The sequence below is a fragment of the Celeribacter baekdonensis genome (assembly GCF_900102315.1).
GTDB lineage: Bacteria > Pseudomonadota > Alphaproteobacteria > Rhodobacterales > Rhodobacteraceae > Celeribacter > Celeribacter baekdonensis.
The window spans coordinates 434,437-486,607 of record NZ_FNBL01000002.1; the positions used below are offsets into that span (position 1 = coordinate 434,437).

51 protein-coding genes (1 of these 51 cut by a window edge) are annotated in these 52,171 nt (G+C 58.5%); 28 read left to right on the plus strand and 23 right to left on the minus strand.

Going from position 1 to position 52,171, the window contains the following annotated elements:
- The 4 genes from BLT54_RS06250 to BLT54_RS06265 form a co-directional block, all read left to right on the plus strand.
- Window positions 1-541, plus strand: the final stretch of a protein-coding gene (locus BLT54_RS06250; RefSeq protein WP_074642282.1) for an extracellular solute-binding protein. 605 nt of this gene lie to the left of the window's left edge; 541 of the gene's 1,146 nt are visible here — the last part of the coding sequence; its start codon lies beyond the left edge, outside the window; it ends in the stop codon at window positions 539-541.
- A 78-nt stretch (window positions 542-619) separates the two neighbouring features.
- Window positions 620-1,735, plus strand: coding sequence for an ABC transporter ATP-binding protein (locus tag BLT54_RS06255; protein WP_074642285.1), 1,116 nt, complete (start codon window positions 620-622; stop codon window positions 1,733-1,735).
- The gene (locus BLT54_RS06260) at window positions 1,732-2,655 is read left to right on the plus strand and encodes an ABC transporter permease (RefSeq protein ID WP_074642287.1); all 924 of its coding nucleotides are present in this window, start codon (window positions 1,732-1,734) and stop codon (window positions 2,653-2,655) included. Before BLT54_RS06255 ends, BLT54_RS06260 begins: the two co-directional genes overlap by 4 nt.
- Window positions 2,652-3,845 carry an ABC transporter permease gene (locus BLT54_RS06265; protein WP_074642289.1) on the plus strand — a complete coding sequence of 398 codons (1,194 nt, stop codon included), beginning with the start codon at window positions 2,652-2,654 and terminating at the stop codon, window positions 3,843-3,845. The genes BLT54_RS06260 and BLT54_RS06265 overlap by 4 nt, the downstream gene beginning before the upstream one ends.
- 65 nt (window positions 3,846-3,910) lie before the next feature.
- On the opposite strand, the gene BLT54_RS06270 is transcribed toward BLT54_RS06265, so the two are convergent.
- The 10 genes from BLT54_RS06270 to BLT54_RS06315 form a co-directional block, all read right to left on the minus strand.
- Window positions 3,911-4,366, minus strand: coding sequence for a VOC family protein (locus BLT54_RS06270; RefSeq protein ID WP_074642291.1), 456 nt, complete (start codon window positions 4,364-4,366; stop codon window positions 3,911-3,913).
- A gap of 76 nt (window positions 4,367-4,442) precedes the next feature.
- On the minus strand, window positions 4,443-5,246 hold the full coding sequence (locus tag BLT54_RS06275) for a creatininase family protein (RefSeq protein ID WP_074642293.1): 804 nt from the start codon (window positions 5,244-5,246) through the stop codon (window positions 4,443-4,445).
- Window positions 5,243-6,169, minus strand: a complete 927-nt coding sequence (locus BLT54_RS06280) for an isopenicillin N synthase family dioxygenase (protein WP_074642295.1) — start codon at window positions 6,167-6,169, stop codon at window positions 5,243-5,245. Before BLT54_RS06280 ends, BLT54_RS06275 begins: the two co-directional genes overlap by 4 nt.
- A gap of 3 nt (window positions 6,170-6,172) precedes the next feature.
- Window positions 6,173-6,790 carry an NAD(P)H-dependent oxidoreductase gene (locus BLT54_RS06285; RefSeq protein ID WP_074642298.1) on the minus strand — a complete coding sequence of 206 codons (618 nt, stop codon included), beginning with the start codon at window positions 6,788-6,790 and terminating at the stop codon, window positions 6,173-6,175.
- On the minus strand, window positions 6,791-7,396 hold the full coding sequence (locus BLT54_RS06290) for an NAD(P)H-dependent oxidoreductase (RefSeq protein ID WP_074642300.1): 606 nt from the start codon (window positions 7,394-7,396) through the stop codon (window positions 6,791-6,793).
- The gene (locus BLT54_RS06295; protein WP_083351713.1) at window positions 7,393-8,808 is read right to left on the minus strand and encodes an FAD-binding oxidoreductase; all 1,416 of its coding nucleotides are present in this window, start codon (window positions 8,806-8,808) and stop codon (window positions 7,393-7,395) included. The genes BLT54_RS06290 and BLT54_RS06295 overlap by 4 nt, the downstream gene beginning before the upstream one ends.
- Window positions 8,801-10,096 carry a cytosine deaminase gene (locus tag BLT54_RS06300; RefSeq protein ID WP_074642303.1) on the minus strand — a complete coding sequence of 432 codons (1,296 nt, stop codon included), beginning with the start codon at window positions 10,094-10,096 and terminating at the stop codon, window positions 8,801-8,803. The genes BLT54_RS06295 and BLT54_RS06300 overlap by 8 nt, the downstream gene beginning before the upstream one ends.
- A gap of 9 nt (window positions 10,097-10,105) precedes the next feature.
- Complete coding sequence (locus tag BLT54_RS06305) at window positions 10,106-10,960, minus strand: ABC transporter permease (RefSeq protein ID WP_074642306.1); 855 nt, start codon at window positions 10,958-10,960, stop codon at window positions 10,106-10,108.
- Window positions 10,957-11,736, minus strand: a complete 780-nt coding sequence (locus BLT54_RS06310) for an ABC transporter ATP-binding protein (protein WP_083351722.1) — start codon at window positions 11,734-11,736, stop codon at window positions 10,957-10,959. Before BLT54_RS06310 ends, BLT54_RS06305 begins: the two co-directional genes overlap by 4 nt.
- 116 nt (window positions 11,737-11,852) lie before the next feature.
- On the minus strand, window positions 11,853-12,860 hold the full coding sequence (locus tag BLT54_RS06315; RefSeq protein ID WP_074642311.1) for an ABC transporter substrate-binding protein: 1,008 nt from the start codon (window positions 12,858-12,860) through the stop codon (window positions 11,853-11,855).
- A 252-nt stretch (window positions 12,861-13,112) separates the two neighbouring features.
- Here BLT54_RS06315 and BLT54_RS06320 point away from each other — a divergent pair, with 252 nt between their 5' ends.
- Window positions 13,113-13,508: a RidA family protein gene (locus BLT54_RS06320; protein ID WP_245707957.1), complete on the plus strand. Its 396-nt coding sequence runs from the start codon at window positions 13,113-13,115 to the stop codon at window positions 13,506-13,508.
- Between the two features lie 17 nt (window positions 13,509-13,525).
- Here the strand turns inward: BLT54_RS06320 and BLT54_RS06325 are convergent, their stop codons facing one another.
- The 4 genes from BLT54_RS06325 to BLT54_RS06335 form a co-directional block, all read right to left on the minus strand.
- Window positions 13,526-14,470, minus strand: coding sequence for a PHP domain-containing protein (locus tag BLT54_RS06325; protein WP_074642315.1), 945 nt, complete (start codon window positions 14,468-14,470; stop codon window positions 13,526-13,528).
- Window positions 14,471-14,663: 193 nt separating this feature from the next.
- The gene (locus tag BLT54_RS06330) at window positions 14,664-15,293 is read right to left on the minus strand and encodes a ParA family protein (RefSeq protein WP_074642318.1); all 630 of its coding nucleotides are present in this window, start codon (window positions 15,291-15,293) and stop codon (window positions 14,664-14,666) included.
- The gene (locus tag BLT54_RS22495; RefSeq protein WP_176832834.1) at window positions 15,290-15,460 is read right to left on the minus strand and encodes a hypothetical protein; all 171 of its coding nucleotides are present in this window, start codon (window positions 15,458-15,460) and stop codon (window positions 15,290-15,292) included. The genes BLT54_RS06330 and BLT54_RS22495 overlap by 4 nt, the downstream gene beginning before the upstream one ends.
- A 90-nt stretch (window positions 15,461-15,550) precedes the next feature.
- Complete coding sequence (locus BLT54_RS06335) at window positions 15,551-15,760, minus strand: hypothetical protein (RefSeq protein WP_074642320.1); 210 nt, start codon at window positions 15,758-15,760, stop codon at window positions 15,551-15,553.
- Window positions 15,761-15,889: 129 nt separating this feature from the next.
- Here BLT54_RS06335 and BLT54_RS06340 point away from each other — a divergent pair, with 129 nt between their 5' ends.
- Window positions 15,890-16,852: a 2-hydroxyacid dehydrogenase gene (locus tag BLT54_RS06340; RefSeq protein WP_074642323.1), complete on the plus strand. Its 963-nt coding sequence runs from the start codon at window positions 15,890-15,892 to the stop codon at window positions 16,850-16,852.
- Between the two features lie 234 nt (window positions 16,853-17,086).
- A complete protein-coding gene (locus tag BLT54_RS06345) occupies window positions 17,087-17,368 on the plus strand; it encodes a hypothetical protein (RefSeq protein ID WP_009570667.1) in 282 nt (93 codons plus the stop codon).
- A 17-nt stretch (window positions 17,369-17,385) separates the two neighbouring features.
- Here the strand turns inward: BLT54_RS06345 and BLT54_RS06350 are convergent, their stop codons facing one another.
- The 3 genes from BLT54_RS06350 to BLT54_RS06360 all read right to left on the minus strand — a co-directional run bounded on the left by BLT54_RS06350 (window position 17,386) and on the right by BLT54_RS06360 (window position 23,517).
- Window positions 17,386-18,054 (minus strand): L,D-transpeptidase, encoded by a 669-nt coding sequence (locus tag BLT54_RS06350; RefSeq protein ID WP_074642327.1) that lies wholly within the window; start codon window positions 18,052-18,054, stop codon window positions 17,386-17,388.
- Between the two features lie 191 nt (window positions 18,055-18,245).
- Window positions 18,246-21,851, minus strand: a complete 3,606-nt coding sequence (nifJ, locus tag BLT54_RS06355) for a pyruvate:ferredoxin (flavodoxin) oxidoreductase (protein ID WP_083351714.1) — start codon at window positions 21,849-21,851, stop codon at window positions 18,246-18,248.
- Window positions 21,844-23,517, minus strand: coding sequence for an NAD(P)-binding protein (locus tag BLT54_RS06360; RefSeq protein ID WP_074642330.1), 1,674 nt, complete (start codon window positions 23,515-23,517; stop codon window positions 21,844-21,846). The genes nifJ and BLT54_RS06360 overlap by 8 nt, the downstream gene beginning before the upstream one ends.
- A gap of 296 nt (window positions 23,518-23,813) precedes the next feature.
- Between BLT54_RS06360 and BLT54_RS06365 the strand changes: the two genes are divergently transcribed.
- The 13 genes from BLT54_RS06365 (at window position 23,814) to BLT54_RS06425 (ending at window position 37,100) form a co-directional block, all read left to right on the plus strand.
- Window positions 23,814-24,530 (plus strand): TetR/AcrR family transcriptional regulator, encoded by a 717-nt coding sequence (locus tag BLT54_RS06365; protein WP_074642332.1) that lies wholly within the window; start codon window positions 23,814-23,816, stop codon window positions 24,528-24,530.
- Window positions 24,523-25,485, plus strand: a complete 963-nt coding sequence (locus BLT54_RS06370) for an HlyD family secretion protein (protein WP_074642335.1) — start codon at window positions 24,523-24,525, stop codon at window positions 25,483-25,485. Before BLT54_RS06365 ends, BLT54_RS06370 begins: the two co-directional genes overlap by 8 nt.
- A gap of 3 nt (window positions 25,486-25,488) precedes the next feature.
- Complete coding sequence (locus BLT54_RS06375) at window positions 25,489-26,478, plus strand: ABC transporter ATP-binding protein (RefSeq protein ID WP_074642337.1); 990 nt, start codon at window positions 25,489-25,491, stop codon at window positions 26,476-26,478.
- Window positions 26,475-27,620, plus strand: a complete 1,146-nt coding sequence (locus BLT54_RS06380) for an ABC transporter permease (protein ID WP_074642340.1) — start codon at window positions 26,475-26,477, stop codon at window positions 27,618-27,620. Before BLT54_RS06375 ends, BLT54_RS06380 begins: the two co-directional genes overlap by 4 nt.
- 206 nt (window positions 27,621-27,826) lie before the next feature.
- Window positions 27,827-29,083: an imelysin family protein gene (locus BLT54_RS06385; protein ID WP_074642342.1), complete on the plus strand. Its 1,257-nt coding sequence runs from the start codon at window positions 27,827-27,829 to the stop codon at window positions 29,081-29,083.
- Between the two features lie 111 nt (window positions 29,084-29,194).
- A complete protein-coding gene (locus BLT54_RS06390; RefSeq protein WP_074642345.1) occupies window positions 29,195-30,796 on the plus strand; it encodes a di-heme oxidoreductase family protein in 1,602 nt (533 codons plus the stop codon).
- A 12-nt stretch (window positions 30,797-30,808) separates the two neighbouring features.
- The gene (locus BLT54_RS06395; protein ID WP_083351715.1) at window positions 30,809-31,846 is read left to right on the plus strand and encodes an imelysin family protein; all 1,038 of its coding nucleotides are present in this window, start codon (window positions 30,809-30,811) and stop codon (window positions 31,844-31,846) included.
- A 38-nt stretch (window positions 31,847-31,884) separates the two neighbouring features.
- Complete coding sequence (locus tag BLT54_RS06400; protein ID WP_074642347.1) at window positions 31,885-32,976, plus strand: DUF1513 domain-containing protein; 1,092 nt, start codon at window positions 31,885-31,887, stop codon at window positions 32,974-32,976.
- A 376-nt stretch (window positions 32,977-33,352) separates the two neighbouring features.
- Window positions 33,353-33,976, plus strand: a complete 624-nt coding sequence (locus BLT54_RS06405; RefSeq protein WP_074642350.1) for an ATP-dependent Clp protease proteolytic subunit — start codon at window positions 33,353-33,355, stop codon at window positions 33,974-33,976.
- Between the two features lie 248 nt (window positions 33,977-34,224).
- A complete protein-coding gene (clpX, locus tag BLT54_RS06410; protein ID WP_074642352.1) occupies window positions 34,225-35,490 on the plus strand; it encodes an ATP-dependent Clp protease ATP-binding subunit ClpX in 1,266 nt (421 codons plus the stop codon).
- A 171-nt stretch (window positions 35,491-35,661) separates the two neighbouring features.
- A complete protein-coding gene (locus BLT54_RS06415; RefSeq protein ID WP_009570652.1) occupies window positions 35,662-36,045 on the plus strand; it encodes an NADH:ubiquinone oxidoreductase subunit NDUFA12 in 384 nt (127 codons plus the stop codon).
- A 42-nt stretch (window positions 36,046-36,087) separates the two neighbouring features.
- Entirely contained in the window at window positions 36,088-36,564 is a 477-nt protein-coding gene (mlaD, locus tag BLT54_RS06420; RefSeq protein ID WP_074642355.1) for an outer membrane lipid asymmetry maintenance protein MlaD, read from the plus strand.
- Window positions 36,561-37,100: a DUF2155 domain-containing protein gene (locus BLT54_RS06425; protein WP_245707958.1), complete on the plus strand. Its 540-nt coding sequence runs from the start codon at window positions 36,561-36,563 to the stop codon at window positions 37,098-37,100. The genes mlaD and BLT54_RS06425 overlap by 4 nt, the downstream gene beginning before the upstream one ends.
- Here BLT54_RS06425 and aat read toward each other — a convergent pair.
- From aat to accB, 3 genes are all read right to left on the minus strand, one after another.
- On the minus strand, window positions 37,064-37,708 hold the full coding sequence (gene aat / locus BLT54_RS06430; protein ID WP_074642548.1) for a leucyl/phenylalanyl-tRNA--protein transferase: 645 nt from the start codon (window positions 37,706-37,708) through the stop codon (window positions 37,064-37,066). The genes BLT54_RS06425 and aat overlap by 37 nt on opposite strands.
- Before the next feature lie 84 nt (window positions 37,709-37,792).
- Window positions 37,793-39,139, minus strand: coding sequence for an acetyl-CoA carboxylase biotin carboxylase subunit (gene accC / locus BLT54_RS06435; RefSeq protein ID WP_074642357.1), 1,347 nt, complete (start codon window positions 39,137-39,139; stop codon window positions 37,793-37,795).
- A 12-nt stretch (window positions 39,140-39,151) separates the two neighbouring features.
- Complete coding sequence (gene accB, locus BLT54_RS06440) at window positions 39,152-39,631, minus strand: acetyl-CoA carboxylase biotin carboxyl carrier protein (protein WP_074642360.1); 480 nt, start codon at window positions 39,629-39,631, stop codon at window positions 39,152-39,154.
- Between the two features lie 280 nt (window positions 39,632-39,911).
- Here accB and BLT54_RS06445 point away from each other — a divergent pair, with 280 nt between their 5' ends.
- On the plus strand, window positions 39,912-41,249 hold the full coding sequence (locus tag BLT54_RS06445; protein WP_074642362.1) for an NAD(P)-dependent oxidoreductase: 1,338 nt from the start codon (window positions 39,912-39,914) through the stop codon (window positions 41,247-41,249).
- A gap of 3 nt (window positions 41,250-41,252) precedes the next feature.
- Window positions 41,253-42,554 carry an NAD-dependent dihydropyrimidine dehydrogenase subunit PreA gene (gene preA / locus BLT54_RS06450; protein ID WP_074642365.1) on the plus strand — a complete coding sequence of 434 codons (1,302 nt, stop codon included), beginning with the start codon at window positions 41,253-41,255 and terminating at the stop codon, window positions 42,552-42,554.
- A gap of 269 nt (window positions 42,555-42,823) precedes the next feature.
- Here preA and BLT54_RS06455 read toward each other — a convergent pair whose 3' ends face one another.
- Both BLT54_RS06455 and BLT54_RS06460 read right to left on the minus strand, forming a co-directional pair.
- On the minus strand, window positions 42,824-43,456 hold the full coding sequence (locus BLT54_RS06455; RefSeq protein WP_143026757.1) for a hypothetical protein: 633 nt from the start codon (window positions 43,454-43,456) through the stop codon (window positions 42,824-42,826).
- 151 nt (window positions 43,457-43,607) lie between these two features.
- The gene (locus tag BLT54_RS06460; protein WP_009570643.1) at window positions 43,608-44,240 is read right to left on the minus strand and encodes a TetR family transcriptional regulator C-terminal domain-containing protein; all 633 of its coding nucleotides are present in this window, start codon (window positions 44,238-44,240) and stop codon (window positions 43,608-43,610) included.
- A gap of 335 nt (window positions 44,241-44,575) precedes the next feature.
- On the opposite strand from BLT54_RS06460, the gene BLT54_RS06465 reads away from it, so the two are divergent.
- From BLT54_RS06465 to BLT54_RS06490, 6 genes are all read left to right on the plus strand, one after another.
- Window positions 44,576-45,826: a Zn-dependent hydrolase gene (locus tag BLT54_RS06465; RefSeq protein WP_074642370.1), complete on the plus strand. Its 1,251-nt coding sequence runs from the start codon at window positions 44,576-44,578 to the stop codon at window positions 45,824-45,826.
- Window positions 45,827-45,932: 106 nt separating this feature from the next.
- The gene (hydA, locus tag BLT54_RS06470; RefSeq protein WP_074642372.1) at window positions 45,933-47,387 is read left to right on the plus strand and encodes a dihydropyrimidinase; all 1,455 of its coding nucleotides are present in this window, start codon (window positions 45,933-45,935) and stop codon (window positions 47,385-47,387) included.
- 92 nt (window positions 47,388-47,479) lie between these two features.
- Complete coding sequence (locus tag BLT54_RS06475) at window positions 47,480-48,256, plus strand: ABC transporter ATP-binding protein (protein ID WP_074642374.1); 777 nt, start codon at window positions 47,480-47,482, stop codon at window positions 48,254-48,256.
- Window positions 48,253-49,122 (plus strand): ABC transporter permease, encoded by an 870-nt coding sequence (locus BLT54_RS06480; protein WP_074642377.1) that lies wholly within the window; start codon window positions 48,253-48,255, stop codon window positions 49,120-49,122. Before BLT54_RS06475 ends, BLT54_RS06480 begins: the two co-directional genes overlap by 4 nt.
- Window positions 49,119-49,895, plus strand: a complete 777-nt coding sequence (locus tag BLT54_RS06485) for an ABC transporter permease (protein WP_074642380.1) — start codon at window positions 49,119-49,121, stop codon at window positions 49,893-49,895. The genes BLT54_RS06480 and BLT54_RS06485 overlap by 4 nt, the downstream gene beginning before the upstream one ends.
- A 67-nt stretch (window positions 49,896-49,962) precedes the next feature.
- Entirely contained in the window at window positions 49,963-50,946 is a 984-nt protein-coding gene (locus tag BLT54_RS06490; RefSeq protein WP_074642382.1) for an ABC transporter substrate-binding protein, read from the plus strand.
- 51 nt (window positions 50,947-50,997) lie between these two features.
- Here BLT54_RS06490 and BLT54_RS06495 read toward each other — a convergent pair whose 3' ends face one another.
- The gene (locus BLT54_RS06495; protein ID WP_143026758.1) at window positions 50,998-51,891 is read right to left on the minus strand and encodes an aldo-keto reductase family protein; all 894 of its coding nucleotides are present in this window, start codon (window positions 51,889-51,891) and stop codon (window positions 50,998-51,000) included.
- Window positions 51,892-52,171: the final 280 nt, after the last annotated feature.

Below are 52,171 nucleotides of genomic sequence, written 5' to 3' on the forward strand. Positions count from 1 at the left end.
CCTGATGGAACCGGGGTCGATGTGGGCGGCCTATACCACGCCTGAGAAGATGGCCGAAGTTTGGGATGTTGTCCTTGACCATGCGCTTGAAAAGAAAGGAAATATCAAGCTGATTTGGAACGATTCCGACACTCAAAAGAACGGTCTTTTGAATGAAGGTGTCATCGTCGGTCAGACCTGGGATGGCCCGCCGATTGCGCTGAAAAACGAAGGTGAGCCGGTGATGTACCGTGCGCCGATTGAGGGCGCGATGGCGTGGGTTGACGGCATGGCGATGCCGACGGGCGCGACCAACATTGACCAAGCCTATGCCTTTATCGACGCCTGTTATAACTCGGAATGGGCGGGTGAGGCGATCAAAACCCACGGGTACAACTCGCCGGTTCTGGGGGCGGATGCCTTTGGCGGCGACGTCTACGCCAAAAACTTTGCCGATGCCTATCCGGGCGATGCCTTGGCGAATTTGAACGCATGGCCAGCAGAGGCACCTTGGTATTCGGAAATGCGCACCGAATATACCAATAAATTCCTCTCGGCCTGATCTGGGTCACGGGCCGCTCTGCGCCTTTTGGCGTGGGGCGGTTTTCATTTTGATGGCCCACAATAATAAGGCGATACCATGCCAGAGACCTCCCCCGTCAGTTCCCCCGACCGCTCTGTTCTCCTCGATCATGTCTCCATCCGCTTCGGCAATTTCACCGCCGTCGACAACGCCAATCTCAAAATCAATTCCGGCGAATTCTTTTCCTTTCTTGGCCCTTCCGGCTGTGGGAAAACCACGCTGTTGCGCTGTATTTCGGGGTTTTCCGAACCCACCGAAGGCCGGGTTTTGATCGGCGCGAAAGACATGAAAGGCGTGGGTCCGAACAAACGTCCGACCGCTTTGATCTTTCAACATCTGGCGTTGTTTCCGCTGATGTCTGTGGCCGACAATATCGCGTTTCCACTGGAAGTGCGCGGCGTGGGCAAAAAGATGCGTCGCAAACGCGCCGAAGACCTGCTTGATATGATTGCGCTTCCGGGGATTGGCGACAAGAAGGTGTCGGAACTCTCTGGTGGGCAAAAACAGCGCGTGGCGATTGCCCGCGCTTTGGCGGTGGAGCCGGATATTTTGCTGTTGGACGAACCGCTCTCTGCGCTTGATCTGAAGCTGCGCCAACATATGCGCACCGAGCTGCGCGCCATTCAACAACAGGTCGGCGTGACCTTTATTTACATCACCCACGATCAGGGCGAGGCCTTGACCATGTCGGATCGGGTGGCGGTGATGAGCAAAGGCGTGATCGAACAGGTCGGCGCACCGGATCAGATTTACAACCGACCGCGTTCGTCTTTTGTGGCCTCTTTTGTTGGTGAAAACAATGCATTGAAGGGTATTGTTAAGGTCCAATCTGAAGATATGGCAGCGCTTGAAACCCCGATGGGCACTTTTGAGGCCCGCGTCGGTGGCGGGCGAAAATATAAGCCCGGCGATGAGGCGTTGCTGTTTGTGCGGCCCGAACAATTGGTGCCGGGCAAGGCGGAAAACGCGTTTCAGGCCACGCTGTCGCGGCAAGAGTTTGAAGGTGCCACCAACCATGTGTTTGCCCGTGCGGGCGATACAGATTTGCGCATCTCCATGGTCAACGGGGGCCTTGCGGGCAGCGTGGGCAGCACGGGCGACACGATGTCACTGGGCTTTGCACCGATGAATGCCACGATCCTTCCGGTGGGTCAGATCGCGAGCGAGGCATGAAACATGTGACACGGGCTTATCGCGCGCTGGCCAATCGGCATGGCATGGGCGCGGCGCTGTTTGTTGCCATCGCGGTGACGCTTTGGGTGGTGGTGTTCATCACCCTGCCGCAACTGTCGATGTTGGATTATTCCTTCCGCTTCAACCTGCCCGCCGATCAGATCGGCACCGAGGCGGATCACTACACGCTGTCGAATTTTCACAGCTTTTTCTTCAATGCCGATGGGTCTTTGAACAGGTTGGATTTGGTCATTTTGGGGCGCACCCTTTTGGCCGCCGCCATTGTCACACTGATTGATGTGATCATCTGTTACCCCATCGCCTATATCCTTGCCCATGGGGCCAAAGGCGTGGCCGCGCGCTTGATGGTGATCGGGTTGATCATCCCCTATTGGATCAATGAAATCCTGCGCGCTTTTGCCTTTCGTGTGCTGTTTGGGGCCACGGGTGTGGTCAATACGGTGGGGATGCAGATGGGGCTTTGGGACGTGCCGGTGGATTTCATCCGCGCCGATGTCGCGCTCTATTTTGGCCTGTCCTACGCCTATATCCTGTTGATGATCTTCCCGATGTACAACGCCATCGAGGCGCTCGATCACACTCAGGTCGAAGCCGCCCGCGACATGGGTGCGCCGCTCTGGCGGGTGCATTGGCGGGTGGTTTTGCCGATTGCCAAGCCGGGGATCGTGTCGGGCGCGACCATGGTGTTTATGCTCACAGCCGGGGCCTTGGCCGCGCCGCAAATCCTGGGCGGGCCGTCAAACCTTTGGTTTACGCAGGTCATCTACCAATGGTTCAATGAAAGCTCCAACTGGCCGCGTGGTTCGGCCTATGCGGTGGTGTTGCTTTTGACCTGTATCTCTTTTGTTTTGCTGATGATGCGGGTGTTTAAGGTTTCTGTTGGGGAGATCGGCAAATGAGCCGGGCGGTTGTTTTTGGCGGTGCTTACGCCATCGCGTTTTTCTCCTTTCTGTTTGGCCCGCTGATCATCATGGTGATCACCGCCTTCAACTCGTCGAAATTCCCCCGCATTGTGCCGTGGGACTGTTTCACGACAGGGTGGTTTGCCGAGTTGTTCGGCAACCAACGCCTGATGGAGGGGTTGTTGAACTCCGTGATCATTGGGGTCGGCGTGGTCGCGCTGGCTGTGCCCATCGGGCTTGCGGGGGCTTTGGCTTTGTCCGAATTGCCCTCGAAACTGCGTGCCATGCTTTACACCGTGTTGATCCTGCCGATTCTGATCCCCGGTGTGGTCTTGGGCATCTCGACCATCGTGCTTTGGGGCCAAATTTCGCGCGGGCTGGGCGGGGCGGTGCAGGCCGGGATGTACAACGGCTATTTCCTGACCATTGTGGGCCAGATCACCTTTGTCTCCGCCTATGCGATGTTGGTGTTCATCGCCCGGTTGCAGCGCTTTGATGCGACCCAAACCGAGGCGGCTTTGGACCTTGGCGCCACGCCGGGTCAGGCGTTTCGCAAAATTTTGCTGCCCTTTATGGCCCCGGCGATTGGCTCGGCGGCCTTCATCACGCTTCTGGCGTCGTTCGAGAACTACAACACCACGGTGTTCACGGTCCTCTCGGAAAGCACATTTACCACGGCACTTGCCTCAAAGGTGCGTCATGGCACCGATCCGTCGCTCTCCGCCCTCGCCGTGATCATCATCACCATCACGCTGGTCGGAGCCTTGACCAACGAAGCGGTGCAGCGGCGCAAAGAGGCGGAACTGGGCGGCAAGGCGTCGCGCTCGCCACTCTACGCCAACCCGCTGACGCGCGCGCTGACCCATCCGGGCGTGGTGTTTGCGATCCTCGTGGCGATCGTGGCGACGGTGTCTTATGTCGGCTCCAAACACGACAGCTCGGTCTGTGAGGCGGCGATTTTGCAAGACAAACTCGACCGCCAAGCCGAATTGCGTGCCGCGCAAAAGGCCAAGATCGAGGCGCAAGAGGTGGAGCAAGGCATCACCGTGCCAAAACCCGAAGGCGGCTTTGGTGGGGCGTTCGGTGGCCTGGGCGGTGCGGCACCGGTTGCACCCGCAGCGCCGAAACCCGAGGGCGGCTTTGGCGGGGCGTTCGGTGGTATCGCACCGCCCGCGCCAAGCGAGTGAGGTCCGGGGGATCAGGTGAGACAAGGCTCCCGAAGGGGAATTCGGGGGTCTTTTGGGGTGGGGTGTCAGGCCTTCGGTTTTTCACCGCTGAAGGGCTGTTCCAGTTCTAAGATGTTGCCCTCCGGGTCACGCAGGTAAACGATCAGATGAGGATGTTCGTGGGTGCCGAAGTTGGTGACTTCACCCAGTAAGCTTCCGCCACACTTTAGAACCTCGTCGGTGGACGCCTGCAAATCACGGACCTCAAATGCGATATGGGCATATCCGGGCTCGTTGACGGCTGGCATATGTCGTTCTATCGCCTCGTCGAACTCCATGATCTCCAAGAATGGCCCATCATCATCTGGCAAGTTCAACCAAATTGAATAGATGTTCGAATCGGGCAGACCATTGCCGCGCGAAACATTTTCCCCAAATAACCGCATCGGTGTGCGCCGATCAACAAATCCGAAGACCTGTTTGTAGAATTTCGCGAGGGCTTCAGCATCGCGCGCGGTTAGACTGACGTGTAATAGCCTCATAACGGTCTGCCTCTTTTTGCCTGGAGCAGCTTCGCTTGGTTTCCCGTCTGTTGCTACAGAAGATGCACCAACGGGATCAATCCGGGATGGTCCGCGCGTAGCCCTCAGAGGACAGTTCACGGAACTCTTTGAGCATCTTGATAAACCCCGCCACTTGATGGGCGCAGGTGGCGATGCCTTTCTCGGCTGTGGCCAAATGCGCTTCGCCGACTGTGCCTTTGGGGTTCAAATCTTTCGACACCCATGCGAGGTTCACCGGACCAATCGGAGAGATCGGCGCGGTTTCTGCCGTTGAGCGGAAATCTTCGGCTTTGGACATATCCACCAGATGCGGTTTGAAATGCAGCATCAGCGAGGTCTCAAGATCGCCGCCGTGGATGCCGTAAGTGCTTTCCTGTGCCGAATACAGGCCCTCGGGCTTGCCGAAATTGCCCCATTGGCATTTCACCACCATCATTCCGGCCTGTACGCGCAACTCGCGGCCCAAGATCGAGATCAGGTCCAAATTGCCGCCGTGGGAATTGACGATCACCATTTTTTTCAGGCCGGCACGCGCCACCGAAAGCCCGATCTCGGTCCAGGCGTCGAGCGCGGTTTTGGCGGTGTAGGTCAGTGTGCCCTTGGCGTGGATGTGTTCGTTCGATTTGCCGACGGCTTGCACCGGCAGGATCAGGATGTTGATGTCCTCGGGGCAGGTGGCGCGCAGGTGAGTGAGCATGCCTTCGTTGATGTACTGATCGACGCCGACGGGCAGGTGCGGCCCGTGTTGTTCAATGGCGGCGGTGGGCAGGATGACGATGGTGTTTTCCGGGTCCATATCGGCGAATTCCGTGGTGCGGAACTCGGCCCAGTCATACCTTTTTTCGGCAAAACGTCTCATGTGATGTCCTTTGGAGTATAGGTCGCGTCCAACCGCGAGCGCAGATAATCGGCCCCCGTTATGGCGGCGTATTTGGCCTCTCCCGTGCCGGGCAGGGCGGTGATCACGCTGTCCGGGTTCGGGTCGAGGAAAAAGGCGATGGAGCGGCGGGCGGTTTTGGGTGGCAAGACCCGATGCGGGGTCGAGACATAGATGTCATTGCTCCACCGCATCAAACAGTCACCGATATTGACCACATAGGCACCGGGCACATGCGGTGCGTCGATCCAATCCAGACCGCGCGGTTTGACCTGAAGTCCCCCCACGCCATCCGTCATCAACAGGGTGACAGAGCCGTAATCGGTATGTGCGCCCGCGCCGATGCCCGTCCCGTCCGTTGCGGCCGGATAGGAGAGCACGCGCAGGGTCGCCAAGGGGGCGGTGAAATGCGGGGCGAAATAGTCCTGTGGCAGGTTCAGATCCAGTTCAAACGCCCGGTGCAACGCGCGCGACAGGGCCCAGATGTGATCGTAATAGGCCAGCATGGTGTCGCGAAACCCCTCAACCTCGGGCCAGATGTTGACGCCCCGGAAAGGCTCGCCATTGAGAACGCGCGGATCGTCGGCGGCCAGATCAAGCCCGACATTAAAGGCCTCTTTGCGGTCCATTTGGCCGGAGGTTTCGTCCAGCGCCTCAGAGCCTTCACAGGCCCAGCCGCGATTGTGCGGGTTGTTGCGAATGTCGACTTTTGATTTTTCGGCCATGGGACGCGCGAAAAACATGTCGCCCTTGGCAAAGACATCCTTGATCAAGTCGTCGGGAATGCCGTGGCCGGTGATCAAAAAGAACCCGGTTTCGCGACACGCCCGGCCCAGATCGCGCACGAAACCGTCGACATCCTCACCTGTGGTAAAACGTTGCCAATCCAGAACAGGAATTTCCATTTGTTATCCTTCCTTTGGGGTTGGGGTGGCGATCAGTTTATCAAGCCGCTTTTGCACCCGGCTCAGGTGTTTGGCGCGGCTTTCGGGCGTCGAGCTGTCCATCAGGAAATGCGCGGCAAAGGCGGTTTTACAGCGTTTCGCCAAGATGATCCGCAGCCCGCGCATCAACGTGCGCTTGCCCGGCGCGCCAACCAGAAAGGTCAGCCAACGGGATGCACCGCAGGTCGTAAACACGCCCAGTTTGGTGATATGGGTGAGGCCGGGTTTGATGTCCTCGCCGGGGGCTTTCGGCATGATAAAGGCCACATCAGGCACCAAAGCGCGGTCCAACCAGCCCTTGAGCATCGCGGGCAAGCCGTACCACCACGTCGGGTAGACAAAGATCAACGTGTCGCACCACTCAAGATCGGCGCAATCGCGGTCGACCCGTTTGCGGTTCTCCGGGACGGTCTCGTAGAGTTCGTGATCCTGCGCCGACATGACCGGATCAAAGCCTTCGGCATAGAGATCGCGCAGCCGCAGCTCGGCCCCGGCGGCTGTGAGCCGTGCGAGGACCAAATCGCGAATGCTGCGGTTGAATGAGGTCTCGCGCGGGTGGCAATAGACAACAAGCGCGCGCATTTAAAACGCCTCCATTTCTCGGCGCACCCGTTCGAGATGCGCCTTGAGTTTTGGCGCGGTGTTGCGGTTCATGTCATAGAGGCCGATGTATTTCTTTTTCGGCATGCCGCAAGCGTACCACACCGCGCGGGTCACGGTTTTGCGGGGCGGATCGGCGTTTTGGATCGCGCGCCAACGGTTGCCGCCATAGGTGGTGCAGGCGTAGAGCTTTTTGATATTGGTCAGGCCGGGGCGGACCTTGCCATCGACCAGTTTGAAACTGATCCCCGGTAAAAATACCCGATCCAAAAAGCCTTTGAGGATCGCGGGATAGCCGAAATTCCACACCGGAAACACCATGACCAAAGCGTCGGCGGCTTTGACGCGCGCGACATAGTCTTTGACCGGTTCGATGTTTGCGGGTTCCTCATGGTAGCCCCGGCGCTCGATCTCGGTGAGCACCGGAGAAAAGCCTTCGGCGTTGAGGTCGCAATCATCGACCTCCCAGCCGGATTTGGTCAGTGTGCCGACGACCACCTCATGCACCGCCGCGTTAAAGCTTTCGGGGCAGGGATGGGCGTAGAGCACCAAAACCCGGCCTTTGGAGGCTGTGCGGGTTTGGGTCATTCGGCGGCCTCAGGTTTTGGGCGGATGCCTTTGTAGGAATACATGTCCGAATAGTCGAAATCGGGCTCATCCCAAGTGATCATTTTGCCGGGGTTCAAAAGGCCTTTGGGGTCGGCTTCGCGTTTGAAATCAAGCTGACGTTGGTCTGCCGATTGCCGTCCACCTTCTTCCAATGTGTAGCGATGCGGGTTGAAGATCATACATCCCATCGCCTCGTGATCGGCGACCAGTTGATCCAGGTCCGCCTTGCTCATCGGTTGCACGATGGGCAGACCGGCGTATGAAATCCCGCCGCCTTCGCGCATCACTTCGAGGTGCATGTAGAGCTTGCCTTCGAAGGCTTCAGAGGCGGTCATGACCTTGTCCACATCGCCGCCGTAGCGGACCTGGAGATAGGTCAGGTCTTTCTCAAATTTCAGCGCCCGCAGCGTGGTGTGGTTCCAGCCATATTCATAGATCGGGCCGGGGTGACGGTCCCAAACCACATCGTCGGAGCGGTAAATCACCTCACCCTCGTCAAACCGGGCCAGAAGCGTCAGGAATCCGTCCATGGAGTGCGGCGCGACCATCAACCCACAGAGGTGATCGTCCTCGGTGACATGGGCTTTGACGCGCTGGAAATATTTATGCGCAATCGGCGCGCCATAGACAGACGCGAGTTTGATCAGAATGCCCGGTTCTTTGGTGAGCGCCCCGGCAAATTCGGTCGCTTTGCGGAAGGTGTCAAAGCGCACGAACATCTCGACCCAGTCATAGGCGGGGGCGAGCGGCATTTCGAGTTCGGTGATGATGCCGTTGGTGCCGTAAGCGTGGCTGACCCGGTGCAATTCTTCGCCAGTGAATTCCAACACGCGCGGCTCGGCCTCCATGGTCACAACGCGCAAGCGGTTGATGTTGCCGAGATCGCGCAGCGCGCCCCAGTTGGCCGATCCAACCCCGCCAGAGCCACCGGCGACAAAGCCGCCAAGCGAGGCTTGGGAATAGGTCGAGGGGAACATGCGCAACTCCTGACCGGATTTTTCTTTCAGCTCGGCATCGAGTTCTTTGATGATGATGCCGGGTTCGGCGACGACATAGCCTTGGCCGATCTCTTTGATCTTATTCATGCCGGTGATGTGCATGACACAGCCGCCCGCCAAGGGCATGGCTTGGCCGTAATTGCCGGTGCCGCCGCCGCGCATGGTGACGGGAACGTCATGGGCATAACAGACCTTGAGGACGTCGATGACCTCGGCTTCGGATTTCGGATTGACGACGAAATCGGCCTCAAGATGGTCCATTTCCGCCTTAAGAACCGGCGAATACCAAAAGAAATCGCGGGATTTGTTGCGGATGGTGACGGGGCTTTCGTCCATTTCAATGTGGGACAGCGCGGCCTTGGCGGCGGCGATATTGGGGTTCATGTCAGACATGGGATTTGCTCACAATTTGATCGAGTTCACTGTAGGACGGCAGGCTGCGGTCAATGGGATCTCCGTCCCGTAAAACCACCCGGTCGGCCTGTGGACGGGCAAACAGCTCGGTCCAGTTTCGTGCGTTGCACAGGACCAGATCGGCAGGGGCGCCGGTGGTCAAAGAGGGGGCGTCAAAGCCACAGGCGCGGGCCGGATTGGTCAAAAACGCCTCGGTCCAATCGGTGCGGCCATGATCCAAATGGCAAATCCGCGTGGCTTCGCGCATGACCTCGATCATGTCGAGATCGCCGTAGCCGTAAAACGGATCGCGGGTGTTATCAGAAGCAAAGGAGACGTTGACCCCCGCCGCTTTCAACTCATGCGCCATGGTCACGCCGCGCCACCGCGGTGTGCGGCCCGGAGTGCGGTCTTGCAGATACATGTTGCACATCGGCAGGGAGACGACATTCAACCCGGCCTTGGCCACCAGCGCGATGATCTCGTTCGCGGTTTCCTCCGGCATCACCGAGATCGAACAACAATGCCCGACGGTGACGGTGTTTTGAAACCCAAGCGCCAAAACGGTTTCGGCAATGGTGCGCAGGGTGTCGGAGGTGGGATCGTTGGTCTCATCGACGTGAAAATCGACATCCAGATCATAGAGCATGGCGAAGTGAAAGAAATCCAACAGCCGCTCTTTCAGGTCCGGCACCGGATAGGTGACCGCGCCAAGCGTGTGGCCGCCCTCCGAGACGATTTTGGCAATCGCCGGGAAATCGCCCTCATCGCGGAAAATCCGGTCAATGGCGACCAGACAGGAGGCCTGAAGCTCAATCTTGCCGCGCCATGTGTCCTGCATTTTGGCAATCACGCCAAAAGATGAGGCGGCGAGATTGTCCAAACTGTCGATATGGGTGCGGATCGCCTTGGTGCCATGGGCATAGGCGCAGCGCAGGGAAAAATCCATTCGCGCGGCGACATCCTCGGCCGTCCAATTGGCGTGATCCGCGCGCACTGTGTTGAGCGCGCCCATGAAAGAGCCGTCCGGGTTTGCGGCCCGAGGCCAAATATGCCCCTTGTCCAAATGCGTGTGCATATCGACAAAACAGGGAAAGACCATCGCGCCTTTCATATCAAATCTGGGGATCACAGTTTCGGCTGAAGCTCCAGCGTCCGTTGATGTGATCTTGCCATCTGCAATGGTCAGGTTGGTTTGGATAAGATCCCCCTCAAGGCCCATGAGGCAGGCCGGGAGGGTGACGTTTTCAAGTATCTTCGCGCCGCTGGGCAGAACGCAAAAGCTCATTCAGGTTCCTTATGACTCCCGTTTGATCGCACTTTCGTGCCATTTATGAAGCAGCGCATGGCTCAAAAGCGAGGCTGCGGTAAAGATCACGACGCCCGTGGCCGCGATCAAAAGAAGCGCCGCGAACATGCGCGGAATGTTGAGGCGATACCCCGCCTCAAGGATGCGAAACGCCAGCCCCGATCCGATGCCACCCGTGCCGGCGACATATTCGGCCACCACGGCGCCGATCAAGGACAGACCACCGGCAATGCGCAAGCCGCCCAAGAAATACGGCAGCGCGGTCGGCAATTGCAGATAGCGCAGCCGTTGCCACCGGGTCGCGCCATAGATTTTATACAGATCGCGCAGGTTGTGGTCGGTCGAATTGAGGCCCAGCGTGGTGTTGGACAGGATCGGGAAAAACGCCACAATCCACGCACAAAGCAACAGGCCCGCCAGACGGTTTTCGACATAGATGAAAATCAATGGCGCGATCGAGACCACGGGCGTGACCTGAAGGATCACCGCAAACGGGTAAAACGACATCTCGAAATAGCGCGATTGGGTGAACAGGATTGCCAGTCCCACGCCACCGATCACCGCCACAGACAGAGCGGCCAAGGTGATTTTCAGTGTCACCACGAGCGCAGAGGACAACATGCCCCAATCGGCGATCAGAGTTGTGATCACAAGGCCGGGACCGGGCAAAATATAATGCGGGATGTCATTCCAGACCACGACCCGATCCCACATGAAAATCGCAAAAGCGATCACCACAACGGGCAGAACCCATTTGGCGATGCGTTCGCGGTTTTTGGCGCGGGCGTGGCGCAGTTCTTCTTCGTCCACCACAAGCGGCGTGGTCATATCGGTCACACTCATGCGGAAGCCCTCGCGCCATGTTGGTTCATTGCGCCATGCAGCGCCTCTGAGGCCTTGCGGCACAGATCGGCATAGGCGGCGGAGGTGCGGAAGTCTTCGGTGCGCGGGTAGGGCGCGTCGACCGTGACCTCTGAGGACACCCGCCCCGGACGCGCCGCCATCACAACGATGCGGTCCGAGAGAAACACCGATTCAAACACCGAATGGGTGACAAAAATCACCGTGCATTTCAATTTGTCTCTGAGGTCCAACAGATCGTTGTTCAGTTTGTGCCGGGTGATTTCATCCAAGGCGGCGAAAGGTTCATCCATCAGGATCAACCGCGGCTCTGTGACCAAGGCGCGGGCGATGGAGACGCGCATTTTCATGCCGCCCGAGAGTTCGCGCGGATAGGAGCGCTGAAACTTCTCAAGGCCAACCATGTTGAGGGCCCACATGATTTCGTCCTGCACATCCGAAAGCGATTTGCCGCGCAGGCGAAACGGCAGCCAGACGTTTTGTTCGACCGTGGCCCAGGGCATCAAGGTGGGCTCCTGGAACACCACGCCCAAATCACCAGAATTCTGACCGCCTTCCCAGGAAATCTGGCCAGAGGTCGGTCGCATCAGCCCGGAAATCAGCCGTAAAGCCGTGGATTTACCACATCCGCTTGGCCCCAAAAGCGAAATGAAATCGCCCTGATTGACTGTGAGGTTCATCTCTTTGAGCGCCACGACATTGCCGTTGAACACCTTGTCGATATTCACCATGTCCAAGAGCTTTTCGCGCTGGCCCATGGGCGGGATTGTGTTGGGGGAGGTCATGTTTACCTGCTGGTGTTAGAGATCACGAGGGCGGGACGAACGGATCGCGCCCCCGTGTGGGATGTCCGGGCGTGCTCAGGCCAAAGGCCTTATTTGAGATCCATCCCGACTTTTTTATTGGTGAAGGCCAAGGTGTACGCGGCGGAATAATCAAGCCCCGCCTCGATCACGCCCGCCTCGACCATTTTGTCGTAGAAGTCTTTGATCTTTTCATCGGTCATCGCCCCGATGCCCAGTTCAAGCGCGTCGCCGCTATCGACGATGCCTTCGGATTTCATTTTCGCGATGGCAAAGTCGATCTTGTCTTGGGTCATGTCCGGGTTGGCCGCCATGATCATTGCATCCGCGGCCGAGTGATCGCCATAGATGTAATTGTACCAGCCTTTGGCCGAGCCATCGACGAAACAGGCCACAGCTTCGGGGCTTTCATCAATGGTTTTCTGCATGGCTTCGATGGTGGTGGCATAGGTCGAATAGCCCGCATCCGCGATCAGGAACACGTCGGGGGTGAACCCGCCTTCTTTTTCAATCACATAGGGTTCGGAGGACAGGTAGCCCTGCATCGCTTTGCCTTCATCGGCAAGGAAGGGTGCGGGGTTGAACGTATAGGGTTCGCGCTGCTCGGCGGTAAAGCCATAGGCGGCCATCATCCATTGGTAATAAGAGGCAAAGCCGTTGTCACCGATCAACAGCGTCAGCTTGGTCAGATCGGCAAATGTTTCCGCTTGGCCGGGATGGGCGATGATCACCTGTGGGTGTTTTTGAAACGTCGCGGCCACGGCCACAACCGGGATGCCCTCTTTGGCGGCATTGAAGGCCTGCAAAAGATCGCCGCCCATGTGGAACTGAATCTTATTGGCCAGCAACAAGGCGCGGTTGTTCACCTGTGGGCCACCAGATTGAATGGTCACATCCAGGCCGCATTCGGCATAGGTGCCATCTGCGACCGCTTGGTAATAGCCACCGTGCTCAGCCTGAGCCAGCCAGTTGGTGCCAAAGGTGACCGGGGTCAGATCGGCGGCCGTCGCACCCGTGAGGGCGGCGGTGGACGTGGTCGCGGCAAGGGTCAGCCCCGCGAGGACGCGTTTGAGTGTCATGTAAATTCTCCGTGGGTGAAATTCCGAAGACCATCCTAGCGAGCGGTTCCGGGGGGAAGGGTAGGGCGGGGCGGCGCTTTTGATTGGGCAAACGTGAATTGCACAATTCTGCGGCGATTTTCTGGCCGGATGGTCAAATATCATGCGATAGACGGGGATTTCGGATGCGCCATTGTACACAATTCGGGTCTTTTTCGGTGCAACCTGCCATGCAGAGGGCATGCGACCGAATCTCAAATGGATGTGCCGACGATGAAAAAAGCCCTGACGCCCCCGAGTATTGCCGCGCCTTTTGGCGCCTATTCGCATGGGATTGATGCGGGTCCGGGTGGGCGGATCATCGTGACGTCGGGTCAACTTGGCCTTGCCCCCGATGGCACCTGTCCCGAGGGCGTCAAAGCCCAGTCAGAACAGTGTTTCGCCAATATTGACGCGATTTTGACAGAGGCGGGTGCAGGACGATCCGATGTGATCCGCATCGCCGCGTTTGTCACCCGGCGTGAAGATTTTGCGACCTATATGGCGGTGCGCGATGCGTGGTTGGCGCAGGTCGCGGTCAAACCCGCCTCCACCCTGATCATCGTCACGGGTTTCACCCGCGCAGAGTTTTTGGTCGAGGTCGAAGTCACGGCGGTCGCGCCGGTTTGAGGCGCGACCGGATTTGATTATTTTTTCGGCATTTTATAGGCCGGGTTGGGCATCGGATTGGACCATGCCCGTTTTCCGGCCCGGTCCAATACCGTCACACGCACCCAAGGGCTGTTGTAAAACCGCCCCATCGGCACCTGCGCCTGGGTCAGGCTTTCGCCATGGACCGCCGTGGCGGCGCTGCCATGGCCCTGAACAATCACGGAGGAGACGGCGGAGCACTGCACCGTCATCGCTTTGTCGCTGACCTCAACGTGGCGCAATTCCGGGCCTTGCGAGCTATAGAAATCGCCGCGTTTGAGTGCGTCCAAAAGCGCCTCAGGGCTGTTCTCTTCGGATTTGACCATGACCCAACCGCCGAAATGGTCGGGTTCGGAAAAATGCGCGTCATCGGTGGCGATCAGGGTCAGATCACGGCCTTCCGAGAGCAGCAAATCGGCATAAAACGCTCCATCTGCGCGGTCACAGCCCATGGCGCAGCCGTGGTTGTAAATCTCGACCGCATGGGCGGCCTCGATCGAACGCGCGTCAGAGAGGGACATGCCGGACCATTGCGGATGCGCCACGGCGACAAAAGCCCCGGCGTCGCGGGCGCGTTGGGCAAGCTCGGGCCCGGTTTCTTGGTCGTCCACGGGCACAAAGGCCGGGCTGTTGGAGGGGGTAAAATCGGCGGGCAGGCCGACCGCGAGAATATGCCAAAGCTCGCCATTCTCCATCGCGCCGGAATGCAATTCGGCCCCAAGAATGGTGGTAAACGCGTCATCGCGAAATGGCACAGTGTCGGCCAGTGGATAGTTGTAAACGCCGACAAAATGATCGGTCAGGGCAATGAAATCATAGCCCTCGGCCTTATAGCGACGGCAGACCTCGGCGGGGGCCAATATCCCGTCGGAGAGCGTGGAATGGGTGTGAAGATTGCCGCGATAAAAACGGCCCGTGGCGGTGAAGGCGGATGGGATCATGCGCGTAGTGTCCTCTAAGCGGTGTTGCATGGAGGTAGCGCCGAGCTGTGTCGCGAATATGACAGTCATGAATATGACAGTCGCGAATATGACAGTCGCGCGGGCGACCTGCCTTTGCCGGGGCAGATTTGCCGATTCTGACCGCTTCGTCATGCGGCCAGAGGGCAAAATCTGTGGGCCAGAGCGCCTGAATTTAGAGTTTGACACCCATGCGTTTGAGCACCGGCTGCCATTGCTGTTTGATCGGGGTGAATCGTGCCTGTTTTTGGTCGAAAATTGACAGGCCTTCGCGGGCCAAATCGACATAGGCGGCGCGTTCCGAGATCATGGTCACAAGCTCCTGACCATTGGCCGCCAGGAATTCCTTTAGCAACCGTGCATCTTTGCGCCTTGGATCAATCCGCGACCCAATGGGCAGGATGTCGATTTTGTCTTTTTTGATCTGTTTGATGTCGCGCAGGGATTTCAAAAACCCTTTGGCCGCCAATTCGTCAAACATCGAGGCCATCACCGGGGTGACCATGACGTCGGCGTCTTTCAAAAACGGTTTTGCCTCCTCCGCGCCAAACCCCGCACCACTGTCGATCACCAGCCATTCGGTCTTTTTGGGCACAGAGGGCCGCGCCGCGCCGGACCAATCAAGCAGGGGGATATGTGGCGCATAGGCAGAGCGGCGTTTGCCCCATTGGCGCGCCGATTGTTGCGGATCGGCATCGGCCAAAGCGACCTTGAACCCCGCCGCTTTCAACGCCGCGGCCAATGTGATCGCCGTCATGGTTTTGCCGGATCCCCCTTTGCTGTTGGCGACCAGTAGCGTTTTCACGAGGACGATCCTTTCTTGCTATTTTTCTTGATGAATTTCTGAATATGCTCGCGCAATTCGCGTGAGGCCGAGGTGCCGGTTTTCTCGCAAAGCGCGACAAAGTCATCCCGGTCGGCCTTGGGCAGGCGAATGATCAAGCTGCTGTCTTTTTTGCTTTTGGGGGGCATGTGATATCTCGGTTCGGGTTGAACTTTGTATATACGTTTGTGGGCGGTCGTCAACCGTCTTTCCCGAAAAACCTTTAGAAAAGCCACAGATTAAATCCGTGCGCTGGTGAGATTTTCGAACCGATCAAGCATCAGACCGCGGCTGTCGGTCATCCACTGGCCGACCACGCCCAGCCCCAAAGCGCCAGAAAGGCCGCCCATCGCCATCATGTCGCTGTTGAACCGGCCCATTTCCCAAATCAATATGCGACTCCAGAACGCTATTTCGGGCAGGTCGATCCCGACCAGTTCTTCGATCAAGGCGGCTCTGCGCAGGGGAAGCCCGAGGGGACATCGGGCAATTTACGCTTTTCCTCGCCGGGATCAAATGACACAGTCCGCAAGGCCGCGCGCCATACATGCTCTCTCGTTTTGAAAAGGACCCGCCCCATGTCTGACCTGCGTCTGTCTGATCCTGTGACCCTTATTTCTTCTGACAGCTTCACCCCGGATGAAATCGCGCGGGTCGAGGCCGTCGCCCCGGCGTTGCGTGCCGGAACCAAAGAGGCCCGCGAGGCCTTGCCTGCGGATCAGCGCGCCTTGATCAAAGCCATTGCCAACAAGGGCCATCGGGCGATTGATGGCGCACAAATGGACCTGTTTCCCAATCTCAAACTTATTGCGCAATTTGGCGTCGGCTATGATGCGATCGACGTCGGGGCGGCGACGGCGCGCGGGATCAAAGTGACCAATACACCGGATGTGTTGAACGAAGATGTGGCGGATTTGGCGGTGGCGATGATGCTGGGCTGGGCGCGTCACATCCCGCAAGGCGACGCTTGGGTGCGGGATGGCACATGGGCATCGGGGCGCGAATTGCCGCTCAATCGCAAAATGTCCGGGGCCAAGGTGGGCATCGCCGGGATGGGCCGGATCGGCCGCGCCATCGCCGACCGTTTGGCGGCATTCAACATGGAGGTTCACTATTGCTCACGGGGGCAAAAGGACACGCCCGGCTGGACCTATCACGCCGATGTGGTGGCTTTGGCGGCGGCGGTCGATTGGCTTGTGGTCGCCGTGGTCGGCGGGGACAGCACGCGCGGCTATGTTTCGCGCGCGGCCATCGAGGCGCTGGGGCCGCAGGGCGTGGTGATCAACATCGCGCGCGGCACATGCATTGACGAAGAGGCGCTGATCGAAGCGTTGCAACAGGGCAAAATCGCAGGTGCCGGGTTGGATGTGTTTTACAATGAGCCGCATGTCGATGCGCGGTTGATCGCGATGGACAATGTGTTGTTACAGCCGCATCAGGCGTCTTCGACTGTCGAAACCCGCCGCGATATGTCCATGGCGCAATGCGCCAATTTGGCGGCGTTTTTTGCCGGTGAGGCTTTGATCACGCCTGTGAACTGACACGGGTGACATCTGGCCCTCTGTCTTTCTCGAAAGAGGTGTGGCGTCTTTCTGCGCGACAGGCGGGCCGGAAATGCCTAAAGGGGAGTTAAAGCGTTTCGCGACAAACTTGGCTTAAAGCTTTGGCGTGACACGCGCAAACCCTATAGATGGTGAATGTGTTTCGTAAATAAGTTGTGTCTCAGCTTGGTTTCGAAACGCTTTGGCGATGAGTGACGCAAAAGGAAAAAGTCGATGAAATATGGTTTTGTACTGGCGGGATTGGTGGCTTTGGCGGGCTGCGCGGACCCGATGACACAGGTGACGCCGGAGGGGTTTCTCAAAGAGGTGCCCGAGAGCGTCCTTGCCCTCGCGGCCCCGGATCAAAACCTCAATGCCGTTCAGCTCAACCCCAAAGACGGCTGTTTCTGGTATCAGCATGTTGGTCCGGTCGAGACGACAATGTTGCCGCTGCGCACCCCGCGCGGCAACGTGATTTGCGCACAGCAACAAGAACCGCAACTGACGGCGATGTGATCTGAGGGCGGGTCGTGTCAGCTTTGCGCTGTGACGACCCGTTCCGCCGGATAAAGATGGGCGGTGGCGCCGGTGTCGACCCGATCATAGAGGTCGATCACATGGGCCATGACCATCCGCACACAGCCCGAACTGGCGCGCGACCCGATAGAACGCGGGTAGGGCGTGCCATGGATGCGCAGATAGGTGTCGCGGTTGCCAACGTAGAGATAGAGCGCGCGTGACCCAAGCGCATTGCGCGGACCCGGTGCCATCCCATCGGCGTATTGCGCGTAGGTTTCCGGCTCGCGCTTGATCATGTTGGGGGTCGGGGTCCAGGTTGGCCATTTCACCTTGCGTTTGATCGCATAGGTGCCGGGTTCATAGAGACCGTCCCGCCCAATCGCCACGCCATAGCGCATCGCAGTGCCGCCCTCTTCGATCAGATAGAGATAGCGCGCAACCGCATCGACATGGATGTCTCCGGGGACGAGACCGGCATTGGCTTCAACCCGGCGCGGCAAAAAGCGATCGTGCAGATCCCAGGGATTGGTGGTTTCAAGATCGAAATTCGCGGGTGTCACCTGTGCATCCCAGGTCTCCCAATCGCTTTTTGTCGCGGCCATGGCCGATGTCGCCACCGTGCCGAGGGCGGTGGCGGAAAACAGCGCGGTGGAGGTTTGAATAAAATGGCGACGGGTGAACATATGCGTGACTCCTTTGGGCAGCAGGGTGCGGTAGCAACCCAACTTTGCCATACTTAAGCTAACCCCATAAAAACGCAAGTTTTTGGGGGAGAGTTCACGATCTCTTTAACTTTACTGAAAGTGCGGGGTATTCACCCGATCCTGTCTGGACCGGATGATGTGACGGTTTTTGTGAAACGCAGACGCTTCGTTCAAAACGACCCCGTGCCCATCACCCGGCTTGGGTCCGGGCCTTTTTCCATCTCGGCGAATTCCTCATAGGTGCGGTATTTGTCCAAGATGCCTTTTTGCGCCAAGGCCAAAAGGTCCGCCGCCTCTTCGGGGCGCGATTTTGTCAGGGCGCGATACCGCAACTCGCCATAGGCATAGTCTTTGAAGGCCAGACTCGGGCGCGGGCTGTCGAGGCGGAAGGGCGGCTCACCTGAGCCATGCAGGGCCGGATCATAGCGCAACAGTGGCCAATAGCCGGATTTCACCGCCTTGGCTTGTTGATCCATGCCTTTCGACATGTCGATCCCATGGGCGATGCAATGAGAATAGGCGAGGATGATCGACGGCCCGTCCCACGCCTCGGCTTCGCGGAAGGCGCGCAGGGTGTGTTGCGGGTTCGCGCCCAAGGCGACCTGTGCCACATAGACATTGCCATAGGCGATGGCTTGCAGCGCCATGTCTTTGCGATTGGTGCGTTTGCCGGCGGCGGCGAATTTGGCAATCGCCCCCAATGGTGTGGCTTTGGAGGCCTGCCCGCCGGTGTTGGAATACACTTCGGTGTCCATCACCAGAATGTTGACGTTGCGGCCCGAGGCCAAGACGTGATCAAGGCCCCCATAGCCGATGTCATAGGCCCAGCCATCGCCGCCAACGAGCCAGATGGCGCGTTTGACAAGGTGATCGGACAGCGACAACAGATGCTCAACCTCAGAGGTTTGCGGCAGGCTCAATAGCTTGACCCGAAGGGCGGCGACCCGTTCGCGTTGGGTACGGATTTCACTTTCGCGGACCTGCGGCGCGGTGAGGATGGCGTCGACCAAATCCTCGCCGACTTCCTGCGCCATGTCTGTTAAAAGCGCGCGCGCCACATCGGTTTGTTTGTCAACCGCCAAGCGGAAGCCAAGGCCAAATTCGGCGTTGTCTTCGAACAGAGAATTGGCCCAAGCCGGGCCACGCCCCTCGGCGTTTTTGGTCCAAGGGGTCACGGGCAGGTTGCCGCCGTAAATCGACGAACATCCGGTGGCATTGGCCACCATCAAACGGTCGCCAAAGAGCTGTGACAGCAGTTTGACATAGGGCGTCTCGCCACAGCCCGCGCAGGCACCGGGGAACTCAAACAGCGGTTCCAAAAACTGCACGCCGCGCACATTGGCGAAATCGACGCGGGAGCGGTCATTGACCGGAAGGCTTTCAAAAAACGCAATATTTTCGCGCTCTTTTTCGGGCAAATCGCCTTTGATCACCATGTTGATGGCTTTGTGGGTCGGGTCATCGGCGGACACCGCCGGGCAGGCCTCGACACAAAGCGAGCAGCCGGTGCAATCCTCCAAATAGAACTCAAGCGCAAACTGCGCGCCGGGGTAGCCGCGGGTGTTGACCGGCGCGGATTTAAAGCCTTTGGGCGCGGCTGACAGCCGCTCTTCGTCAAAATATTTTGCGCGAATGACCGAATGCGGGCAGACAAAGGAACACTGGCCACATTGGATGCATTCATCGGCAATCCAAACCGGCACATCCTCGGCCACATTGCGTTTTTCCCACGCGGCGGTGCCGGACGGAAAGGTGCCATCGACGGGCAGGGCGGACACCGGGATGTCGTCGCCGATGCCCTCCATCATTTTCGCCGTGACATCGCGGACAAAATCGGGGGCATCATGCGGCACCAAAGCGGGGCGCTCAAGCGTGCTTGTGGCATCATGCGGTATCGCGATTTCATGCAGCCCCGCCAGCGCGCCATCGACGGCGGCAAAGTTCATATCGACAATATGTTTGCCCTTTTTGGTGTAGGTTTTGTCAATCGCCGCTTTGATTTTGGCAATGGCTTCATCACGCGGTAAGACGTTTGAGAGGGCAAAGAAACAGGTCTGAAGGATGGTATTTGTGCGCGCGCCAAGGCCGACTTCGCGGGCAGCAGCCGAGGCATCAATGACGTAGAATTTCAACTGTTTGTCGATGATCGTTTGCTGCGCAGAACGCGGCAGGCGGTCCCATGTGGCGTCCGCCCCATAGGGCGAATTCAACAGGAAGGTTGCGCCGGGGGCCGCGAGTTTCAACACGTCCATTTTCATCAGGAAATGGAACTGATGGCAGGCGACGAAATTGGCCGAAGCGATCAGATAGGGCGCGGCAATGGGGTCGGGGCCAAAGCGCAGGTGGCTTTCGGTGATCGCGCCGGATTTGTGGCTGTCATAGACGAAATAGCCCTGGGCAAAATGGCCGGGCTCATGGGCGATGATTTTGACCGAGTTCTTGTTGGCGCCGACCGTGCCATCCGCGCCCAACCCGTAAAACACCGCGCGCACGATGGTGTCTTTTTCGATGTCATAGCTGGGGTCGACGGACAAGGAGGTAAAGGTCACATCGTCATGGATGCCGACGGTGAAATTCGGCTTTGGCGCGTTTTTGGACAGATTGTCGAACACCGCCTTGGCTTGGGCTGGGGTGAAGTCTTTGGAGGACAGCCCATAACGCCCGCCGATCACACGGGGCAGGGTGGCGCGGGTGCCTGTCGCAGCGGCCTCCATCAGGGTTGAGATCACGTCGAGGTAAAGCGGCTCGCCCGTGGCCCCGCTTTCTTTTGAACGATCCAGAACGGCGATTTTTTCGACCGTTTGGGGCAGGGCAGAGAGGAAATGCGCGGCTGAAAACGGACGGTAGAGCCGCACGGTGATGAGGCCGATTTTCTCGCCTTTCGCGACCAGATCCGCCACCGTGGCCGCGATCACATCGACGCCCGATCCCATGGCGATCACCACGCGGGTCGCATCCGGCGCGCCGAAGTAATCAAAGGGTTTGTAGGGACGCCCGGTCATCGCGCTAAGTTTCGTCATCTCATCCGCGACAATGTCGGGGGTGGCGGCGTAAAACAGGTTCGATGCCTCCCGGCCTTGGAAAAACACGTCGGGGTTTTGCGCGGTGCCGCGGATAAACGGGGTTTCCGGTGACAAAGCGCGTTTGCGATGCGCGCGCACCAGATCGTCGTCAATCATCGCGCGGATTTGCGCATCCGGGATGAGGTTGAGCGTGTTGACCTCGTGGCTTGTGCGGAACCCGTCAAAGAAATGGATGAAGGGAATGCGCGATTTGAGCGTGGCGGCGTGCGCAATCAGCGCCATGTCATGAGCCTCTTGCACGGAGGCTGCGGCCAACATGGCAAAGCCTGTGGAGCGCGCGGCCATGACATCCGAGTGATCGCCAAAGATCGACAGGGCGTGGGTGGCCAGTGAGCGCGCCGCAACGTGAAACACCGTGGGTGTCAGTTCGCCCGCGATTTTGAACATATTGGGCAGCATCAACATCAGGCCCTGCGAGGCGGTGAAGGTGGTGGTCAATGCCCCCGCTTGCAATGCGCCGTGGACCGTACCCGCCGCGCCGCCTTCGGATTGCATTTCCTGAATCACCGGAATGTCACCCCAGATGTTTTTGACCCCCAAAGCGGTCCAATCATCGGCCAATTCGGCCATCGGCGAGGATGGCGTGATCGGGTAGATCGAACAGACCTCGTTGACGCGGTAGGCCACATGCGCCACGGCGGCGTTGCCGTCCATTATGGCGTGTTCGGGCGTGGTATGGGGGTGATCAAGCATGGTGAAGATCCTCCGGGATCATCTCAAGCGCATGGCAGGGACATTGATCAAAACAGCTTTGGCAGCCGGTGCATTTTTCCGGGTCGATCTCATAGCCCAAGCCCGTTCCCAGTTTGACAATCGCGTCTTCGGGGCAGGCGGCAAAGCAATTGTCGCATTCGTAACATGACCCGCAGGAGTAACAGCGAGACGCCTCATAGCGGGCTTCTTTTTCCGACAATCCGCTGAGGACTTCGTCAAAACTTTGGCGTTGGCTGGTGGCCAGGGCGGCTTGTTCCTTTGGATCGACATCGGAATAGACCGGCAGGTGCAACATGTCGCCGGTGACCAAGGCGGGGGCCTCGTCGGCCACATAAGTCGTCCCCGCAAGCCATGCGTTGATGTGGCGGGCCGCCAGTTTGCCGTGGCCTGTGGCGATGGTGACGCTTTGCTGGTCGGGGACCATATCGCCGCCGGCAAAAATGCCCGCCGCACCGGTCATCCGGGTGGCATCGACCTTGACCGTGCCATTCCAACTGAAGGTCAATCCGGGGACGTTCTTGAGAAAGCTGCTGTCGGTTTCCTGACCCAAGGCCAAGACCACCGCATCGGCGGACAGCGTTTCAAATTCGCCCGTGGGCAGAGCGCGCCCATCCGCGCCGATCTCCATCCGCTCGACTTTCAAATCCTCCCCGTCGATCTCTTTGATCGTGGTCAACCATTTGATTTTAATGCCTTCCGCCATGGCCTCATCGGCCTCGAATTGATGCGCGGGCATATGGGCGCGGTCGCGACGGTAGACGATTAAGGTCTCAGTTGCACCCAGCCGTTTGGCCGTGCGTGCCGCATCCATCGCGGTGTTGCCGCCGCCATAGATGATGACCCGACGGCCCAAAAGCGGCGCGTCGCCTTTGGAGGCATCGGACAACAGGTGCACCGCATCAAGGATTTTCGACGCTTCTCTCAAAGGGATGTCGACATGTTTGCCCGCCCCGGCACCAATCGCCAAATAGACCGCGTCAAAGCCACCCTCGGCCTTTTCCGCCATCAGGTCGGTGACCTTATGATTGAGGGTGATTTTCACCCCAAGCGCCTCGATCCGGGCGACATCGCGGGCCAATTCGGCACGGGGCATCCGGTAGGCGGGAATGCCGAAATGCATCATGCCGCCCGCCACCGGACCGGCCTCGCGGATTTCAACCCTGTGGCCGAGACGGGCAAGGTGATAGGCGCAGGACAGGCCGGATGGGCCCGCGCCGACGACCAACACTTTTTTATCCGTGGGCGGGGCGACCGCTTTGAACATCCAGCCTTTTTCATTGGCCATATCGCCTAAAAACCGCTCGACCGCGTGGATCGACACCGAGGCGTCGACCTCGCCACGATTACAGCCGCCCTCGCAGGGGTGGTAACAGACCCGGCCATGCACGGCGGGCATCGGGTTATCTGCGGTCAGAATGTCCCAGGCCTCGCGGTAGTCGCCCGTCATCGCGAGCGCCAACCAGTCGCGGATGTTCTCGCCCGCCGGACAGGCCGCCGCACAGGGCGGGGTCAGGGTCACATATTGCGGGATTTGGCGGCGCACCGGACCCGTGCCGCCGGTCTTGGTGTGATCGACAACGGGGGTGAAATCTTTGCGTTTGGTGCCGAGGGCTGTGTCGGCTTTTGGGTCTACAGGATGGGACATGTCAGATGCCTTATGAGGTCTGGCTTGGCACAGCATCGCGGGGATTGGCGGGTGTGGCGTTGACATAAATCAAGGCCCGCATGGGTTTGATCCGCCCCGCAACTCTATGATTTCACGGTGGCTTTTTGGGATGTTTTATGTCGCGTCCGATTGAGGTCTGGGGGATCGGGAGAGGCCTTGTTGGCGGCGCAGGACTGTTGCGCAAAACCAGTCTGGCACGATTTATCTTTACTCGGCGGCTTAAAATAAATAAATGACTGGTCAGTTACTTATTTGCGACTCAACAGGAGCCTCCCGTGACAGTGCAGCCTGAGGATCAGCCCAAGACGGATCAGCCCGAGACAGAACCAAAATTCCGCCGTCGCAAAGAGGCGCGTCCAGACGAGATTTTGGACGCAGCACTCGATCTGTTCGCCGAAAAGGGATTTGACCGCACCCGGGTCGAAGATATTGCCAGCCGCGCCGGCGTCTCGAAAGGCGCGCTCTACCTCTATTTCCCGTCCAAAGACGCGGTGATCGAAGCACTGGTGCATCGCGCAGTCGGCAGTTTTGTGGGAAACATGACGGATCACATCACCGCGTGGCGGGGCGATCCGCGCCCGCTTTTGACCCGGCTCGTGCCAATCTTTGTCGAACGCGTCTCTGATCCGCGGGTTCTGGGCGTGCCAAAACTGATCATCCGCGAAGCTCCGAGCCATCCGAAACTGGCCGAAATGTACCGCGAACAGGTGATCGGCACGGCCTTTCCCGCGCTCACCGCGCTGTTTTCACAGGCGGTGGAGGGCGGATACATCCGCAAGATTGACCCGGAGATGGCGGTGCGCTGTTTGATCGGACCGTTTTTGATGCATGTGATGTTGGAGGATGTGTTTGGCATCCGTCCTTCGGGGGCTGTTCCGGGTGATATGAAATTCACCACACTGCTCGACACCCATCTGTCGATCTTTTTTGCCGGGCTTGAACCAGACCCATCGCCCGATCGCTCACCTCAAAAGGACATGTCCCATGGCTGATCTCCCAAGCTGGATTGTCGCTGTCATCACCGCGATCTATCCGGGATTCACCCCCGCGCCGCCCTATGTCTATGACGGCTATATCGAGGGCGATTACATCTATGCTGCCGCTGCCGCCAGTGGGCGGATTGATCAAATCGCGGTGACAGAAGGTCAGGATGTGGCGGCGGGGGCCTTGCTTTTTGCCCTGGAGGACGATCAAGCCAAGGCCAGTTTACGCAGCGCCGAGGCGCAATTGGCACAGGCTCAGGCCGAGTTGGAAAACCTGTCCACCGGATCGCGCGAGGCCGAAACCGAGGTCATCCGCGCCTCTTTGCGGCAAGCCCGCGTGGCCTATGACATTGCCCAAACCCGTCTGGACCGCGCCAAGGCGCTGTTGGCCAAAGGCGCGACCACGCAAGCGGCGGTGGATGATGGTCAGGCGGCGGTGGACGAAGCGGCCGCTTCGGTCGCCAATTTTGAAGCGCAGTTGAAAGTGGCGGAGTTGCCGGCGCGCGCGGCGCAACGTGTGGCCGCCGAAGCGGGGGTAGAGGCGGCGCGCGCGCAGGTCGATTTGGCGCATTCCAACCTTGACGACCGACAGGTGCGCGCGCCTCAGGCGGGGCGGGTCGACAAGGTCTATTTCGACGCGGGCGAAGTGGCAGCGACCGGGGTGCCCGTGGTGGCGCTGTTGCCGCCGGGCGATCTGACGGCGCTGTTTTTCGTGCCGGAATCTGAGCGCGCGGATTTGCAGTCTGGCGATGTGGTTCAGGTGAGTTGCGATGGCTGTCCGATTGATTTGACAGCAAAAATCACCCGCATGGCCTCGGACCCGCAATACACTCCGCCGATCCTTTACACCCGCGAACAACGCGGCCGCTTGGTCTACCGGGTCGAGGCCGATGTGATCGAACCAAAGGGCGTTTTGCCGGGACAGCCAATCACGGTCGATGCCGCCTTAGCGGTGGGGAAATAGGCCATGGAAACGGGGTCTGATCACGCCGATGACATCGCCATTTCCGTGCGCGGATTGACCAAGATTTTTGGCACCCGCAAGGTCGTCGATGGTTTTGATATGGAGGTTAAAAAGGGTGCGATTTATGGCTTTCTGGGGCCGAACGGGTCGGGCAAAACCACCACCATTCGGATGATGTGCGGATTGCTGACGCCGGATGCGGGGGCAGGGCATTGCCTTGGTCTCGACATCGTCAAACAGTCACGCGAGATCAAAAAGCGCGTTGGCTATATGACGCAAAAGTTTTCGCTTTACGAAGATCTGACCATCGCGGAAAACCTCGATTTCGTGGCGCGGATGTTTGATATGCCGAACCGCAAGCAACAGGTTTTAGATGCGGTGCGCGATCTCGGGCTTGAGGGCCGGGCGCATCAATTGGCGGGCACGTTGTCGGGTGGTTGGAAACAACGTTTGGCGCTTGCGGCCTGTATGATCCACGCGCCGGACCTGTTGCTATTGGACGAACCGACAGCGGGGGTGGACCCCAAGGCGCGGCGCGATTTTTGGGATGAAATCAGACGGTTGAGCGCCAAGGGCGTGACGGTTTTGGTGTCGACCCATTATATGGACGAGGCGGTGCAATGCGACCACATCGCCTATATCGCCTATGGCAAAAAGCTGATCGACGGGGCGGCGTCCGAGATCCCCAGCCAGATCGGATTGCACACATTCGTGGTGACGGGGCCGGATTTGACGCCTTTGGAGGACCGTTTGAAACAGGACGCCGCGGCCGGGCAGGTGATCCGCTTTGGGTCGGAATTGCATGTGTCAGGCACGGACAAAGCGGCGCTTGAGGCGCTGGCCCAACGCGAAATCGCGCATGGAACGCACGTGTGGCGCGCCAAAAAGGCCGGGCTTGAGGAGGCGTTTATCTACCTCATGGCCGGGGCGCGCGACAATTTTGGCACAGAAATTGGTGCAGAGATTGGTGCAGAGCCGGAGGGGGCATCATGAGCGGGCGGGGGCGGTTCTTTTCATGGGCGCGCTTTGCCGGGGTTCTGGTCAAGGAATTCATCCAAATGCGTCGCGACCGCGTGACCTTTGCAATGATGATCGGCATTCCGGTGGTGCAGCTTTTGCTGTTTGGCTATGCCATCGACACCGACCCGCATCACCTGCCGACCTTGGTGGAAATGACCGAGGAAAGCCCGATTTTGCATGCGTTGACGACGGCAATGGACACCTCTGAATATTTTGATTTCATTGGGATTTCGACCTCTGAGGCGGAAAGTGATCTGGCGTTGCGCGATGGTCGCGCCACGGTGATCCTGACCGTGCCGCCGGGGTTTGATCGCGATATGATCCGGGGGCTACGCCCCGAGATTTTGTTGACGGTGGATGCCTCCGATCCGGTGGCGGCGGGGGGCGCGATTGGCGCGATCAACGGCGTGGTCAACACCGCGATTGCGCAAAGCCTGACCGGGCCTCTGGCCTTTGCGGCGGGCGCGCCTGCGCCGTTTGACATGGTCATCCACCGGGCGTTCAATCCCGAGGGCAAGACCTCGACCAACATCGTGCCGGGGCTTTTGGCGGTGATCCTGTCGATGACCATGGTGATGATCACGGCGGTGGCGATTGTGCGCGAAACAGAACGCGGCACGATGGAAAGCCTGATCGCCACGCCGGTGACGCCCGCCGAGGTGATGTTGGGCAAAATCATCCCCTATGTCTTTGTCGGTTATGTGCAAACGCTGGTGTTTCTGATCGCCGCGCGGGTGTTGTTTGACGTGCCGTTCGAGGGGTCTTTTTTGGCGTTCTTCCTGGGCTTCAACCTCTATATCGTGGTCAATCTGGCGATCGGGTTTTTGGTCTCCACCATGGCGCGTTCGCAAATGCAGGCGATGCAACTGTCGTTTTTCACCATTTTGCCGACCATTCTTTTGTCCGGGTTCATGTTCCCGTTTGCGGCGATGCCGGGCTGGGCGCAGGCGCTTGGCACAGCGATTCCCGCGACGCATTTTTTGCGGGTTGTCCGCAAGGTGATGCTGAAAGATGGCGGTCTGCGCGAGGTTGCACCGGATATGTTGGCGATTGCGGTGATCTTGGTCGTGGTGGTGGTTGTGGCCTTGCGGCGCTATCGTCAGACTTTGGATTGAGGTGTGAAAACAAAGTCTTGTGGGGTTTCCTTTGAGTGTGCCGCAGACAGGGGCGATCTAAATCCCAATTAAAACAATCGGGATTGACATAACATACTAAAAAAGTCAGTTATTGATCCGTGAGCACCCGCCTGAACGCGGGGGCAAATGGAACGTGATCTTGACCGCCCAAAGAGGCGGCGGGGCACAGGAAAGGGATAAGACTGATGAAACGCATGACGACGGCACTGCTCGCCGCCACCCTGCCACTGGCACCGGCTTTTGCGGGCGAAAAAGAGGTGGTGGACACCTATGTCGAGATCGGCCACGCCACGTATGAGGACGCTTTGATCAAGGCGCAGGAGTTGCGCACAGCCATTGACACGCTGTTGACCGATCCGTCTGAGGCAAGCCTGACAGCGGCGCGCACGGCATGGATCGCCGCCCGTGTGCCCTATCAGCAATCTGAAGTCTTTCGTTTCGGCAATCCCATCGTCGATGACTGGGAGGGTAAGGTGAACGCTTGGCCGCTTGACGAAGGTCTGATCGACTATGTCGACGCTTCCTATGGCGGGCCGACGGACGAAAACGACTATGCCGCGCTCAATGTCATCGCCACGCCGAAATTTACCCTGTCGGGCACCGAGATTGACGCCACCAAGATCACGCCAGAGCTGATTGGCGAGACATTGCATGAGGCGGATGAGGTCGAGGCCAATGTTGCCTCCGGCTATCACGCCATCGAATTCCTGCTCTGGGGGCAGGATTTGAACGGCACCGAGCATGGTGCGGGCAACCGCCCCTACACCGATTATGTCGTGGGCGAGGGCTGCACCAACGGCAACTGTGACCGGCGCGGGCAATACCTTACTGCGGCCACCGATCTGTTGATGTCTGACCTTGAGTATATGGTCGGGCAATGGGCCGAGGGCGGCGAAGCGCGTGAAACGGTTCTGGCCGATCCGGCAGCAGGTATTGTGGCGATGCTCACCGGCATGGGGTCCTTGTCCTACGGCGAATTGGGTGGCGAACGGATGAAGCTCGGCCTGATGCTCAATGACCCGGAAGAGGAGCATGATTGTTTCTCCGACAACACCCACAATTCGCATTTCTATGACGGTTTGGGGATGCGCAATGTCTACACCGGCCAATATGTGCGCACGGATGGAACCTTGATTAGCGGCGAAAGCCTTGCCGATCTGTTGACTGCGGCGGACCCGGAGGCGGGTGCGGCGTTGAGTGCTGCGGTGGATCATTCGGTGGCCGAATTGGGTCAGATCAAAGCCGCCGCCGAAGCCGGGTTCTCCTATGACCAAATGCTCGCGCGCGGCAATGCGGCGGGCGAGGCGTTGATCATGTCGGCGGTCGATGCCCTTGTGCTGCAAACACGCTCGATCGAGCGGGCGGTGACGGTTTTGCAAGCGGGCGAGGTCTCGGTTGAGGGCTCTGACAGTCTGGACAACCCCTCCGCCGTGTTTGAATAAACCCGAGGCAAAAACACATGCGTGGGGGGCTTTTGGCCCCCCCCTATGGCTCCCCCTATGGCCCCCCTGTAGCGCCGCGCGTTGAAACCCCGCCATTTGGCAAGGACATCTATGCTTATCCTTTCCCCACATGTGAAACAGGCCCCGCGTTTGATCGGGGCTTTGTGCGTTTTGTCGGTGTTGGCCGGGCAGGCGGGCGGGGCCGATGGAACCTCAAGCGACCCGGTTTTTCCGAGCCACCCCCGCACGGCGCAGGAGCAGGCGCGGATCAATGCGGTGACCGCCCCGGCGGTTGATTTCACCGCGCCAGAGCCGTTTGAGGCCAACCAAGGCGGCGCGGGCACCGTGGCCGATACGGGGGATGACACGGTGTTTTCTCTGCCGCCCACCACGTTGCCCTTGGACGATCAGTTCGATTTCGAATTGGGCCATGCGCTGTTTGCCAAGCTCTGGGTCTCGTCGCCGTCTTCGACCAAGGCGTCGGACGGATTGGGGCCGCTGTTCAATGCGCGCTCCTGCATGAGGTGCCATGTCAATGACGGGCGCGGGCATCCGCCAGAACACGCAGACGACAGCCGCGTGTCGATGTTTTTGCGTCTCTCTGTGCCCGCGCCGCAAACTGCGGCTTTGACCGAGATCGAGGCCTATTTGGCCGATCTTGACGGGGCAAACACCACGCCACGCACCCGCCCTGCGCCGGGATATGGCGGCCAGTTGCAGGATTTTGCCGTCACGGGCCATGTTGCCGAAGGGCGGATGGAGATCACCTATACCGAGATCCCCGTGGCCTTAGCTGACGGTGAGGCTGACGGTGAGGTTGTGATGTTGCGCAGGCCGAATTACGCCATTTCAAATCCCGGTTACGGTGCTTTGCCCAAGGATCTGCAAATCTCGCCACGTGTGGCCACTCCGATGATTGGTTTGGGCCTGTTGGAGGCGATCCCGGCGCGGGATCTTTTGGCCCATGCCGACCCTGAGGACCGGGATGGGGACGGGATTTCTGGCCGTCCCAATCTGGTTTGGTCAAAGCGGGAGGGTGCGCCGATGCTGGGCCGATTTGGTTGGAAGGCCGGAGAGCCGAGCGTCGAACACCAATCCGCCGCCGCCTTTCATGGCGACATTGGCATTTCCACGCCGCTGTTTCCCACGGCCTTTGGCGATTGCACGGCGGAACAGGTTGCCTGTCGCACGGCTCCCGATGGCGGGGGGGATGCACGCGGCGATGAGATTGATCAATCCGGCCTTGATCTTGTGAGTTTTTACGCCCGCAATCTGGCCGTGCCCGCGCGCCGCGATGTGGCTGATCCCGAGGTCCTGCGTGGCAAGGAGATGTTTTACACCTCGGGCTGCACGTCCTGTCATGTGCCGAAATTTGTCACCCACCGGCTTGAGGGCGCGACCGCCGCGCCGCAGTCGTTTCAACTGATTTGGCCCTATAGTGACCTGCTTTTGCATGACATGGGGCCGGATTTGGCGGACAATCGCCCCGAGGGCCGCGCCACCGGGTCTGAGTGGCGCACGCCGCCGTTGTGGGGGATCGGTTTGACGGCGCAGGTGTCCGGGGTTACGAGCTACCTCCACGATGGCCGGGCGCGCTCGCTTTTGGAGGCGGTGCTGTGGCATGGTGGGGAGGCGCAAGCGGCGCGCGATGCCGTGAGTTTGATGTCAAAATCGGATCGTGCCGCTTTGATCCGGTTCCTGGAAAGTCTGTGAGGACATATGCGTATGAGATTTCCTACCACTTCCCTTGTCACCTCGACCCTGGGGCTGTGCCTGTCCTTGAGTTTCACGGCACCGGTTCTGGCCGACCCGCTACAAGACGCGCTCATCAGGGCGGTGGATCTGCATGCGACTCCGGCGGTTGAGCGGTTTGATCAGGCCGCCACGGCGCTGTCGGATGCTGCCGCCGCTGATTGTACGCCCGAGGCTGTCAAACCCGCCTATAACGCCGCGTTTGACGCGTGGATGGGGCTGCAACATCTGCATATGGGGCCGCTTGAGACCAATGGCCGCATTTTGGCCATCGCCTTTTGGCCCGACAAAAAGGGCCTGATCCCGCGCGCTCTGGCCGATTTGATTGCGGCCAAGGACCCGGTGGTGCAGGACCCACAGGCGTTTTCGCAAGTTTCCATTGCGGCACGCGGGTTCTTTGCGCTCGAATATATGCTTTATGACGACGCGTTTGAGGACTATGCGGCAGGCAGCTATTCTTGCGAGTTGGTTCAGGCGATCACCCATGATCTGGGCCGGATGGCACAGGTGATCGACGCAGAATGGACCGCACCAGACGGGTTTGCCGACACGTTACGCGAGGCGGGGGCTGCGGCGAAACCGCATTATTTCACGCCGCAGGAAAGCGTTCAGGCGCTCTATACCATGCTGATATCCGGGCTGGAAAACACCAAAGATCAACGCATTGCCCGCCCGATCGGCACGTTTGACAAGCCGCGCCCGACCCGTGCCGAGGCCTATCGTTCGGGGCGGTCCGAGCGCAATGTGGTCTTGTCGCTGATTGCCGCGCGCGATTTGGCCCGTGCCATGGCGCCGGGGGATATGAGCGAAAGCGAAGAGATTTTTGCCGAGGTGATCGGCTTGGCCGAGGCCTTGGATGACCCGGATTTCTCTGGCGTTGTTGACCCGATGCAGCGGCTCAAAACCGAGATCGTTGGCCAGCGGATCGAGGCGCTGTTGGGCGCTTTGGCCAATGATGTCGGCCTGCCTTTGGGGGTCTCCGCCGGGTTCAACGCCTCTGATGGCGATTGATCTTCGTCACTGCCTCTCTCCCTCTCAAAGGACATCTCATGACCTCCCGCCGCACATTCATCAAAGCCGCCATCGCCGCCACATTCGTTCCGCGTCTGAGCTGGGCCGATGCCGGATCTCCGGCCTATTTGGGGGCGGCGCGTGATGCCTCGGGCGATTATGCGCTTTACGGTATGGATGGGGCGGCGCAAATCCTGTTTCGCGTGCCTTTGCCCGCCCGCGGTCATGCCGCCGCCGCCCATCCACGCAAACCCGAAGCGGTGGCCTTTGCCCGCCGTCCCGGCACCTTTGCCGTGGTGGTGAATTGCGCCACCGGCTCCGTCACCCACCGTTTGGATGCGCCTCAAGGCCATCATTTCATGGGCCATGGGGTGTTTGTCGGCGAGGGCAATCTGATGCTGACGCCAGAGAACCATTATGCTGAGAAAAAAGGTGTTTTGGGCATCTGGGACCGGGCGAAAGGTTATAAACGCGTTGGCGAAGTGCCAAGCCACGGCATCGGCCCGCATGACATTCGCGAACTTTCGGACGGCAGCCTTGTGGTCGCCAATGGCGGAATTTTCACCCATCCAGAGATTGGTGAGGGGCGCGAAAAACTGAACATCGCGGAGATGAAGCCGTCTTTGACCTATCTGAACGCGGATTTCGGCCTCGCAGAGCAGCATGTTCTTGCGCCTGAGTTGCACCAGAATTCGATCCGACATCTGGCCGTGGGCCCCGACGATCAGGTCGGTTTTGCGATGCAATGGGAAGGCGATACGGCGGAGCCTGTGCCGCTTTTGGGGTTGCATCGGCGCGGTGAAGAGGTGGTCTTGGCCGAGGCGGATTTGGCCGAGCATTTGATGATGCAAGGCTATGCCGGGTCGATTGCCTTTTCCGGCGATGGGTCCGAGGTGGCGATCACCTCGCCGCGTGGGGGCCGGTTACAACGTTTTACCTCTGATGGCACGTTTTTGGGCGCGGTTTTGCGCGCCGATCTCTGTGGTCTTGCGCCTTTTGGCGCGGGCTATCTTGGCTCTGATGGGTTTGGTGCGCTTTTGGCGCTCAAAGACGATATGCGGCCTTTGACGGCGGTTCCGGGGCTGGCTTGGGACAATCATTTGGTGGCTTTGCCCGCGCGCGTGGCCTGACATCTTTGGCGGAGTGCGGGGCGCAGGTTTGGCGAATTGCGGGGCGCTGGTTTGGCGGAGCGCGGGGCGCAAGGTGCGGCGGATGATTGGAAGACTTTGCCTAAAATTTTATCTAAGTGTGAGGCAAACTGGCAACACAGCAAAATCACACATCTGTGCGCCCCCGCATAAGCTCCTGTGGAGATTTTCGCATCCATTTGACGCACAAAGGAAAAATAACAAATCCGCAAAGGAATTTGGGGCAGGGTGCACCCTTGTGGCGGCTCACATTGCCGATCTGAGAACCGGGTGCCCTTGCAGCCCCATCGGTCCGACACTAAGACTCAAGTAACACTTCCGCGCTAACACCTCACATAGAAGCAATAGGCAGGCGTATATGAAAGACCCGATTGATACCTACATGAATACCCTCGTTCCCATGGTCGTTGAACAGACCAGCCGTGGCGAACGGGCCTATGATATTTTCTCGCGCCTGCTCAAAGAGCGGATCATTTTCCTCAACGGCCCGGTGCATGACGGCATGTCGTCGCTGATCTGTGCCCAGCTTTTGTTCCTTGAGGCCGAGAACCCGAAAAAGGAAATTGCGATGTATATCAACAGCCCGGGTGGCGTCGTCACCTCCGGCCTGTCGATCTATGACACGATGCAATATATCCGCCCGAAAGTGTCGACCCTCGTGATGGGGCAGGCGGCGTCGATGGGGTCGCTTTTGTTGACTGCGGGCGAAAAGGGGATGCGCTTCTCGCTGCCCAATTCGCGCGTCATGGTGCACCAACCTTCCGGTGGCTACCAAGGTCAGGCAACGGACATCATGATCCACGCCAAAGAGACCCAGAAACTCAAAGATCGCCTCAATGAGATTTACGTCAAACACACCGGGCAAACCATGGACACCGTGGTAGATGCGCTTGAACGCGACAATTTCATGTCGCCGGAAGACGCCAAAGCGTTCGGTTTGATTGACGAAATCGTCGAAAGCCGCGCGGTGCCGGAAGAGTAAGATCAAAGGCTCTGATCGGCTTGGATGCATCCGGGTCGATCGGGGACGGGTCATTGGCCGTGCGATGCTGTTAAGTGCGATCGGGATTTTGCCATTGTGCCCGAAAAATCGCTGTCTTACACTCAGGGGAACAAGGGCAATGGGCGGCCCCCTTTGGGGGCGGCCATTTCAGGGCAAAGTTGAGCGCCGCATGGGGCTCAACCAGATTTATTAAAGACGGCCCAGTTCCGGGTCCTTAGGGGAATGTGATGAGCAATTCGTCCAGTAGTGACAGCAAAAACACGCTTTACTGCTCGTTCTGCGGTAAAAGCCAGCACGAGGTGCGCAAACTGATTGCGGGCCCAACCGTTTTCATCTGTGACGAATGTGTCGAACTGTGCATGGATATCATTCGCGAGGAAACCAAATCCTCCGCTCTGAAATCCTCCGAGGGCGTTCCGGCCCCGCGCGATATTTGTCAGGTTCTCGATGATTATGTGATCGGTCAGGCGACAGCGAAACGCGTGCTGTCTGTGGCGGTTCATAACCATTACAAGCGCCTCAATCACGCGGCCAAAGGCAATGGTGACATCGAATTGTCGAAGTCGAACATCCTTTTGATCGGTCCGACCGGCTGCGGGAAAACCCTTTTGGCGCAAACATTGGCGCGCATTCTCGACGTGCCTTTCACCATGGCCGATGCGACGACTTTGACCGAGGCGGGCTATGTCGGGGAAGATGTCGAAAACATCATCCTGAAACTGCTTCAGGCGTCTGAATATAATGTCGAACGGGCGCAGCGCGGCATCGTCTATATTGACGAGGTCGACAAAATCACCCGCAAATCCGACAATCCTTCGATCACCCGCGATGTGTCGGGCGAGGGCGTGCAACAGGCTTTGCTGAAAATCATGGAAGGCACCGTCGCCTCCGTGCCGCCGCAAGGCGGGCGCAAGCATCCGCAGCAGGAATTCCTGCAAGTGGACACCACCAACATCCTGTTCATCTGTGGCGGGGCCTTTGCCGGTCTCGACCGGATCATCGCGCAGCGCAACAAAGGGACTGCGATGGGGTTTGGCGCGGATGTGAAAAACGACGAAGACAAAGGCGTCGGCGAGATGTTCAAGCAACTCGAGCCGGAAGACCTGTTGAAATTCGGTTTGATCCCGGAATTTGTTGGTCGTTTGCCCGTTCTGGCGACGCTCGAAGATTTGGATGAAGACGCTTTGGTCACGATTTTGACCCAACCGAAAAACGCACTGGTGAAACAATACCAGCGCCTGTTCGAGTTGGAAAATGCCAAGCTGACCTTCACCGAGGACGCGCTGACCTCCATCGCGAAACGTGCGATTGAACGCAAAACCGGTGCGCGTGGTCTGCGCTCAATCCTCGAAGACATCCTGCTCGACACCATGTTCGAACTTCCGGGCATGGATAATGTCACCGAAGTGGTGGTGAATGACGATGCGGTCATGTCCTCGGCCAAGCCGTTGATGATCTACTCGGATGAGAAGACCAAGGAAGCGACAGCCTGATCCGCTGATCCTTGTGTGCTGACATTTGCCCCCTGTCTCCCTGTGAGGCGGGGGGCGTTTTTTGGCCTTCTGCGGCGAAAACTCGCCCGGCACAGGTGGCTGCCCTCTGGACCTTGGCGTGCGGATGGGTCATAGATTGCGACAAGCGAATTACGAAAGGTGACCGGATCCATGGGTATCGTGAACACTGTCCTGCGCGCACTTGTCTGGTGGAAGGGCCAAACCATTGGCACTCAATTGTTCACCTGGCGCCATGGCATCAAGGTCGGCGAGGACGCCCAAGGCAATTTCTATTTCCGCAACGAAGATGACAGCCGCCGCTGGGTGATTTTCAACGGTGAGGTCGAGGCCTCCCGCGTGAATCCTGATTGGCATGGCTGGCTGCACCACACCTTTGCCAACCATCCGGGCCATGAGGCGCTTGAGCACAAGACTTGGGAAAAGCCCCATGTTGAAAACCTCACGGGCACCATCGCCGCTTACGCGCCTGCGGGCTCGATCCGCAAAGCCAACCCGGTTCTGCGTCAGGATTATGAGGCTTGGCAGCCTGAATAAGGCCGCCCGACCCGCAGCAACCTGAACAAGGGCGGACCATTTATGTCTGAAAACACGACAGAAGTTGCCGTTGGCGCGGGCGTTGTCGCCCTCGCACTGGGCTTTCTCATCTACGCCGGACAGGTCACGGGTTTTTCCTCCGGGGCAACGGACGCGTATCACCTCACGGCCTCCTTCCGCTCCGCCGAGGGCATTGGCTCTGGCACGGATGTGCGTTTGGCGGGGGTGAAAATCGGCACGGTGACCGCGCTGGACCTCAACCCCGAAACATACCGGGCTGAGGCGCAGCTCACGCTTGATAAATCGGTGGTTTTGCCCGACGACACCGCCGCGTTGATTTCCTCTGAGGGGCTATTGGGCGGCAATTTTGTCGAGCTTGTGCCCGGCGGATCAATGTTCAATTTCGAAGACGGCCAAGTGATTGCCGACACCCAAGGCTCGATCAGCCTGATCAATCTGATGTTGAAATTCGTTACCGGAAGCGACACCGGAAGTGACTCTGGGAGCAGCACAGAATGAGACGTCACCTTCCGGCCCTGATCCTGATGCTGTCACTCTCGACGCCGATCTCGGCGCAAGAGGCGGGATTTGGTGACGATCTGGAAACCGACCTGGATTCCATTGTGATCACGCCTTTGGATGAGGGCGACGTGGCCGGGTTTGGCACGGGCGGCTTGTCGCTTGAGGATCTGCAAAACCTGCCCAATGATGGCTATCAACAGGAATTGCAAGACATCACCACCGAATTGCAAGAAGAGGTGGTGTCTGGCTCAGGCGCCACGGTGCGCGCGCTGGATAAGCTCACCGGCGCTGTCGAAGACCTGTCGCTTGATGTCGGTGGAACCACCAGTTTTGGCCGCATTCAGGTGTTTTTGGGTGATTGTCGTTCGCCCAAGGGCAACCCTTCGGGGGATGCCTATGCCTATCTGGTCGTGCGGGTTGAGGGCATGGAGGCTCCGGCCTTTTCCGGTTGGATGGTTGCCTCAAGCCCGGCGTTAAACGCGATGGATCATCAGCGTTACGACCTCTGGCCGCTGTCCTGCACCACCTCTTGAGGTGTCAAATCCCGCGCCAGTGCGGTGATGTCGGCGCGTGCCTGTAACGCGTTTCGCAGCAATTCCCGATACTGTGCCCGTGGAATTTCGATCCCGCCAAGCGAGGCGAGGTGCGGCGTCAGGAATTGCGTGTCAAACAGGGTAAACCCGGTGCGGTTGAGCCGGGCAACCATATAGGCCAGCGCAACTTTTGAGGCATTCGGGGCGCGCGAAAACATGCTTTCGCCAAAAAACGCGGTGCCGAGTGTGAGGCCATAGGTGCCGCCGACAAGCTGCTCGCCTTGCCAAATTTCCAAAGAATGCCCAAAACCCATTGCGTGCAGCGCGCCGTAAAGTTCGAAAATCGTGTCGTTGATCCAGGTCTCATCGCGATCGGCACAGCCCTCCATGACGCCTTCGAAATCTTGGTTAAAGGTGACTCGAAAGCGGTCTGAGCGGATCACTTTGGCCAAGGAACGGGAGATGTGAAACCCATCCAGCGGAATGATCCCACGCTCGCGCGGATCGACCCAGAAAATCTCATGATCGTCGCGCCCCTCGGCCATGGGAAATACGCCATTGGCATAGGCTTGCAAGATGAGTTCTGGGGTGAGGGCGAGGTGATCCATGGGGCTGACTTTGGCGCGGGTTTGGGCAAAAGAAAAGGCCGCACTCCTATGGGGCGCGGCCTTTTTTGACATGATCCAAAGACCTTAGCCGAGATTGGTCTCAAGCCATTTTTCGAGCCAATGGATGTTGTAATCACCAGTTTGCACGTCTTTTTCTTCGAGCAGGGCGTGAAACAGCGGGATCGTGGTATCGACACCGTCGACGATCAATTCGCCCAAAGCGCGTTTGAGGCGCGCCAGAGCTTCGGGGCGATCGCGGCCATGCACGATCAGTTTGCCAATCAAACTGTCGTAATAGGGCGGGATCGTATAGCCGTCATACAGCGCCGAATCCATCCGCACACCCAGACCGCCAGGGGCGTGATATTGGGTGATTTTGCCGGGGCAGGGGGTGAAATTCGGCAGTTTCTCGGCATTGATCCGCACCTCAATGGCGTGGCCATCAAGCAACAAATCCTCTTGGGTGAAGGACAGTTTTTCGCCCGCTGCGACGCGAATCTGCTCGCGCACAAGGTCTTGACGGAAAATTGCCTCGGTCACCGGATGTTCGACCTGAAGACGGGTGTTCATTTCGATGAAATAGAATTCACCATCCTCATAGAGAAATTCGATGGTGCCCGCGCCTTTGTAGCCCATCTCAGCGATGGCATTGGCGCAGATGCCGCCGATGCGGGCGCGTTCTTCGGGCGTGATCGAGGGGCCGGGGGCTTCCTCAAATACTTTTTGGTGGCGCCGTTGCAGCGAACAATCGCGTTCGCCAAGGTGAACGCCGCCGCCCTGACCGTCACCAAAGACCTGCACTTCGATGTGACGCGGCTTTTGGAGATATTTCTCCATATAGACCTCGTCATTGCCAAAAGCGGCTTTGGATTCGGAGCGCGCGGTGCGGAAAGCGACCTCAAGCTCGGCCTCACTCAGCGCCACTTTCATGCCGCGCCCGCCACCACCGGCGGTGGCTTTGATGATCACCGGATAGCCCATCTCGGCGGCGGCTTTTTTGGCGCTGTCCACGTCCGGCACACCGCCTTTGGAGCCCGGAACAATCGGGATGCCCAAACGTTCGGCGGTTTCCTTGGCGGTGATTTTATCGCCCATCTGACGGATGTGTTCCGCCGACGGTCCAATGAAACTCAGCCCGTGATCTTCGACGATCTGCACAAAGGCGGCGTTTTCAGAGAGAAACCCATAGCCCGGATGGATCGCCTGCGCGCCGGTGATTTCACAGGCGGCGATGATCGCGGGGAAAGAGAGATAGGAGAGGGTCGACGAATTTGGGCCGATACAGACGGCTTCGTCGGCCATGCGCACATGCATCGCATCCGCGTCGGCGGTGGAATGCACCGCGACGGATTGAATGCCCATCTCGCGACAGGCGCGGATCACCCGAAGGGCAATCTCGCCACGGTTGGCGATGAGGATTTTATCGAACATGGATCAGATCCCTTATTCGATGATCATCAGCGGAGCGCCGAATTCGACCGGTGTGCCATCTTCAACGAGGATGCGTTTGACGGTGCCGGATTTCGGCGCCGGGATGTGGTTCATGGTTTTCATCGCTTCGATGATCAAAACGGTTTGACCTTCGGACACCTGATCGCCGATCTTGGCGAAAGGGGCAGCGCCCGGTTCGGCCGCCAGATAGGCAGTGCCCACCATTGGCGAGGCCAGAGCGTTTGGATCATTGGCCGGATCGGCAGCGGCGGCCACAACCGGGGTTGCCGCGGCAGGAGCTGCGGGTGCGGCCACGGGGGCCGGTGCGGTGACCGTCTGAATCATCTGCGGTAGGGCACGGCTGACGCGGACATTAAGGCTGTCGTTGTCGCCATATTCGCGCATGACTTCCACCTCTGTGAGGTCATTTGCGGTCAGCAGTTCGGCGAGAGCCTGAATGAAAGCCACGTCGGCGTCGTTTTGCTTGGTCATGTGTTCAACTCGGTTTCTGCCGCCCGTCATTAAAAGCGGGCTGTTGTTCATATCGTTCGTATATAGGCGTTGTTACGCTGCGTGAAAACCCGATATCGGCCTCCGATCAGGGGGGAGTGCCGCAAACTTTGCCTATGATTTGGGCGTTCGCGCATCATTCTTTGGCGTGAGAGGCCTGAAAGGTTCGAAAATAACGGGATGATAAATTTTACCACTTGATAAAAAAATCAACCCTGCCACCCTGACACCAACAAAAGCCAGCTAACAGGGAGCGAGCCCGATGTCCAACAGTCCGATGACGCCCGCAATCGCCGCAGGGCGCCTGCCGGCGGAAAGCTATACCGCACAGTTTTCCGATTTGCATCCGGTTTTAGACCATCACGAGGCGCTTGTGGCCTCGGATCGGTGTTATTTTTGCCATGATGCGCCGTGCATGACCGCATGTCCGACCTCGATCGACGTGCCGTTGTTTATCCGCCAAATTGCCACGGGAACCCCGGAGGCGGCGGCCAAGACGATTTTCGAACAGAATATTCTGGGCGGCATGTGCGCGCGGGTCTGTCCGACGGAAACCTTGTGCGAAGAGGCCTGTGTGCGCGAAAAGGCGGAAGGCAAGCCGGTCGAAATCGGTCGGTTGCAGCGCTATGCCACCGACACGCTGATGGCGAAAAACGCCCATCCCTTTGCCCGCGCAGAGGCCACCGGCAAGACCGTTGCCGTGGTCGGTGCCGGGCCTGCGGGCCTGTCCGCCGCGCATCGTTTGGCAATGAAGGGTCATGATGTGGTGATGTTTGAGGCGCGTCCGAAATCTGGCGGGCTCAATGAATATGGCATCGCGTCCTACAAAGCGCCGGGCGGGTTTGCCCAAAGCGAGGTTGATTGGTTGTTGCAGATCGGCGGGATCACCGTCGAGCATGGCAAAAAGCTGGGCGAGGGGCTGACACTTGCCGCGCTGCAAGACGACTATGATGCGGTGTTTCTGGCCATTGGCCTTGCGGGCGTCAATGCGCTGCGGGCCGAGGGTGTGGACAAAGCGGGCGTGTTGGACGCGGTGGATTTCATCGCCGATCTGCGCCAATCCACCGACCTCTCTACCCTGCCTGTGGGCCGCAATGTGGTGGTGATCGGCGGGGGCATGACCGCCGTGGACGCCGCCGTGCAATCCAAACTTTTGGGCGCGCAAAACGTCACCATCGTCTATCGGCGCGGCAAAGACCGGATGTCGGCCTCAGACTATGAACAAGAGCTTGCGACCTCGAAAGGCGTTCAGATCATCTATCATGCCGCGCCCGTCGCCGTGCATGGCAATGGTGCCTGTGCCGAGATGGAATTTGAATTCACTCAAGAGGTCGATGGCACGCTGACGGGGACGGGCGAGACCTTCCGTCTGGCCGCCGATCAGGTGTTCAAAGCCATTGGTCAGACCCTTGTGGGCGCGCCCGAAGGGATCAAAATCGAGGGCGGCAAAATCGCCGTATCCGCCACGGGTCGCACGTCGATGGCGGGGGTTTGGGCCGGGGGCGACTGTGCCTCTGGCGGCGAAGACTTGACCGTCACCGCCGTTGCCGAGGGTCGCGATGCGGCCGAAGACATTCACGCCAGCCTGATGGAGGGCTAAGACATGGCCGATCTCACAAGCACATTCTGCGGTATCACCTCTCCGAACCCGTTTTGGTTGGCCTCCGCGCCGCCCACTGACAAAGAATACAACGTCCGCCGCGCCTTTGAGGCCGGATGGGGCGGGGTGGTTTGGAAGACCCTGGGCGAAGAAGGCCCGCCCGTGGTCAACGTCAACGGTCCGCGCTACGGTGCAATCCATGGCGCGGATCGCCGTCTTTTGGGCCTCAACAATATCGAGCTGATCACCGACCGTCCGCTTGAGGTCAACCTTGAGGAAATGACCCGCGTCAAAAAGGATTTCCCGGATCGGGCGCTGATCGCCTCGGTCATGGTGCCGTGTGACGCCGAAAGCTGGAAAAGCATCATCCCGCGCATCGCCGAAACCGGCTGTGACGGGTTCGAGCTGAACTTTGGTTGTCCGCATGGCATGGCCGAACGTGGCATGGGCGCAGCCGTGGGCCAGGTGCCGGAATATATCGAAATGGTGACGCGTTGGTGCAAAGAGGCGACGGGACTTCCGGTGATCGTCAAGCTGACGCCGAACATCACCAATATCATCTTGCCCGCCGAAGCGGCTTTGCGCGGTGGCGCGGATGCGGTGTCCCTGATCAACACGATCAATTCGATCACCTCGGTCAACCTCGACAGCTTTGCGCCCGAGCCGATGATTGACGGCAAAGGCACCCATGGCGGCTATTGCGGCCCGGCGGTCAAACCGATTGCGTTGAACATGGTCGCGGAGATTGCCCGCAACCCGGCCACGGCGACCCTGCCGATCTCGGGGATCGGCGGCGTGACCACATGGCGCGATGCGGCGGAATTCCTGGCTTTGGGTGCCTCGAATGTTCAGGTCTGTACCGCTGCGATGACCTATGGCTTTAAAATCGTTGAAGAAATGATCTCTGGCCTGTCGCAATATATGGATGAAAAGGGATTCACCTCCGTTGCGGAAATCTCTGGCCGTGCGGTGCCAAATGTCACCGATTGGCAGTATCTCAACCTCAATCATGTGACCAAAGCGGTGATCAATCAGGACGATTGCATCAATTGCGGGCGCTGCTATGCCGCCTGCGAAGACACCTCGCACCAAGCGATTTCGATGTCGCCGGACCGGGTGTTCACTGTCATGGATGACGAATGCGTGGCCTGTAACCTTTGCGTCAATGTCTGCCCGGTTGAAGGCTGTATCACCATGAAAACATTGGACAAAGGCGAGGTGGATGAGCGCACGGGCAAACCCGTTGGCGACTATGCCAACTGGACCACGCATCCCAACAATGTGGCCGCCTGTTCGGCGGAATAAAGCATAACGCAGAATAAAGCATGACTTTGTGCGCATCGGGCGGGTCCTGATGCGCACAGTTTATTCGGTCTGGACAGACCATGCCTGTCCAGAACTTTGGGTGATGTGATCTCTTGCGCGCTTTCACGCAGCGATGGGGCAAAGCGCCACCCTGCCCGTGTCCTGACTGGTTCACGCGCGCATGAGTGTCCTGCCGGGTCGAAGCCCTGGTCATGAAAACATCAAAATATCATATGCTTAGGTCGCGCCATCCTGGCGCGGACTGTGGATTAGGCCGGATCGTACGGGCTACGCGGATTGGCCGCCGGACCGGCATAGCGGGTCTCGGGGTCCATCGCCTCTGGTGAGGTCTGCACCAAGGCCTGAGTGGCCTCTGTTGCGTCTTTTTGCACCTCGGCCTGTGTCGCTTCTGCGGTGGCGGCGCGTTGGGTTTCGGCACCTGTGCCCTCTGATGTCAAAGGCTGCACGGCCTGCGAACGGGACTCTGGTCCACGCGGCGTTGCCGAAATGGCGGCCTCATCGCTGACATGATTGCGTCGGGCTTCGAACTGGGCAATGACATTGCGCAGATCGCTTTCGACCTCAAGAACAGAAGCCTGAAACGCAGGCGTCGGCCCGGTCAGAATGTCTTTTGGCAGATCTTCTTTGATCCGATTCTGCATTTCAGATTTGGCATCCGTCGATTGGGGTGCCGCCGCATCATTCGCAGTATCGACCGCAGAGTCACTTTTGGTGTATTTGCTGCCGTTCTGGCCGGGAAGTTCGTTCCCCTTTGTAAATGTCGCTGAGCCATCTGTCGCCGTTTGAGCGACCTGAGGCACAGCAGGCCTTGGTGGATCGGGTGGCTGTCTAAAGGCAAAGCCACCACCTCCAAAGGCTGGCACTCCCGCTACATTGGTCATGCTCGTGCTCCTTCTTTTCAGGAGCCCCCACGCTGTCCTTTATAATGGGTTATGGTTGCCCATGGGTTAATACCCACGGAAATTTTTGCTTTTGGTTAACGCGTTTCATCCTGTCGCGCCTCAAGGTGGCGCGACTTGGTTTCCAAATCCTTTATGGCGTCAACATCCGGCGGAACAGGGTTTCCAAATGGTGCCGCGCCTGTTCGAAATGCGCGTCACCCTCCGGGTGCAGAATGCCGCGGATTTGGGCGTCGAAATCGGCGTAATGCTGCGTCGTGGACCAGATCGAAAAGATCAGGTGATAGGGATTGCACGGCGCGATTTTACCCTGCTCAATCCAGCCTTCGATCACCGCCGCCTTTTCTTCGACCAGATTTTTCAGCTCGCCTTCGATCTTGTCCATGATGTTTGGCGCGCCCTGAACGATTTCATTGGCAAACAGACGGCTTTCACGCGGGAACTCCCGCGCCATCTCCAATTTGCGTAAAACATAGGCAATGACTTCCTCGACCGGGTCGCCATCTGCTTTCATTTCACGCAAGGGATCGAGCCAAGTTTTCATCAACCCGTCGATCAAGGCGCGGTGAATGGCGACTTTTGAGGGGAAATAATAGAGCAGATTGGGTTTGGACAAACCTGCGGCCTTGGCGATTTGATCTAGCGTTGCACCGCGAAACCCATGTTGAGAAAAGACCTCTAAAGCGGCTTCTAATATGGTCTCGGTGTTCTTTTTTTGTATTCTTGTGCGTGGTTGCCGTCCCGGCATTTTTGGTTCGATTCTCATCCGCCCCCGATCCTCTCGCGTTAGTCTGTCTATAATTGCTAAAAAAAACGCCAAACCGAAGGGGGAATCGCCTTAAAACCGGACTTGTGATCCGTTTGCATGGTTTTTTGGCACATGTACGGTTTTGTGGCTGAACAGTGCTGTTAGTGTTTCTCTTGACCGAATGGTCAAATCTGCTGAGTGTAGGCGATAGGGGATGCAACGCGCGCACCGCCTGAGCAGACTGCAACCAAGTTGGCGACCACGGCAGAGACCAAAATGGCGACCAAGGCTGTGCAGCGCACAGGCGGGCGGGTCCATCGCCCAAACGATTTGATGAACGAAAGGAAAGATCCATGTCGGCACCCGGCGAGAACCTCAAAATCAATTCCGAACGCCTTTGGGAGAGCCTCATGGAGATGGCCAAGATCGGCCCTGGGGTCGCGGGTGGCAACAATCGCCAGACTCTGACCGATGAGGACGCCCAAGGCCGCGCCTTGTTTCAGACATGGTGCGAAGCGGCTGGGATGACCATGGGCGTCGACAGCATGGGCAATATGTTCATGACGCGCGCGGGCACGGACCCGGATGCGCTGCCCGTTTACATGGGCTCGCATCTGGATACGCAACCGACGGGCGGCAAATATGATGGCATTTTGGGGGTGCTGGGCGGATTAGAGGCCGTGCGCACGATGAACGATCTGGGCATCAAGACCAAACACCCGATCGTGTTGACCAACTGGACCAACGAAGAGGGCACCCGTTTTGCCCCCGCGATGCTGGCGTCTGGCGTGTTTGCGGGCAAGCATGAACAGGATTGGGCCTATGATCGTGTGGATGCCAAGGGATTGAAATTTGGCGATGAATTGAAACGGATCGGCTGGGTCGGGGACGAACCCGTTGGCGCGCGCAAGATGCATGCGATGTTCGAATTGCACATTGAACAGGGGCCGGTTTTGGAGGCCGAGGGCAAGGATATTGGCGTCGTCACCCATGGGCAGGGCCTGCGTTGGATTGAATGTACGGTCGAGGGCAAGGACAGCCACACCGGCTCGACGCCGATGCATATGCGCAAAAACGCCGGGCGCGGTTTGGCCCTGTTGACCGAATTGGTCCATGAGATCGCGATGAAACATCAACCGGGCGCGGTGGGTGCCATCGGCCATATCGACGTCTATCCCAATTCGCGCAATGTGATCCCCGGCAAGGTGGTGTTCACCGTCGATTTCCGCTCGCATTTGCCGGATGTGCTGCATGCGATGGAGGCGGAATATTATGAGCGCGCGCCGAAACTCTGTGAGGAGATCGGGGTCACGTTCCACTCGGAAATTTCCGGCCAATTCGAACCACCCGCCTTTGATGAGACCTTGGTCGGCACGGTCCGCAACGCCGCGGCGCGGTTGGGCTATAGCCATATGGATATCGTGTCCGGTGCGGGTCACGATGCCTGTTGGATCAATGATGTTGCGCCGACCGCGATGATCATGTGCCCCTGTGTCGATGGTCTGTCGCATAATGAGGCCGAAGAGATCAGCCCGGCATGGGCGGCGGCGGGCACGGATGTGTTGTTGCATGCCGTTTTGGAAACCGCTCAGATTGTAGACTGAGGGCGGGCAGGGACGAGGGGCTCGCCCCTCGTGCTCCCGAGGATATTTAAAGACAAAAGAAGACTGAGGCGCGCGCGGCCTCGTCCGAGCAACAAGGAGTGAACTCATGAGCAAGGTGATCAAAGGCGGCACGGTTGTCACCGCCGATTTGACCTATAAGGCCGATGTGAAAATCGAAAACGGCGTGATTGTTGAGATCGGGCCAGACCTCTCAGGGGATGAGATTTTGGACGCGACCGGGTGTTTTGTCATGCCGGGCGGGATTGACCCGCATACGCATTTGGAAATGCCGTTCATGGGCACCTATTCCGCCGATGATTTCGCCTCTGGCACCCGCGCCGCTTTGGCGGGGGGGACGACGATGGTGGTGGATTTCTGTCTGCCGAGTCCGGGGGAGAGCCTGCTCGACAGTCTCAAGGTCTGGGACAACAAATCCGGGCAGGCGGCCTGTGATTATTCCTATCATATGGCGATCACATGGTGGGGCGAGCAGGTGTTTGATGAGATGAAAATCATCACCGAGGAAAAAGGTATCAATACATTCAAACACTTCCTCGCCTATAAGGGCGCGTTGATGGTGAATGATGACGAACTTTACGCCTCATTCAAGCGCTGTGCCGAATTGGGCGCGACGCCTTTGGTCCATGCCGAGAATGGCGATGTGGTGGCCGAATTGACGGCGCAGCTTTTGGCCGAGGGCAACACTGGCCCCGAGGCCCACGCCTATTCCCGCCCGCCGCAGGTGGAAGGCGAAGCCACCAACCGTGCGATCATGTTGGCCGATATGGCGGGCGCGCCGCTTTACGTTGTGCACACCTCTTGCGAAGAGGCACATGAGGCGATCCGCCGGGCGAAAATGAACGGCAAACGGGTCTGGGGCGAGCCTTTGATCCAGCATTTGGTCCTGGACGAGACGGAATATTTCAACGAGGACTGGGACCACGCCGCACGCCGGGTGATGTCGCCGCCGTTCCGCAACAAAAAGCACCAAGACAGCCTTTGGGCCGGCCTCGCGTCGGGCACTCTGTCCTGTGTCGCGACCGATCACTGCGCGTTCACCACTGATCAAAAACGCTATGGCCTCGGTGATTTTTCCAAGATCCCGAATGGCACGGGCGGGCTTGAGGACCGGCTTCCGGTGTTGTGGACCATGGGCGTCGAGACCGGGCGGATCACGATGAATGAATTCGTTGCCGTGACCTCAACCAACATCGCTAAGATTTTGAATTGTTACCCGAAAAAGGGCGCGATCCTGGTCGGGGCGGATGCGGATATTGTGGTGATGGACCCGTCGATGTCCAAGGTGATTTCGGCCGACTCCCAAGCCTCCGCGATTGATTACAACGTGTTCGAGGGCATCGAAGTCACGGCCTTGCCGCGTTACGTTTTGACCCGCGGCTATGTCGCCGTCGATCTGGGGGAATTGAAGGCCAAAGAGGGCCATGGTGAGTTTGTCGCCCGCGATGCTAATGCGACGGTGAACAGGGCGCTTTCGAAATGGAAAGAACTGACAGCTCCGCGTCCTGTGGCGCGCAGTGGCATTCCGGTGACGGGCGTCTAAAGTATTGAAAATAAAAGGGCAGGGCCGAACAACGGCCCGCCCACCAACAGGGATTGCTCCAGCATAAGAGCCAGAGCGAGGGAAAATATAGAATGAAAAAGCCAGTGATTGACGCCAAAGGCGTGGACCTGACGTTCCAGACCAATGATGGGCCGGTTCATGCGCTCAAGAACGTAAATCTTGAGATCAACAAGGGCGATTTCGTCTCTTTTATCGGGCCATCGGGCTGTGGCAAAACGACGTTTTTGCGCTGTATCGCCGGGCTTGAAACGCCGACGGGCGGGACCTTGACCGTCAATGGGTTAACTCCAGAAGAGGCCCGTAAATCAAGGGCTTATGGTTATGTCTTTCAGGCGGCGGGGCTCTATCCGTGGCGCACCATTCGCGGCAATATCCAATTGCCGCTTGAGATTATGGGCTTTCCGAAATCGGAGTGGAAAGGTCATATTGATCGGGTTCTGGATCTGGTTGATCTGCGCGGGTTTGGCAAGAAATTCCCATGGCAACTCTCCGGCGGGATGCAACAACGGGCGTCCATTGCCCGCGCGTTGGCCTTTGATGCTGATATTTTGCTGATGGACGAACCGTTTGGGGCGCTGGATGAGATCGTGCGCGACAAGCTCAATGAGGAGCTGTTGAAACTCTGGGCCGCAACGCAAAAAACCATCGGTTTTGTCACCCATTCGATCCCGGAGGCGGTGTATCTGTCGACCAAGATCGTGGTGATGAGTCCGCGTCCGGGACGGATCACCGATGTGATTGAATCGACCCTGCCACCAGATCGGCCTTTGGACATTCGCGACAGCGAAGAGTTTATCAAAATTGCCCATCGGGTGCGTGAGGGCCTGCGCGCGGGGCATGACGCATGAAAAACATCCTCCCCATCGTCACCATCGTGCTTGCACTGATCGTGATCTGGTACGGTGCCGCGTTTAAAATGAACAGCACTTGGACCTATGACCAAGCTGCACGGGCGGGCACAGAGGTGACGTTTTCCGATTTGCTCAGGGACACGATGCAGCAATCGCGGCCGCTTTTGCCCGCACCGCATCAGATCGCCAGCGAGCTGTGGAACACCACGGTCGAGAAGAAAATCACCTCGAAACGCTCGATGGTCTATCAGGGCATGATCACGCTCAAAACCACGCTTTTGGGCTTTGTCTTTGGCATTGTCATCGGTGTGGCTCTGGCCACGGTGATCGTGTTGAGCCGGGTCGGGCGGCTGACCTTGATGCCTTGGGCGATCATTTCACAGACCATTCCGATCGTCGCACTTGCCCCGATCATTGTCGTGCTCTCGAATGCGGTGGGAACCGGCACCTTAATGGTGCCAAAGGCCATCATCGCCGCCTATCTTAGTTTTTACCCGGTTTTGGTGAGCATGGTCAAAGGTTTAACCAGCCCGGATCAAATGCAGCTTGACCTGTTGCGCACCTATGGCGCGCGCCAAAGTGATGTGTTTTGGAAACTACGTTTGCCCTCTTCGATGCCCTATTTCTTTGCCTCGCTGAAAGTGGCGGTCGCGGCGTCTTTTGTCGGCGCGGTGGTGGCGGAATTGTCGACCAGCGCGATCTCGGGGCTTGGTGCGCGGATGTTGATCGGATCGCAATTCGGCGAGCCGATGATCATGTGGGCGGCGCTGTTTGCCGCTGCCATCTTGGCCGGGCTTTTGATTTTCCTCGTCGGCAGCTTTGAAAAAGCCGCACGGCATCTCATGGGAGGGCGCGCGCTATGACCCGCTCTGATACACGCGCCGAACAGGTGCTTTGGCCCCTTGGTTTTGGCCTATTGGTCCTCGTTTTATGGGAAGTTGGCGTGCGCCTGTTTGGCGTCTCTCCCGCGATCTTGCCGCCGCCCTCGGCCATTTTGGCCGCGATCCTGTCCTCTGGGCCGACACTTTGGGAAGACTGGGTGCAAACCGTCGTCAAAGGCGCGCTCAATGGGCTTTGGATGGGCACATTGGCGGCGCTGATCTTGGCCGTGATCATCGACCGATTTGTGTTTTTGAAACGCGGGCTGTTGCCTGTCGCCAACTTTTTTGCCGCATTGCCCATCGTCGGCCTCGCGCCGATCATGGTGATGTGGTTCGGCTTTGATTGGCAGTCAAAAGCGGCGGTGGTTGCGGTGATGGTGTTTTTCCCGATGCTGGTGAATATCCTCGGTGGTTTGGCCGCAGTGGATATGATGCAGCGGGATTTGATGCGTACCTATGCCGCCTCACATACACAAACACTTCTGAAATTGCGCGGCCCTGCGGCGCTGCCGTTTCTGTTCAATGGCCTCAAAATCGCCACCTCTTTGGCGCTGATCGGGGCGATTGTTGCTGAATATTTCGGCTCTCCCATCCGGGGTATGGGCTTTCGCATCTCGACAGAGATGGGACGCTTGGCAACCGACATGGTTTGGGCTGAAATTGTCGTGTCCGCGGTGACCGGGACGGCCCTTTATGGGATCGTGTCGGCCATCGAGAAACGGGTGACCTTCTGGCACCCATCACAACGCGGGTGAGCCCGCAAAGACGATGCACCGGGGGACAAACTCCCGGCATTACCGACAACTTGGAGGTTGTATTTCGATGAAAAAGCTACTGACGAGCGCTGCCGCTCTGGCCGCTATGAGTTCTGGCGCCTTTGCCGCCGATGACGTGACGCTGCAACTCAAATGGGTCACGCAGGCGCAGTTCGCCGGCTACTATGTGGCTCTTGAAAAAGGGTTTTATGAGGCCGAAGACCTGAACGTGACGATCAAGCCGGGGGGGCCGGATGTGGCGCCCGTGCAGGTTTTGCTGGGCGGCGGGGCCGATGTGATGGTCGATTGGATGCCTTCGGCCTTGGCCGCGCGTGAAAACGGCGCACCGGTTGTGAACATCGCCCAACCCTATAAATCCTCAGGCATGATGCTGACCTGCCTCAAGGAAAGCGGCATCACCGGCCCCGAAGATTTCCCAGGTAAAACCTTGGGCGTTTGGTTCTACGGCAACGAATATCCGTTCCTGTCGTGGATGGGCAAATTGGGCCTTGCGACCGATGGCTCCGAGGGCGGCGTGACTGTTCTCAAACAGGGTTTCAACGTCGATCCGCTGTTGCAAAAACAGGCCGCCTGTATCTCCACCATGACCTATAACGAGTATTGGCAGGTGATCGACGCGGGCATTTCCGCCGATGATCTGATCACTTTCAAATACGAAGACCAAGGTGTCGCCACGCTCGAAGACGGTCTTTATGTGCTCGAAGACAGCCTGAGCGATGACGCGTTCAAGGATAAAATGGCGCGGTTTGTGAAAGCCTCGATGGCGGGCTGGACCTATGCCGCCGCCAACCCGGAAGAGGCCGCTGAAATCGTGTTGGACTATGACGAAACTGGCGCGCAAACCATGACCCATCAGGTCCGCATGATGACCGAAGTGGCGAAACTGCTCGAAGGTTCCGACGGCTCTTTGGATGTGGCCGATTATGAGCGCACGGTGGCCTCGCTGCTGTCGGGTGGCTCCGATCCGGTCATCACCAAAGAACCGGTGGGGGCTTATACGCTTGAGATCACCGACGCTGCGATGAAATAAGTCCGACGTCATGATCAGAAAGGCCGCGCAGGGGAAGCTTTGCGCGGCCTTTTACATCAGCGCTGCCGGGGCGAGGTGACGCGTCTGGGCACCGCTGCGCAACTTAAATCGTGCCAGATCGGGGGCCTTGTCCCGGTCCAATGTGCCTAGATCAAGTCGCAGGACGCCCTCAGATTTCAAACGCCGGACCGCCTCCCAAAGGATCAGGTTATGCGCATTCAGCGCGCGTCCCTCAGAGCCTGTGTGGCCGATTTGATAGCTCGCGCTGGTGCCATGAATAACAAACAACATCTGCGCATCCGAGGCGCTGAACAGCCGCAGAGATTTGGGCGCAACATCTTGCACAGCCAGCATGAATTCGGGCGGCAATCCGCGATACCGCCCCTCCGCCTGCCGGTTTTTTTCAGCGCGCAACAGCGGCATCAGCACGCCGGCCGACGGCTGCAACTGCGCCACTTTTAGCCGCGTGCCCTCGGCTTTTTTCAAGGCATTGCGCCATTTGCCATGCATCCCGGCGCGCAGACTCGCAAGCTCTTGTGAGAGGTCCAGTTCCACCACCTCAGGCGCAGCAGTCAGGCCCATCCGCCTGAGCCGCGTCTCGCTGGTCATCAGGTGAACGCCAAAGGGCAGGGCGCGGCGCAAAGAGGTGAGCGCGGCGCGTTGGATATGCTGGGGACACTCGGGCAGAAACAGCGGGCCACGGGTGAGCAAAGATGTTCGCATGCCAAATTTTGTGCGCATAACGATCTGCGCGATGGCGATCGGTGTGGCAATCGGCGTCGTATCGTCAAAAACGCAAAGCCTGCGAACCTCGCGCCCCAATCGTTTTGCAGTTTCGCCATAGATCCAGCGCTGCGGCAAGGGCGCCATCACCCTGTCCGCCAGCGCCTCCCATGTGGCGCAATCACTGATCTGTTGCACATCCATGCGCGGAATATGTGGCAAACATCGTTAACAAAGCCTTTTCATTGCAGCGAAAATACTCAAATTCCACCGCCTGAGCCGATCAAAACAAATGGAGTAAATGTCACAGGGCCAACTGCCGGGTGGGGCGCAAGCCGGTGCCAAGCGCATGAAAAAGGCCGCCCCGAAGGGCGACCTTGTTTGTGCCATAAACCGTTGTCTTAGGGTTTTTGATACAACGAATTCCTGATCAATTCCTCGACGACGGCGGGTTCGGCGAGGGTTGAGATGTCGCCCAGGCTGCCAGTGTCGTTTTCGGCGA

What these genes read in the sequence shown, in the direction of transcription:
- BLT54_RS06255 (WP_074642285.1), top strand. Translation starts at nt 620, where the DNA reads ATGCCAGAGACCTCCCCCGTCAGTTCCCCCGACCGCTCTGTTCTCCTC.
- BLT54_RS06260 (WP_074642287.1), top strand. Translation starts at nt 1,732, where the DNA reads ATGAAACATGTGACACGGGCTTATCGCGCGCTGGCCAATCGGCATGGC.
- BLT54_RS06265 (WP_074642289.1), top strand. Translation starts at nt 2,652, where the DNA reads ATGAGCCGGGCGGTTGTTTTTGGCGGTGCTTACGCCATCGCGTTTTTC.
- BLT54_RS06270 (WP_074642291.1), bottom strand. Translation starts at nt 4,366, where the DNA reads ATGAGGCTATTACACGTCAGTCTAACCGCGCGCGATGCTGAAGCCCTC.
- BLT54_RS06275 (WP_074642293.1), bottom strand. Translation starts at nt 5,246, where the DNA reads ATGAGACGTTTTGCCGAAAAAAGGTATGACTGGGCCGAGTTCCGCACC.
- BLT54_RS06280 (WP_074642295.1), bottom strand. Translation starts at nt 6,169, where the DNA reads ATGGAAATTCCTGTTCTGGATTGGCAACGTTTTACCACAGGTGAGGAT.
- BLT54_RS06285 (WP_074642298.1), bottom strand. Translation starts at nt 6,790, where the DNA reads ATGCGCGCGCTTGTTGTCTATTGCCACCCGCGCGAGACCTCATTCAAC.
- BLT54_RS06290 (WP_074642300.1), bottom strand. Translation starts at nt 7,396, where the DNA reads ATGACCCAAACCCGCACAGCCTCCAAAGGCCGGGTTTTGGTGCTCTAC.
- BLT54_RS06295 (WP_083351713.1), bottom strand. Translation starts at nt 8,808, where the DNA reads ATGTCTGACATGAACCCCAATATCGCCGCCGCCAAGGCCGCGCTGTCC.
- BLT54_RS06300 (WP_074642303.1), bottom strand. Translation starts at nt 10,096, where the DNA reads ATGAGCTTTTGCGTTCTGCCCAGCGGCGCGAAGATACTTGAAAACGTC.
- BLT54_RS06305 (WP_074642306.1), bottom strand. Translation starts at nt 10,960, where the DNA reads ATGAGTGTGACCGATATGACCACGCCGCTTGTGGTGGACGAAGAAGAA.
- BLT54_RS06310 (WP_083351722.1), bottom strand. Translation starts at nt 11,736, where the DNA reads ATGGGCCAGCGCGAAAAGCTCTTGGACATGGTGAATATCGACAAGGTG.
- BLT54_RS06315 (WP_074642311.1), bottom strand. Translation starts at nt 12,860, where the DNA reads ATGACACTCAAACGCGTCCTCGCGGGGCTGACCCTTGCCGCGACCACG.
- BLT54_RS06320 (WP_245707957.1), top strand. Translation starts at nt 13,113, where the DNA reads ATGAAAAAAGCCCTGACGCCCCCGAGTATTGCCGCGCCTTTTGGCGCC.
- BLT54_RS06325 (WP_074642315.1), bottom strand. Translation starts at nt 14,470, where the DNA reads ATGATCCCATCCGCCTTCACCGCCACGGGCCGTTTTTATCGCGGCAAT.
- BLT54_RS22495 (WP_176832834.1), bottom strand. Translation starts at nt 15,460, where the DNA reads ATGCCCCCCAAAAGCAAAAAAGACAGCAGCTTGATCATTCGCCTGCCC.
- BLT54_RS06340 (WP_074642323.1), top strand. Translation starts at nt 15,890, where the DNA reads ATGTCTGACCTGCGTCTGTCTGATCCTGTGACCCTTATTTCTTCTGAC.
- BLT54_RS06345 (WP_009570667.1), top strand. Translation starts at nt 17,087, where the DNA reads ATGAAATATGGTTTTGTACTGGCGGGATTGGTGGCTTTGGCGGGCTGC.
- BLT54_RS06350 (WP_074642327.1), bottom strand. Translation starts at nt 18,054, where the DNA reads ATGTTCACCCGTCGCCATTTTATTCAAACCTCCACCGCGCTGTTTTCC.
- nifJ (WP_083351714.1), bottom strand. Translation starts at nt 21,851, where the DNA reads ATGCTTGATCACCCCCATACCACGCCCGAACACGCCATAATGGACGGC.
- BLT54_RS06360 (WP_074642330.1), bottom strand. Translation starts at nt 23,517, where the DNA reads ATGTCCCATCCTGTAGACCCAAAAGCCGACACAGCCCTCGGCACCAAA.
- BLT54_RS06370 (WP_074642335.1), top strand. Translation starts at nt 24,523, where the DNA reads ATGGCTGATCTCCCAAGCTGGATTGTCGCTGTCATCACCGCGATCTAT.
- BLT54_RS06375 (WP_074642337.1), top strand. Translation starts at nt 25,489, where the DNA reads ATGGAAACGGGGTCTGATCACGCCGATGACATCGCCATTTCCGTGCGC.
- BLT54_RS06380 (WP_074642340.1), top strand. Translation starts at nt 26,475, where the DNA reads ATGAGCGGGCGGGGGCGGTTCTTTTCATGGGCGCGCTTTGCCGGGGTT.
- BLT54_RS06385 (WP_074642342.1), top strand. Translation starts at nt 27,827, where the DNA reads ATGAAACGCATGACGACGGCACTGCTCGCCGCCACCCTGCCACTGGCA.
- BLT54_RS06390 (WP_074642345.1), top strand. Translation starts at nt 29,195, where the DNA reads ATGCTTATCCTTTCCCCACATGTGAAACAGGCCCCGCGTTTGATCGGG.
- BLT54_RS06395 (WP_083351715.1), top strand. Translation starts at nt 30,809, where the DNA reads ATGAGATTTCCTACCACTTCCCTTGTCACCTCGACCCTGGGGCTGTGC.
- BLT54_RS06400 (WP_074642347.1), top strand. Translation starts at nt 31,885, where the DNA reads ATGACCTCCCGCCGCACATTCATCAAAGCCGCCATCGCCGCCACATTC.
- BLT54_RS06405 (WP_074642350.1), top strand. Translation starts at nt 33,353, where the DNA reads ATGAAAGACCCGATTGATACCTACATGAATACCCTCGTTCCCATGGTC.
- clpX (WP_074642352.1), top strand. Translation starts at nt 34,225, where the DNA reads ATGAGCAATTCGTCCAGTAGTGACAGCAAAAACACGCTTTACTGCTCG.
- BLT54_RS06415 (WP_009570652.1), top strand. Translation starts at nt 35,662, where the DNA reads ATGGGTATCGTGAACACTGTCCTGCGCGCACTTGTCTGGTGGAAGGGC.
- mlaD (WP_074642355.1), top strand. Translation starts at nt 36,088, where the DNA reads ATGTCTGAAAACACGACAGAAGTTGCCGTTGGCGCGGGCGTTGTCGCC.
- BLT54_RS06425 (WP_245707958.1), top strand. Translation starts at nt 36,561, where the DNA reads ATGAGACGTCACCTTCCGGCCCTGATCCTGATGCTGTCACTCTCGACG.
- aat (WP_074642548.1), bottom strand. Translation starts at nt 37,708, where the DNA reads ATGGATCACCTCGCCCTCACCCCAGAACTCATCTTGCAAGCCTATGCC.
- accC (WP_074642357.1), bottom strand. Translation starts at nt 39,139, where the DNA reads ATGTTCGATAAAATCCTCATCGCCAACCGTGGCGAGATTGCCCTTCGG.
- accB (WP_074642360.1), bottom strand. Translation starts at nt 39,631, where the DNA reads ATGACCAAGCAAAACGACGCCGACGTGGCTTTCATTCAGGCTCTCGCC.
- BLT54_RS06445 (WP_074642362.1), top strand. Translation starts at nt 39,912, where the DNA reads ATGTCCAACAGTCCGATGACGCCCGCAATCGCCGCAGGGCGCCTGCCG.
- preA (WP_074642365.1), top strand. Translation starts at nt 41,253, where the DNA reads ATGGCCGATCTCACAAGCACATTCTGCGGTATCACCTCTCCGAACCCG.
- BLT54_RS06455 (WP_143026757.1), bottom strand. Translation starts at nt 43,456, where the DNA reads ATGACCAATGTAGCGGGAGTGCCAGCCTTTGGAGGTGGTGGCTTTGCC.
- BLT54_RS06460 (WP_009570643.1), bottom strand. Translation starts at nt 44,240, where the DNA reads ATGAGAATCGAACCAAAAATGCCGGGACGGCAACCACGCACAAGAATA.
- BLT54_RS06465 (WP_074642370.1), top strand. Translation starts at nt 44,576, where the DNA reads ATGTCGGCACCCGGCGAGAACCTCAAAATCAATTCCGAACGCCTTTGG.
- hydA (WP_074642372.1), top strand. Translation starts at nt 45,933, where the DNA reads ATGAGCAAGGTGATCAAAGGCGGCACGGTTGTCACCGCCGATTTGACC.
- BLT54_RS06475 (WP_074642374.1), top strand. Translation starts at nt 47,480, where the DNA reads ATGAAAAAGCCAGTGATTGACGCCAAAGGCGTGGACCTGACGTTCCAG.
- BLT54_RS06480 (WP_074642377.1), top strand. Translation starts at nt 48,253, where the DNA reads ATGAAAAACATCCTCCCCATCGTCACCATCGTGCTTGCACTGATCGTG.
- BLT54_RS06485 (WP_074642380.1), top strand. Translation starts at nt 49,119, where the DNA reads ATGACCCGCTCTGATACACGCGCCGAACAGGTGCTTTGGCCCCTTGGT.
- BLT54_RS06490 (WP_074642382.1), top strand. Translation starts at nt 49,963, where the DNA reads ATGAAAAAGCTACTGACGAGCGCTGCCGCTCTGGCCGCTATGAGTTCT.